This window comes from Amycolatopsis sp. SB7-3 (assembly GCF_041021335.1).
GTDB classification, from domain to species: Bacteria; Actinomycetota; Actinomycetes; order Mycobacteriales; family Pseudonocardiaceae; genus Amycolatopsis; species Amycolatopsis japonica.
In genome coordinates this window covers 1-56,382 of sequence record NZ_JBFPJQ010000011.1, presented here as the reverse complement: position 1 = coordinate 56,382, position 56,382 = coordinate 1, and the positions used below count along the sequence as shown (strand labels likewise).

Genomic DNA, 56,382 nt, shown 5'->3' with positions numbered 1-56,382 from the left:
GTCTCGGCGGCCTGCCCGAAGAGCGTCTCGACCGGTTTGCCGGAGACGTCGACGCGGGACACGGTGACGGTCGCTCCGGTGCCGCTGCTCTCCCCCGCGGCGACCTTGGACAGCGCTCCCTGCAGGATCGGCGCGACACCCGTCGCGTCACCGCCGACAAGCGCCTTGCCGTCCCGGTCGGCCACGACCGGCTTGGCCGAAACGGGGGCGACGGACAGCTTCTGCCCGGCTTCGAGCTTCGGGTGGATCACCGACATCGCCCAGCGGACCACCCATTTCCCGGCGTTGCGCACCAGTTCGAGCTTGCCCTCGTACTTCCAGACGCTGTTGCCCGGGAACGTCCACGCGACGTGGAAGGTGGCCGACGTCATGGTCGCGTTGCCCGGCGTCGTCGGGACCTCGCCGAGCGACGTCCTGACCGACGCCCCGTTGAGCGCCGCGCGCGTTCCGGACAGGGCCGTCGTGGCCGCCGCCGGATCGTCGACCGGGGCGGTGTTCAGGTCACCCATGTCGAACAGCCGCAGGAACCGGCCGGCGACCTGCGCCGGGCTCTCCTGCTCGCTCTCGGTGGCGTCGCCCGGCCCGGAAGCCGCGGGCGCCCGGTCCTCCCTGACCAGCAGCACCACCCCGGCCACCACGATGGCGACCACCGCCAGCGCGGCGCCGATCAGGATCCCTCTTTTCCGGGCAGGACTCATGGATTCGCTCTCCCCCCATACGACGCACCCTCGCGCGCCCCCGGGCGCCAGCCTGCCGATTTCCCCCGCGCAAGGCGGGGCGACGGCGAGAAAGCGACGGTTCCGAATCCGTTTCGTGATCCCGGTGATCGAGACCCGCCCCGGAATGCAATGAAAGGTCCTTTCCTCGCAAATTTTGCAAGGAAAGGACCTTTCATAGCGCTCGCGAGGGTCAGGCCTTGGTGACCGCCACGGTCACCTTCGTGCCCTCACCGACAGTCCCGGCCGAGCCGTCGGCGACGGCGCCGTACGCCACCGAAGTCGCCAGCGTCTCCGAAGCGATGAACTCCTCGTGCGTCTTCGCGGCCGTGACCACGTCCTCCGGCGCGTCCACCGTCAGCGCGATGCGGTCGGCGACGTCGAGCCCGGCGTCACGGCGGGCCTGCTGCACGACCCGCACCAGGTCGCGGGCCAGGCCCTCGGCCGCCAGCTCGTCAGTCACCTCGGTGTCGAGCAGGACCAGCCCGGCCCCGCCCGGCAGTTCCGCGGCCGCTCCGCCGCCCTTGGCGACCAGACGCCGGTCGTACTCGCCTTCGACGAGCTCGATCCCGGCCGCCACGACGGCGCCGCTCTCGGACGTCGTCCACTCACCGGCCTTGACGGCCTTGATCACCGTCTGGACGTCCTTGCCCAGCCGAGGTCCGGCAGCACGGGCGTTCACCGCGACCTCGAAACCGCCGTGCGCGGCGACGTCCGTGGTCAGCTCGACGGATTTGACGTTGACCTCGTCGCGCAGGATGTCGGTGAAGTCGCGCAGCGAGTCGGCCTCGTGCGCGGCGACGACCAGCTTGGCCAGCGGCAGCCGCACGCGCAGCTTGTTCGACTTCCGCAGCGACAGCGCCGAAGACGCCACCTGGCGCACCCGGTCCATCGCCGTCACCAGCGCCGCGTCGGCGGGCAGGTCGAGCGCGTTCGGCCAGTCGGTCAGGTGCACCGAACGGCCGCCCGTCAGCCCACGCCAGACGACCTCTGTGGTCAGCGGCAGCAGCGGCGCCACCACCCGCGAGGTCACCTCCAACACGGTGTGCAGGGTGTCGATCGCGTCCTGCTCGCCCGCCCAGAACCGGTCGCGCGACCGGCGCACGTACCAGTTCGTCAGCACCTCGAGGAAGTCGCGGACGGTCGAGCAGGCACCGGCGACGTCGTAGGTGTCGAGCGCGTGCTCGACGTCGGTCACCAGTTCGTGCGTCTTCGCCAGCACGTACCGGTCGAGGATGTGCTTCGAATCCGTGCGCCACTGGCCTTCCACGCCCTCGGCGTTCGCGTAGAGCGCGAGGAAGTAGTACGAGTTCCACAGCGGCAGCACGGCCTGGCGGACGGCGTCGCGGATGCCCTTGTCGGTGACGACCAGGTTCCCGCCGCGCAGGATCGGGCTCGCCATCAGGTACCAGCGCATCGCGTCGGAGCCGTCGCGGTCGAAGACCTCGTTGACGTCCGGGTAGTTGCGCAGCGACTTGGACATCTTCTGGCCGTCCGAGCCGAGCACGATGCCGTGCGAGATGCAGGTGCGGAACGCCGGCCGGTCGAACAGCGCGGTCGCCAGCACGTGCAGGACGTAGAACCAGCCGCGCGTCTGCCCGATGTACTCGACGATGAAGTCGCCCGGGTAGTGGTGCTCGAACCACTCGGTGTTCTCGAACGGGTAGTGCACCTGCGCGTACGGCATCGAACCCGAGTCGAACCAGACGTCCAGCACGTCCTCGATCCGGCGCATGGTGGACTTCCCGGTCGGGTCGTCCGGGTTGGGCCGGGTCAGCTCGTCGATGAACGGCCGGTGCAGGTTCTCCAGCCGCACGCCGAAATCGCGCTCGATCTCGTCGAGCGAGCCGTAGACGTCCGTGCGCGGGTACGCCGGGTCGTCCGACTGCCAGACCGGGATCGGCGTGCCGAAGTACCGGTTGCGGGAGACCGACCAGTCGCGGGCGTTCTCCAGCCACTTGCCGAACTGGCCGTCCTTGACGTTCTCCGGGTACCAGGTGATCTGCTGGTTCAGCTCGACCATCCGGTCCTTGAACTCGGTCACCGCGACGAACCACGACGAGACGGCGCGGTAGATCAGCGGGTTCCGGCAGCGCCAGCAGTGCGGGTACGGGTGCTCGTAGGTCTCGTGGCGCAGCAGCACCGCGCCCTGACGGCCGGCCGAACCGGTGCCGTTCTTGAGGTCCTTGATGATGTTCGGGTTCGCGTCGAACACCTGCTGGCCCGCGTAGTCCGAGACGGTCGCGTCGAACTTGCCCTGCGCGTCCACCGGCGTGACCGGGACGATGCCCGCCGCGTCGGTGACGACCTTGTCCTCTTCACCGTAGGCGGGCGCGATGTGGACGACACCGGTGCCGTCCTCGGTGGTGACGTAGTCCGCGGACAGCACGCGGTGCGCGTTCTCGTGCCCGGCGAAGTACGGGAACGGTGGGGCGTAACGGGTTCCGAGCAGCTCGGTGCCGGTGTAGTGCCCGACGACGGCCGGCTCTTCGCCGAGCTCGCGGGCGTACGCGGCGACGCGCGCTTCGGCGAGCAGGAACCGCTTGCCGTCGCTTTCCACCACGACGTAACGCACGTCGGGGTGGACCGCGGTCGCGAGGTTGGACGGCAGCGTCCACGGCGTCGTGGTCCAGATCAGCAGGTAGGTGCCGTCGAGCTCGTTGTCGTTGCCCTCCAAGCGGAAACCGACCGTGACGGCCGGGTCCTGGCGGCTGGCGTAGACGTCGTCGTCCATCCGCAGCTCGTGGTTGGACAGCGGGGTCTCGTCGCGCCAGCAGTAGGGCAGGACGCGGTAGCCCTCGTAGACCAGGCCCTTGTCCCACAGCTGCTTGAACGCCCAGATGACCGACTCCATGTAGGACAGGTCGAGCGTCTTGTAGTCGTTGTCGAAGTCGACCCAGCGGGCCTGGCGGGTGACGTAGTCCTGCCATTCGCCGGTGTAGCGCAGCACGGACTCGCGGCACGCCTCGTTGAAGACGTCGATGCCCATCGCGTCGATCTCGGACTTCTCGGTGATCCCGAGCTGGCGCATGGCCTCGAGTTCGGCGGGCAGGCCGTGGGTGTCCCAGCCGAAGCGGCGCTCGACGCGCTTGCCCTTCATGGTCTGGTAACGCGGCACCAGGTCCTTCACGTACCCGGTGAGCAGGTGACCGTAGTGCGGGAGACCGTTCGCGAACGGCGGGCCGTCGTAGAAGACGTACTCGTTCGAACCGTTGACGCCGGGGTCGCGGGCGTCGATCGACGCCTGGAAGGTCCGATCGGCTTCCCAGTACGCGAGGACGCGCTTTTCCGACTCGGGGAACGAAGGCTGGGACGGGACGCCGGCCTCGCCGTCCAGCTGTGCCTTGGGATACATCTTCGGTGCTCCTCGCGGTTCGTCTCTCGTACGGGCTTTCACCCACACGGGGACGAGACGGCCGTTTCCGGCGCGTTCCGCGGTACCACCCCGCTTGCCCGGCCGGTTGGTGTTCCGGCTGGGCCGCTCATTCGACGGCTGTGACGGGCCGTACCCGTCCGGTTCTACTGAGGGCTCGGCCGCTGAGGACATGGGCCCTGTTCTTCCGGAGGCTCCCCGGTGATGGCCGGATCGGTGCCAGTTGATTCAAGGGTAGCGCGCGGGGGCAACCGGGTTGTCACGGGTGGTGGTGTCCAGCGGATCGGCGGACATCCTGCCACTGCCGCGTGGCACGGGATACGGGTCATCGGGGCAGTAGAGCCAGCCGGTCGTCGACGTCTCCTTGACCGCGACCGGCACCTGCCGGAACGCGGCGGGCTCCAGGACACAGCTGTGGCGGACCACCTCATCGAAGAACCATTCAGAGGTGATCACCACCAGCACGCCGGGCGACTCCCGCAGCGCGTCTTTGGCGGACTCCGCTTCGATCAACCGGAACGCCCGGTTGATCGCGGGCGCGGTCACCCCTTTGTCGTCGAAAGCCACTTCGCCGGCGTTCAGCGACATGCGCAACCGGATCTGCGCCTCGGCCGGGTGCGCTTTGTTGTGCTGGCGCAGCGCGTCCGCGAGCGCGTACGGCAGCGACTCCACCAAAGGCCCCTTGGGCACCTGTGCCGGAACCAAGATGAACGCCCCGTCTCCGCGGTCCTCGACCCGGCAATCCGCCCAAGGGAGCCCCACGTCTTCGAACGCCCGTCGCAACGCGCGATACAAACCCTCCCGGACGGCCAGTTGATGCCGCGTCGTCCGCCACTCCTGCCCGAACTCCTCGACGTCCACGACGAGCACAGATCGATGAACGGCCACTCTCCTGTGCTTCATGCGTTCTCCAGCCGACGAGGTCCGCTTGTCGTGTGCCGGTCAGTCATCCGGTTGCACCACGATCAGGTCGGACAGTCCAGACTCAACGGCGATTCCCCGTTGCGACGCCTCCGACACCGAGGCGCGTAAGGCGAAGGTCAGCGCGGGCGTGCGCACCAGCAAGCGCAGCGCGTACCTGACTTGACCAAGCTTGGAATGGCCTCCGCCTTGCGCCAGATCGTGGAGTTCACTGGCGTACTCGCAGAGGTAGCGCTGACGCTCCTCCCAAGGCAGGGCACAGACAGCCAGGTTCACGAGCCTCAGTGACACCCACGATGAACGACGGACCTGTCCAGACCGAAGGGCGTGTTCCGTCGGCGCTTGCGCGAACATCCCCGCGAGTTCGTTCACCAGTGGCAGGCAATCGTCCAGGGCCTGCCCGACAGCCAGCCGGATGTCGAGCTCGAATTGCTGATCGAGATCAGAGGCGCGAGCCTGGTCAAGCGCCCTGCTGAAAGCGAAGACACCGTAACGGGCATAGCTCAGCCGCCACCCGAGAGCGGTCTGCAGATCCTCGGCGCGCTCACGGTCGTACGCCGTATGCGAGTCGATTCCTTCGAGCAGGCGATGCTCGCGCTCGATGTCCCTTAACAGAAGGCGGATCCGGTTCCGGAGCTGCCGACGGGCGGTACCGCGAAAATCTATGTTGACCGCATGTGCCCGGCGAAGAATGGTTTCCAGCTCCGAAACGACCAAGCGATCTTCCACCAGCACCCGGGCAAAGGCATGGAAGGAGTCGGCCGTGCTCATGACGTACCCCCGGCCAGGTTCGGGCGCAGACGGCCGATTCCCTCCACGGACGCCTGGCCACGCAACAACGCCGCCTGCACGAGCCCCATAGCGGCCGGGTCGACACGGTAATAGCGCCGCCGCGGCCTGCCTTCTTCGCGAGCGTCGACCGCTTCCCATCGACTGGACAACCAGCCCAGGCCTTCCAATCGCGCCAAGATCGGGTGCACCGTGCCACTGGGCAATCCCGCCTCGGCGCAGATCTGCAGGCCGTACAACTCCCTCGATGGGTCGGTCATCAACGCTCGCAGAACCAACAGCGTCGGCAACGTCATCCGAGGCTTACCAGAACGCGCCATGCTTTTACTCTACTTAGCCCCTAAGTAGAGTAAAAGCATGGCCACTCCGAAGAGTGAACACGCAAGAAGCGCGGCACTGAAGCGCGGCCGTGTAGGTCGTTATACAGGGTTCGGCCTATGTCCTGAGGTGCATGGTGTTCCTCCTTGGTGCTCCGGTCGGGTCGAGGTAGGCGGGTGGGGTGAATTCGGGTAGTCCGTCCTGGGCGATCTGGACTTTCCATTCACTGCGATGAATCAGCCGATGGTGCTTGGTACAGAGCAGGACGAGGTTGTCGATTTTCGTTTCGCCGTGGTGCCGCCAGAAGACAATGTGATGTGCGGTGCAGCGCGGTACGGGCATGTCGCAGCCAGGGAACGCGCATCCTCCGTCGCGGAGGGCGAGTGCGTATTTCTGCGCCAACGACACAGTTCGTTTGGACCGGCCGATGTCGAGGGGCTCGCCTGCGGTCCCGAGGACGCCAGGCCGGACACGGGCGTCGCAGGCGAGAATCCGCGCGTCGGTCGCGCTGATCGGTCCGACGAGGTCGAGGTGGGCTTCGCCGATGTCGCGGATCAGGTCGTCGTAGGACATGGTGATGAGGATGTGCGTCGCTTCCCCGGCCTGGCCGGGAAGATTCCGGCTGGTGGTCTTCAACCGGACATAGTCGGTGAAGGCATCCCCGTAACGTTCGTCCTGAGTCCGGGAGTCCCGGACTCCGTCGATGGCCTTGTGCGGTTTGGCCAGCGGCTCCAGGTCGGACTTCAATCGCGCGTAGGTTTCCAGGTCCAGTCTCGCCTTGAGGCCGAGGGTGCCGTCGCGGTGCTTGACGAACCGCAGCTCCGGCCGGGTCTCCTTCGGGTCCTCGTTGCGGGGTTCTTTGCCGTCGGGGTCGAGTTCGTCCAGCAGGCGGCGTCCGGCGCGGGCGATCTGCCGTGGCCCCGCACACCGGGCCAACTCGACCAGGATCTTCTCCCCGGCTCGCACATCGTCCTCAGGAACGCTCGACGGGATGCGGGCGAGAGTCTTGATGATCGCGTCGATCTGGCCACCACCGATCGCGCCCTCGGCCGTCAACGGAGCCAACGGCGGCTCGGGATCGCCACCGATCGAAGGACTAGGATGCAGGGCCAAGACGCGGTCGGCACGGGCGGCAGCTTCCTTGTCCGAGACCAGGAAATCCTCGAGGATCAGCCCCGCCAGCGTCGAATGGCCCGAGCAGCCCCGAATCCCACGGGAATTGATCTCAGCGAGGATCGCGTTCTGCTCGGCATCCAGTTGGCGCTTAAGAACTTCGAGTTCCTGTTTACGCGCATGCAGCGTCGCGGTATCGACGCGCCACCACTCGATGGGCGTCTCTGGAGGTGCATCGTTGCTGGCCACGGCACTGAAGCTAGCCTGAATCGAACGTCTGCACTAGCCCAAACAGGGCGACATGAAGAATTGCCGAAAAATGGCGACAGCGAAGTGAGTCTTAAAGCAGCGAAGCACCTTAAGGACACGAAGGTGCCTTAAGCACTGGGCACGAATTGGATTCACGCGCGCGACCGACGCCTGCCCATCACACAGGCCCCGAGTTGCCGTCCCCGCCACCGCCTCTAGGTTGACGGTATGCCGATCTGCGTGGCCCGATGAAAGGGCCCGGACTCCTCGTCGTCCTGCTGGTCGTCCTCGGTGGCGTCAGCGGGCTCGGGTTCCTCTTGGGACTGGGCAACGCGGCCGTCCTGGCCGCCCTCACCGCGCTCTTCTGTCTCATCGCGGCGGTCGGCGGGCCGCTCTGGGCGGATCTGCGGTTGCTGACGTGGTTCGCGCCCGCGCTGATCCTCGCGGTCGGGGTGCCGCGGTTGCTGGGTGCGGTGTCGCAGTGGGCGGCGATCGGATTGCTGGTGGCGATCGTGGTCGTCGCCGGTCTGCTGCCCGTGCTCGGGCCGCGGTTCGTGACGGTCGGGCTGGGGCTCGGGATGGCGTCGCTGTTCGGGTACGGCTTCCAGTTGACAGGCACGGCGTCGGCGGGGCAGATCCTGGGCGCGCCCGCGGTCGCGGTGGGGGTCGTGATCCTGTTGCGGGTGCTGATGGGCGCGAAGGATCCCGCCAAGCCGACCCGTGACGCGCTGGCCGACGCGCTCTCGACGGGTACTTCCGAGACCCAGGTGCGGGCGGCGAGGCTTTGGCTCGCGGACCGGCCCCGTCGCTGGACCGGCGGGGTCCTCGGCGGCCTGTTCCGGTACCGCGCGGCGACCGGGTTGCTGGAGATCCGCCGGAAACGGCTGGACAGCAAGGAGATCGGCGAAACACTCGACGCCGCCACGGAAGAAGCCACAAGGCTGGCCGAAGCCGTCCGAAACCCCACAGCGCCGAGCGACGTGGAACCGGTGCGGCGCAACGAACCCGCCGGGCTGCCCGGCGCCACGGCGAGGCTGGTCACCGCGCTCTGGGAGGCACTCGAAACCATCCGGATCGCGGCGACCGAACGTGACGAGTCGCGTGTGGACGTTCCGAAGGGACTCCGCAAGGAACTGCGCAGGATCGAGCTGGGCGGCGCGTTTTCCTGGCAGTCGGCGCAGTTCCGGCACGCGCTCCGCTGCGGGCTCGGGGTCGGTTTGGCCTTGGTGGTCGCGAGTTTCCGGCCCGGCGACCCGCTCACCGTGTCGTTCCTGCTCGGCACCTTCGCCATCCTGCAACCGGAATGGCGGGACAGCCTCGGCAAGGCCTGGCAGCGGATCGGCGGTTCACTCGGTGGCGCCGTCGTCCTGAGTCTCGTTCTTTGGCTTCTGCCGCAAGGATTCCTGCTGCCGATCGGGCTCGTCGCGCTCCTCGGCGGGTTCTCGTTCATGCAGACGCGGCCGGCGGTGTTCAACGGCTGCATGGTCTTGATGTCGGTCGGCATGAACGCGACCACCCGACATCTCGACCCGCGTTACGTGCTCGTCGAGTACCTGCTCCTGATGATCCTCGCCGGCGCCATCGCGCTGCTGTTCGGTTTCGCCGCGATCCCCGGGGTTCCGAAACCCGGTCCGGCGGAACGGTTCGAGAACGCCGTCGGCACCACCCGGGAGCTGCTCGGCTCGGTGGCGCGGAAACTACGCGGCGAGGACGTCGATCCGCGGACGCTCGGCCGCGAGTTCCGCGCCGCCACCATCGCCCATCACGGTCTGCTCGCGGCGGAGCCGGGCACGAAGGAACCCGCGCCCGGGCAACGGGACGCGCTGGAGAAGGCCGCCGAAGCCTTGCGCGGCCTGTCCGTCACGGCGTCGTCGCTTCTGCTGCGGCCCGGATCGGCCGGAGCGGCGGACGCCGTGGACGAGGCCGCGCGCACGCTCGGCACCGAAGAAGCCGCGGAGATCCCTGTGCCCCGGGACGCGGACGAAGAACAGCGCCTGGTGCTCGACACGATCGCCGCCGACGTCGTGGCGGTCGGCGAAGCGGCGCAGAAGCTCTAGGCCTTCTCGCGGTGCTTCCCGGCGATCTCGGCGTCGGGGGTGCACAGCGCGCACGGGGTGAACCCGAGCTGCCGCGCCTCGCCGATGCCGAGCGGGATGGTGTCCCGCGTTTCGAGCCACTCGCACGAAGTCACGTGATAGCGCGGGTACTCGTCGACGACGACGACCTCGATCTCGAGTTCGGAGACGATCGCCACATCCGCGGGGTCGCTCTTTTCCTCGCCGGGGTCGCCGCTTTGCTGCGGCTCAGGGGTGTCCTCCGCGTCGCCGAGTTCACCCGCGGCGGGCATCAGGACGGTCTGCTCGACATCCTCGGGTTTCTTTTCCTCACCCTCGGCGGGCTCGTCCTCTTCGGCCGGGTCTTCCGCCGCTTCTTCAGCGGGGGCCTCGGCCGCGCGCTTCTTCCGGCGGCGCAGCCAGTCGAAGAGGAGCAGCAACCCCGCGACGACGGAGAGGCCGATGGAAATCCAAGCCCACAGGGAGTTCGCGGTGATGAGCGCCGCGACGAGCAGCCCCAGAGCCGCCAGTACCAGTACCAGGACGATGAAGAGCACGGTGAATTACAACACGAGCCCACAGGGAAACGGCCCCGACCCTCCGGAGAGTGCCGAGGCCGTTCCACTGTGTAGAAACAAAACCGGGTAGAACCAGATCAGCCCGCTTCGGCCCGAGGACCGAACGAGTAACCCTGTCCGCTACCGGAGGACGAAGACTGCCCCGAGTTCGACGAGGACGCCGAGGCGGGAGCGGCCGAACCGCGGTCGTCGAGCTCACGCAGCTGGGACTCGAGGAACCCACGCAGCCTCGTGCGGTACTCCCGCTCGATCGTGCGCAGCTCTTCGATCTTCTTGCCCAGCGAGCCCTTCTCCGCGTTCATGTTGTTCATGGTCTCGGTGTACTTGCGCTGAGCCTCGCGCTCCATGGTCGTCGCCTTGTCGCGCGCCTGGCGCTCCAAGGTCTCGGCACGGGTCCGCGCGTCGTTCAGCATCGTCTCGGCACGCGTGCGCGCCTCGTTCACCATCGAGTCCGACTTGGACCGCGCGTCCGACAGCAGCTGCTCGGACTTGGTCCGGGCTTCGGCGAGCATGCCGTCCGACTCGGTCTTGGCCTCGGCGGTGAGCCGGTCGGCCATTTCCTGCGCCAGCCCGAGCACCTTCGCGGCCTGGACGTTGGGCTCCCCGTTGTCCGGCACCATCGAGTGGGCCTGGGTCTGCTCCATCGCCGACTGCGGCGGCGGCACCGGCGCCAGGCGGCGCGACGGCTCGTCGCGTACCTGCGGCGGCGGGCCGACGGCGCCGGCCTTGGCGTTTTCGAGCTCACCACGCGTGGTCTCGAGCTCGTTGTCGAGCTGCTCGACCTGCTGCCGCAGCTCGTTGTTGTCCTCGATCAACCGGGCAAGCTCGGTCTCCACCAGGTCGAGGAACGCGTCCACCTCGTCCTCGTTGTAGCCCCTTTTGCCAATGGGCGGCTTGCTGAACGCGACGTTATGCACGTCAGCGGGGGTCAACGACATCAGATCACCTCACGCACTCCATGGCCTGCAGGTCCACCGGGGCTTCCCCGAAAATCACCCTGGCGTTGCCAGCTGCATCGCGAAGAACACAACCAACAGCAGCACCATAATCGATAAGTCCAGTCCGACGCCGCCGATTCGTACGGTCGGGATGATTCGTCTGAACAGACGAACCGGTGGGTCGGTCACTGTGTAGATGGTCTCGAGCGTTACCGCAACCCCTCCGGCAGGACGCCACTCGCGAGCGAAAGCACGCACGAGCTCGACGACGATCCGTGCCGTCAGCAGGAGCCAGAAGGCGAACAGCACGTACCAGACGACCAGCAACACAGCATTCACGTAACCACTCTGCCATGCCTCACGTCAAAAGACGCGGTCGACGGGCCGCGGATGCCGATGAGTCGACAAAATCACATCCGGCTGCGCTCAGCGGTCACCGGGTGATCAGCCGCGCAGGAATAATCCGCCTTCGGCAATCCGCCGACGGTCCTCCGCGGTGACATCCACATCGGGCGGTGAGAGAAGGAACACCTTGTTGGTGACCTTGTCCATCGATCCGCGCAACGCGAAAGCGAGCCCCGCGGCGAAGTCGACGAGACGCTTCGCGTCCGCGTTCTCCATCTCCGTGAGGTTCATGATCACCGGGATGCCCTCCCGGTAGTGCTCCCCGATCGCCCGCGCTTCCGCGTAGCTCGTCGGGTGCAGCGTCGTGATCCGGCTCAACGGGTCACGCACCGCCGGACGCACCGGCTCGGTGACCGGCCGCAGCCGCGCGACCGGCTCCGGCTGACGGTCCATCGCCAGCGCTCCGTGGACGGCCGGCTCCGGACTGGCCACGGAGCGTGACCGAGGCCGGGGCGCGGGCTCGTCGTAAGTGTCAACTTCGTCCCGGTAACGTCCACCCCGTGACCGGGCCGGCGGCTCGTCGTCGTAGTCGTACTCGTCGTCGACGTAGCCTCGCCGGTACTCATCCTCGACGTCATAGCCGTCTTCGTCCGCGGGCACCATCCCGAAGTAGGCCTTCAGCTTCTGCAGCGCGCTCATGCCTCTCCCTAGCCTTAGCCGCGTCCCGCACGTACTCCCCCGCCCTCGCCGCCACTCCCCGTAACGACGGGACGGTATTCCCTAAGGCGAGGCTAAACCGCGTCCACCGAGCAACGCGGTTCCGACACGCACACAGGTCGACCCGTGCGCGATCGCCTGCTCGAGATCATTGCTCATTCCGGCGGAGATCTCACGGGCATTTGGGTGTTCTTCCCGTAGACGCTCCGACGCTCGGGCGAGTTTCCCGAACGCCTCCGCGGGATCAGTACCCAGCGGCGCGACCGCCATAAGCCCCCGGAGGCGAATATCACCCACATGGGCTATCCGCTCTGCCAAATGGCTCACGTCGCTCAACCGAATGCCCCCGCGCTTCGGATCGTCATCGAGACTTACTTGAATGAGGACGTCTAGCGGGTGCTCGCGTTGCCCGGAATCGAGGGCCGACTTGGTCGCCTTCGCGAGTGCCTCGGCCAGTCGTTCGGAGTCGACGGACTGGATCTCGTCGGCCCACCGCACGACCGATTTGGCCTTGTTCCGCTGCAGGCTGCCGACCATATGCCAGCGGATCCGGGCGTCCGGCCGCAGACCGGCGACCTCTTCGGCCTTCGCGCCCGCTTCCTGATCGCGGTTCTCGGCGAGGTCGAGCGCGCCGAGGTCGGCGAGCAGCGCGGCGTCGAGCGCCGGGAAGGTCTTGGTGACCGCGAGCAGTTTGACCTCGTCGCGGGCCCGGCCGGCGGATTTGCACGCGGCCGCGATCCGCTCTTCCACTTCGGCGAGGGAAGCGGCGAGTTCCCCCTTGCGGGTGTCACTCATGACGCGTCCAGCCACGTGATCCCGGCGATCCGGCCCGTGGTGCCGTCGCGGCGGAAGCTGAAGAGCGTCTTGTCTTCGTTGGTACAGCGCGGATCCACGCCGATCTTGCCGACGCCGAGGTCGGCCAGTTGCCGCCAGAGACCGGCCCGCAGGTCGAGCCCCGGCGTGCCCTTGCGGGTTTTGCAGGCGCTGCCCGGCACGTGCTTTTCGACGTCGGCGGCCATGTCGGCGGGGACTTCGTAGCAGTCGCCGCAGATCGCGGGACCGAGCAGTGCTTCGGTCCTGGCCGGTTCGGCGCCGAGCGAACGCATCGCCTCGACCGCGGCGGGGACGACGCCGACCCTGGCGCCGACGCGGCCCGCGTGGACGGCGGCGACGACACCGGCTTCGGCGTCGGCCAGCAGAAGAGGTACGCAGTCGGCGACGAGCACCACGAGCGCGAGGCCGGGCTCGGCCGTCACGAGCGCGTCGGTCGCTTCGGCGGCGGAGGTCTCCGAGCCGTCCACGATGGTCGCGGTCCGGCCGTGGACCTGCTCCATCCAGGCCAGCCTGTCCTCGGCGAGGCCGAGTTCGGTGGCGAGGCGCTTGCGGTTGGCGTAGACGTCGCCCGCGTCGTCGCCGACGTGATCACCGAGGTTGAAGGTGTCGTAAGGCGCGCGGGAAGCCCCGCCCGCCCGTGTCGTGACGACCCGCCGTACCCGCACGCTTTTCCTCCTAGACCTGAGTGAAGGCCCCCTCGACTGTAGTCAAGGAGGCCTTCACGGAACGTACTGGCGAACTACCGGCGCATGAACGGCGGCACGTCGACCTCGTCGTCCGACGGGTCGTCGTGCACCGGGGTCGCGCGGCCGGGCAGGCTGCCGTGGTTCGTGTTCGACCCGATCGGCGAGTAGCCGCGCGAACCGCCGCCGGGCTGCGGGAGCCCGCCGCTCAGCGAACCGTTGCCCTCGTTGCGGGCGGACGGCATCGGCGTGTGCGTGCGCGGCGGCGCGACCGGGTAGCCGTTCGAACCGGTCGACGGCACCGGCGTGGCGCCCGAGGGTGGGCTCTGCACCGGGGTCGCCCCGCCGGCGTTGACCTGGCCGGCCTGCGCGGACGCGGTCGAGTTCGTGCGGGAGCCGAACGCGGGCGGGTCGAGCTTCTTGTGCGTCGGGGTGCCGGCGTCGAAACCGGCCGCGATCACGGTGACCCGGACCTCGTCGCCGAGCGAGTCGTCGATGATCGTCCCGAAGATGATGTTGGCGTCGGGGTGCGCGGATTCCTGCACCAGCGAGGCGGCTTCGTTGATCTCGAACAGGCCGAGGTCCGATCCGCCCGCGATCGACAGCAGCGCGCCGTGCGCCCCGTCCATCGACGCTTCCAGCAGCGGCGAGTTGATCGCCTTCTCCGCGGCCTGGATCGCCCGGCCCTCGCCGCGCGCCGAGCCGATGCCCATCAGCGCGGAACCCGCGCCGGACATGACGCTCTTGACGTCGGCGAAGTCCAGGTTGATCAGACCCGGCGTGGTGATCAGGTCGGTGATGCCCTGGACACCCGAAAGCAGCACCTCGTCCGCCGAACGGAAGGCGTCCATCAGCGAGACACCGATGTCGCCCAGCTGAAGCAGCCGGTCGTTCGGGATCACGATGAGCGTGTCGCATTCGTTGCGCAGCTGCTGGATGCCCTCTTCGGCCTGCTTGCTGCGCCGCTTGCCCTCGAAGGTGAACGGGCGGGTGACGACGCCGATGGTCAGCGCGCCGAGTTTGCGGGCGATCTGGGCGACGACCGGCGCGCCACCGGTGCCGGTGCCACCGCCCTCGCCCGCGGTCACGAACACCATGTCGGCGCCCTTGATGACCTCTTCGATCTCTTCGCGGTGGTCCTCGGCGGCCTTCTGCCCCACCTCGGGGGCGGCGCCGGCACCGAGGCCGCGGGTCAGTTCCCGGCCGATGTCGAGCTTGACGTCGGCGTCGGACATGAGCAGTGCCTGCGCGTCGGTGTTCACCGCGATGAACTCGACGCCCTTGAGGCCGACCTCGATCATGCGGTTCACGGCGTTCACGCCGCCGCCGCCGATACCGACGACCTTGATCACCGCAAGGTAGTTGTGCGGGGGCGTCATCGGGGCCGCCTTCCTGATCGTGTGTGCCCGTGCTGCCCGCCGGTCGCTGAGCCTGTACCGAACCCTCGAGCTGAAGTTCAGATTGAGAGTTATGTCAACTGCCGACGTTGAAGCAGGACGGTATGCACCAGGCTGGCTCGAATCCAGTAGCCACGCCGTGTGTCGCAAAGGTGTTTTGCCACAACATGTTCGCGGGCGCAAGAGCGAGACCCGGTCGCGGCGGCGAACGGCGGCCTGGTAAAAGCGAAGATCAGGTGGGCATCGACATGACCATGACGACGTCCTTCGACGGCGACCCGGTCGGTGATCCACCGGCCTGTTCGACGCTGAGCGCGAACTTCTCCGCCCCGCCGAGCCCGTCGGCGACCAGCAGCGCACCGTCCTGACCACCGGAAATGAGCCCGGCGGGCTTGGGCGCGGCACCCGGGTACATGAGCCAGGCCTGATAGGTCCGGCCCGGTTCGTTCGCCGGCAGCTGCGCCGCCATGAACACCAGCCGGTCCTTCGCGCGCGACATCATCACGGTGCCACCGCCGCCGGCCGAGGTCTCGGCGTGCCCGGTCCGGAGATCGGCGGCCGAAAGGACGTCGGCGACCGGGGCGTAGCGCTCCGCGTACTGCGCCGCACGCTCCCGCGCGGCCGTCAGCTGCGAGTGGTTGTCGTAGGCGATCCCGCCGAACACGGCGGTACCCGCGAGCCCGACGACGGCCGCGGCCACCGCGGCGATCGCCCAGCGCGGGGCGCGACGCCGGTCCTTGACGCGCTCGCCCGCGCCGAAGCGCGTCTTCGGCGGCTGCTGCCTGGTCGCCATCGCCTCGGCGAGCACGCGGCGTTTGAGTTCGGGCGGCGGGTCTTCGGCCAGCGCGGCACCGAGCCGGGTCGCCGTCATCTGCAGTTCGAGGACCTCCTGCGCGCACGAGGCGCACTCGGCGAGGTGGCGCTGGAACTGCGCTCGCTCCACTTCGGACAGCGCGTCGACGGCGTACGCGCCGGTGAGCGTGTGCATTTCGGGCATGGTCATGCCGTCACCCCCAAACAGTCCCGGAGCCTGATCAGGCCGTCCCGGAGCCGGGTCTTGATGGTTCCGTGCGGGGTCTGCAGCACCTCTGAGACCTCGCGATAGGTATAGCCCTGGTAGTAGGCGAGCAGGACGGATTCCCGTTGCAGCTCGGTGAGGGTGGTCAGGCAGCGGCGCACCTGCGAACGCTCCCAGCGGGCCGCGACGGCCTCCGCCACCTCGTCGAAGGGCCGCGCGCGGGCGGCCTCGAAGGTCGCCTTGACCTCGCGGTCCGAACTGGCGCGTGCCGAGCGGACGCGGTCGACGGCGCGGCGGTGCGCGAGCGTCATGGCCCAGTTCAGCGCGCTCCCCCGCTCCGGGGAGTAGCGCGTGGCCGTGCGCCACAGCTCCACCATGACCTCCTGCGTGACCTCTTCGGACTGCGCGGCGTCACGGAGGATCCGCCGCACGAGGCCGAGGACCGGCCCGGCGAGCTGGTCGTACAAGGCGTCGAAGGCCCGTTCGTCCCCCTTCGCGACCCGGACGAGCAGTTCCTCCGCCGTCGGGCCTGCCGGTTCGCCGTCACCGGGGACGGGCGCCATCCGGCGCGGGCGTGCCGATTCATCCATCAAGCCTGCCTCCGGCCGTCTGCGGCGTCCGTGGGGTGATCGGCGCCTTCTTCAACCACAGTTTGACCCCATGCCGCCGGATCAGCGCGGAGACCCGGTGCGGCATGAGCGGACGGGTGATCAGCATGTGCGCCAGCCACTTGGCGGTGGCCGGGCGACGCACGCCGCGCAACGACGCGATCAACGGTGTCCGGCCGTCCTGGTGGAGGGCGATCTTGACTGAAAGCAGCGACTCCGGCCGGGGTACCGCCATCCGGTACTCGCCGTCCATCGACTGGAACGGCGAGACGTAGAACTCCTTGTCCGCGAAGGCGTTCCCGTCCTCGTCGGGGCGAAGGAGGTACGCGTGCCTGCCCCCGTAGGTGTTGTGCACCTCGGCGACGACGCATTCGAGTTCGCCGTCGGGCCGGTGGCACCAGTACAGGGTGATCGGGTTGAAGTTGTGGCCGAGCATCCGCGCGCCGGCCAGCATCAGCACCCGGCCGCCGCGGAGGTCGACGCCGCGCGCCGCGAGCCAGCGGTCCAATTTGGACCGGATGCTGGAGGTGTCCTCGGGCGCGAAGTGGTCTCGCGAGTCGAAGCGGGCGAAGGGGCGAAGCCACCACGGCAGCTTCGGCGGCACATCGAGGTCGACGAACCACAGGTAGATCCGGTGGGCGAACGAGATCGGCGGCTCGACGCGCCGGACATGCGCCACCGTGGAGTCGTAGAGCACGGCCATGACGGTCACCATCGCACCCCGAAGTTCTCGGCCGCGCGGACACCGGACGCGCAGCCGTCCTCGTGGAATCCCCAGCCGTGGTACGCGCCGGCGAAGGCGACCGTGCCGTCGTTCAGTTCGGGCAGACGGCGCTGGGCGGCCACGGATTCCGGCGTGTAGACGGGATGTTCGTAGGTCATCTTGGCCAGGACCGAGCCGTCGGCCGGGCCGGTGCCCGGGTTGAGCGTGACGACGTAGCCGGTCGGCTCGTCGAGCCGCATCAGTCGGTTCATGTCGTAGGACACCTGGACCGCGCCCTGATGGGCACCGCAGAACGGCGTCGCGTAGTTCCAGCCCGCCCGTGCCGATTCCGCCGTCGGGAGCACGCCGGTGTCGGTGTGCAGCCACGCCTCGTTGCTGGAGTACCGGAAGGAGCCGAGGACGTCGCGCTCCGCCGCGGTCGGCGACGCGAGCAGCTTCAGCGCCTGGTCCGCGTGCGTGGCCAGGACGACCTTGTCGAGCCGGTGCCGCGTGTCGGCGTCGTCGCGGACCTCGATCCCTCGCGCGGTGCGCTTGACCGAGCGGACCGGAGTCGACAGATGCACCGCGGTCAGCTGTTTGGCGGCCCGCTCGACGTACTCGCGGGAGCCGCCGACGACGGTGCGCCACTTCGGGGACCCGCCGACCGACAGCATCCCGTGGTTGCGGAGGAACTCGAACAGGTAGCGCGCCGGGTACTTGAGCGTGTCGGTCCGGTCGGCGGACCAGACGGTCGAAACGACCGGGAGCATGAAGTGGTCGACGAAGTACTTCGTGTACCCGCCGATCGCGAGGAAGGCGCCGAGGGTGACGTCTCCGGCCTCGGGCGCTTCGAGGACGCGCCTCGCGTGCCGGTGGAAGCGTTTGACGTCGGCGAGCATCCGCAGGTAGCGGCCCCGTGCGACGTTGCGCGGCTGCGCGAACAGGCCTTTCAGGCCCTTCGCGCCGGCGTACTGGAGCCCGCAGCCGTCGCAGCGGATGCTCATCGACATCTCGGTGTCGCGGGTGGCGACGCCCAGTTCGGCGAACAGGCGGAGCAGGTTCGGATAGGTACGCTCGTTGTGCACGATGAACCCGGAATCGACGCCGACGGTGCCGCCGTGCGCGCTCGGGACGTCGTGGGTGTGCGCGTGCCCGCCCAGCCTGTCCTCGGCTTCGAACAGCAGTACCTCGTAGCGGCGTTGCAGCAGATAGGCGGCCGTGAGGCCGGCCACGCCGCTGCCGATGACTCCGATGCGTTGACCCTTGGTGTGCACGTGAAGCATTCGGAGCCGGATCGGGCGAGGATTGGATCTCGTGAACCGGCTCGGCATCCGACCCATCCCTTTCCGGTCCGGGAGCGAATGACGACTATGCCGAACAGTCCTGTGTCCCGCCTAGCCCCGTTCGTCGAGCGGCTCCTCGGTGGTGCCCTTCCGGTCGGTTTGCGTACCTGGGATGGCGTACGCGCCGGTCCGCCGGATGCCCCGACCGTGGTACTCCGCAACCGCCGGGCCCTGCGCCGTCTCCTCTACGCCCCCGGCGAATTGGGCCTGGCCAGGGCATACGTCTCGGGAGATCTCGACGTCGAGGGCGATCTCGCCGACGGATTCCGCCGGATCTGGGCGCTGACCCGTTCGGGCGCCGTACGCGGCGCGAAGCTCGGCCCGCGCGACTGGGCCGAGGCCTTGCGTCTCGCCGTGAGCCTCGGTGTCGCCGGGCCGCCGCCCAAGCCGCCCGCCGAGGAGGCCCGGCTGTCCGGGAAGCTGCACACCCTGCTCCGCGACAAGTCGGCGATCGCGCACCACTACGACCTCAGCAACGCCTTCTACCAGCTGTTGATGGACGAATCGATGGCCTACTCGTCGGCGTACTGGACGTCCGAGGACGAGGGGTACGACCTCGAACAGGCGCAGTGGGACAAGCTCGAACTGATCTGCCGCAAGCTCGGCCTGCGCCCGGGGATGCGGCTGCTCGACGTCGGCTGCGGCTGGGGCTCGCTCCTGGTGCACGCGGCGAAACATCACGGCGTGACCGCCGTCGGGATCACGCTGTCGGCGGAGCAGCTGCAGCACGTCCGCGGCCGCCTCGTCCAGCACGATCTGGAGGATCGCGTCGAGGTCCGGCGGCAGGACTACCGCGAACTGCGTGACGAGCCCTTCGACGCCGTCGCCTCCATCGAGATGGGTGAGCACGTCGGCGAGGAGAACTACCCGGAGTACACGCGGACGCTGTACCGGATGCTCAAGCCCACCGGACGGCTGGTCCTGCAGCAGATGTCGCGCGGCGCGGTGGCGCCCGGCGGCGGCGCGTTCATCGAGCGCTACATCGCCCCCGACATGACGATGCGGCCGCTGAGCCGCACGCTCGGGCATCTGGAGACCGCCGGGTTCGAGATCCGCGACGTCCACGCGTTGCGAGAGCACTACGTGCGCACGGTCCGGGCCTGGGAGAAGACGCTCGAAAGCAACTGGGACGACGTCGTCGCGCTGATCGGTGAATCCGGCGCGCGGGTCTGGCGGCTGTACCTGGTCGGCGGGGCGCTCGCGTTCGAGGAGAACCGGATGGGCGTGGACCAGATCCTCGCGGTCCGTTCGTCGGAAGAGGGCTTGAGCGCGCTGCCCGCCACCCGGGAGTGGTCCTGATGTCTCTCGGCGGGACCCTCGCGGTCACGGCGGGCGTGACGCTGCTGGCCTTCGTCGTCACCTTCGGCGTCGCGCGGTGGCGGAAGCGGTACGACACCGTCGACACGCTGTGGGGCCCGGGCTTCGCGCTCGTCGCGCTGGCGGCGGCCCCGCTCGGGGACGGGTCGGTCGCGCTGCGCGTGGTCGCCGCGCTGCTGACCGCGGTCTGGGGCGTACGCCTCGGCGTCCACCTCCACCTGCGCAACCACAAGTTGCCCGAAGATCCGCGCTATGTGCGGATGGCCGAGAGCGCCGGCCCGAATCCGGCGCTCAAGCTGTTCATCCGCGTGTACCTCGTGCAGGCCGTGGTGCTCTGGTTCGTCTCGCTGCCGGTCCAGTTCGCGATGTACGGCGACACCTTCGGGGTGACGGCGTGGCTGGGCGTCGCGGTGTGGCTGGTCGGCTTCGGGTTCGAGACGATCGGCGACGAGCAGTTGCGCCGCTTCAAGGCCGACCCGGGCAACAAGGGGAAGGTGCTCGACAGCGGGCTGTGGCGCTACACCCGGCATCCCAACTACTTCGGGGACGCGTGCGTGTGGTGGGGCCTGTACCTGCTGGCGTGTTCGAGCTGGGTGGGGGCGGCGACCGTGCTGTCGCCGATCGCGATGACGTACACGCTGGCCAAGGGGACCGGAAAACCTTTGCTGGAGAAGGGTTTGCGGCGTTCGCGGCCGGGATACGCGACGTACGTCGAGCGGACCAGCGGGTTCTTCCCGCTGCCCCCTCGCCGCGTCACTCCCCGGTGAGACCGTCCGTCAGCTCGCGCAACAGGTCGAGGTGGCCGGCGTGCCTGCCGGTCTCCTCGATCATGTGCGCGACCACGAACCGGACGTTGACCTTGCGGTCGCCACGGAAGGGGACCTCGTCGTCCAGCCCCATCGCTTCGACGATCTTGCGGCTGCGCTCGCACTCGGCCTCGTAGGCGGCGATCAGCTGCTCGATCGGGGTCTGCATGGCGACCCGGAACTCGGCGTCCGGATCGGCCTCCAGCGCCTCCTTCCAGACGTCCTCCTGCCCGCCGAGCACCACGTTGAACCAGTACTGCTCGACGAGGGTCAGATGCCCGAGCAGACCGGCGACGGTGGTCAGTTCGCTGGGCACGAGCGGCCTCCGGGCCTGCTCATCGGTGAGGCCGGAGCATTTCCACACGACGGTGGCGCGGAGGAAGTCGAGGAAGCCGTTCAGCTGGGTGCGCTCGTCGCCGGTGAGCGGCGGTTCGGGGCGCTTCGGTTCGTCGGTCATGGTCGTGCAGTCTGCCGGTTTCCCCGGATGATCCGCTAACGAGTTACCCGGGGAGGCACTGTCCACCATCTGTCGCAGAGCCGTGGTCCATGTCCGAACGTGATCCCATCGTTCGAGTGAACCCCACGGTAGTTAGCGCCGAGGAAACATGACGACCACCCGCCCGTCATGTCAGGCTGGTGCAGTTGTGCCCATCGCCCGCCGGTTCCCGGAGAAAGGTCACTGATGTCAGGCCTGCAGCTGAGCGCACTCGATGTCGCTTTCCTTTGCCTGGAAAGCGAAACGACGCCCATGCACATGGGGGCGGTGGTCACCTTCCGTCCGCACGGGCAGGTGCACGCGCGCGAGCTGACCACGCTGCTCGCCGAGCGGGCGGCGCGGCTCCCCAAGCTGCGTCAGCGTCCCCGCACCGCGCTGTTCCCGCCCGGCGCCGCGATCTGGGCCGAAGACCCGGATTTCGTTGCCAGTGAACATATTTCACATCACCACCTGAGTTCCCTGTACGAACCGGACCCGCTCTCCGCCTACGCGTCACGATGGATGGGACGGCCGCTCGACACCGGAAAACCGTTGTGGGACTTGCATCTCGTCACCGGCCTGCCGGACGGCGAGTTCGCGTTGCTGCTGAAACTGCACCACGCGCTGACCGACGGAGCGGGTGCGTACGCCGTCGCCGTCGGCCTGCTCGACGATCTGCCGCGTGCGCCGAGGCGTCCACCCAGCGGGTCCGTGCCGCCCCCGCCACGGTCCCCTGTGGACGCGGTCAAGGAAGCGGTCGGCTCGACGTTGGCCCAGGCCGGGATCGCGTCGTCGGTGGTGCGCGCGACGCGTTCGCCGCTGTCCCCGATCAGCGCTCCGCCGTCGACCGAACGACGGCTCGGCCTCGTCCGGCTGGACACCGCCGAGATCCGGCGGATCCGCCGGGCCCACGGCGGGACCGCGAACGACGTCGTGCTGGCGATCCTCAGCGGCGCGCTGCGCGAATGGATGATCAACCGCGGCCAGCGCGCCGACGACCGGACGCTGCGGGCGCTCATCCCGGTCAGCGTGCGCGGGCGGTCCGCCGAGCAGCTCGGCGGGAACAAGCTGTCCGGGTACCTCTGCGAGCTGCCGGTCGGCCTCGACGATCCGGTCGAGCGGCTGCTGGCCGTCCAGCGCGAGATGAGCCGGAACAAGGCCGCGGGCCCGGCGCGGGGCGCGGGCGCCTTCCCGCTGCTCGCCGACCGGATGCCGCCGATGCTGCACCGGCTCGGTTCGAAGGCCGCCGGGCTGGCCGCGCCGCTGCTGTTCGACCTCGTGGTGACCACGGTGCCGGTGCCGCCCAACCGGCTCACCCTGGACGGGACGAAGGTTTCGGGCGTGTACCCGTTCGTGCCGCTGGCGCCGCGGCAGGCGCTCGGGATCGCGGTGGCGACCTATCGCGACTCGGTCCACATCGGACTGCAGGCGAACGGGGCGGCGGTCTCGGACGTGGGCTCGCTGCGGGACGGCGTGCTCAAGTCCGCTTCGCGCCTGCTGGACACCGCCTAGCTGTAGCGCCAAGTGTCATGAAAGGGCCGTTCAGGACATTTTTTGTCCTGAACGGCCCTTTCATGACATCCAGGGCAGGTCAGCCGCGCAGCATCTCCGCGACCAGGAACGCCAGCTCCAGCGACTGCTGCGTGTTCAGGCGCGGGTCGCACGCGGTCTCGTACCGGCCCGAAAGGTCCAGATCCGAGATCTCCTGCGCGCCGCCGAGGCATTCGGTGACGTCCTCGCCGGTCAGCTCGACGTGGATGCCGCCGGGGTAGGTGCCGAGTTTGCGGTGCACCTCGAAGAAGCCCTGCACCTCGTCCACGATCCGGTCGAAGTGCCGGGTCTTGTAGCCGGTCGAAGCCTCGTGCGTGTTGCCGTGCATCGGGTCGCACTGCCAGATGACCTTGTGCCCGGACGCCTCGACCTTCTCGACGATCGCGGGCAGCACCTCGCGCACCTTGCCGTTGCCCATCCGGGCGATCAGCGTCAGGCGGCCGGGCTCGTTGCGCGGGTCGAGCCGCCGGACGTACTCGACGGCCTGCTCGGGCGTGGTCGTCGGGCCGATCTTGAGACCGATCGGGTTGGCCAGCAGTTCGGCGAAGGCGATGTGCGCGCCGTCGAGCTGCCGCGTCCGCTCACCCACCCACAGGAAGTGCGAGGACAGGTTGTACAGCTTGGGGTTCGCCGCGTCCGCGCGGTCCATCCGCAGCATGGAGCGCTCGTAGTCCAGCAGCAGCGCCTCGTGGCTGGCGAAGATCTCGGTGGACTGGAGCGAGGTGTCGGTGACGCCGCAGGCCGACATGAACCGCAGGCCGCGGTCGATTTCCGAGGCCAGCGCCTCGTAGCGCTCGCTGGCGGGCGAGGACTTCACGAAGTCCTTGTTCCAGTCGTGCACCTGGTGCAGATCCGCCATACCGGCGCCGGTGAGCGCGCGGACGAGGTTCATCGCGGCGCCCGCGTTCGCGTAGGCGCGGATCATCCGGCCGGGGTCGGGCACCCGCAGTTCGGGCTTGGCGACGAGCGAGTTGATGATGTCGCCGCGGTACACCGGCAGGCCGAGCGCGTCGGTGGACGCCGAACGCGGCTTCGCGTACTGGCCGGCGATCCGGCCGACCTTCACCACCGGCAGGCTCGCGCCGTAGGTGAGGACGACGGCCATCTGCAGCAGGGTGCGCAGGTTGGCGCGGATATGCGGCTCGGTGTTCGACTCGAACGTCTCCGCGCAGTCGCCGCCCTGCAGCAGGAACGCCTCACCGCGGGCGACCATGGCGAGCCGGTCCGAAAGCCGGTCGATCTCGGCGGGGACGGTGATCGGCGGCACGCTCTCCAGCACGCCGCGTACGCGCTTCGTCAGCTCGGCGTCCGGCCACTCGGGCTGCTGCGCGGCGGGCCGGGAAAGCGCGTCGTCGAGCCGGTCACGCAGCTCGGGCGGCAGGGGTGGCAGTTCGGGGAGCGTGTCGACGGGAACGTCCACTGTCCAGTTCACGGGCACCAGGATATGCCGCGCCGAAAGCCGCCCGCCCACCGGGACGAAAGTCCCAGAAAGTGGACGGGCGGCGGAAGGGATCAGGCGGCCTGGGCCTTGTTGTAGAGGTTCTGCGCGTCGGTGCCGAAGTACGGACCGAACATGTAGCCGGGCAGGAAGTTGTAGCCGAAGCTGTTCACCGAGGCCTGGATGCCCGCACCGGTCGCCTCGCTGAAGTTGAGGAACCACGGGCCGCCGCTCGAACCACCGGTCATGTTGCAGTTCATCCCGTGGTCCTTGGTGAGCAGGAAGTCGGTGAACGTGCTCCCGCTGCAGTAGATCAGCTTCGTGCCGTCGTACGGCGCCGCCGCCGGATACCCGAACGTGTACATCGACTGGTTGCGCGCCTGGTTGAACGCGATCCCCTGCGCGCCGACGACGTCGGTCAGCTTCTGCCCGTTGAGCGGGTTCACCACGGCCGCGCCGATGTCGTAGTTCATGTCCTCGCTCGCTTCCCACTGCGGAGTGGTCAGCGTGCTCTTCGCGGCCCAGGTGCCATAGGGCGTGTTGCCGTTGTTGTAGCCGGGAGCGAAGGTCCAGTTGGTGTGCCAGGCGCCCTGGTACTTCACACAGTGCCCGGCGGTGATCACGACACTGCCGTTGGTGCTGGTGACCGCGTCACCGGAGCACGACGCGTTCCGCCCGCCCATGGTGAAGAACACCCGGCCCGCGGTCTGCACGACCTTGCCCGCGCCGGTCCACGCGCCCCCGCCGTTGGGGATGCTCTGGATGATCGTGCTCGTGCCCTTCGCGACGTCCTTCGGTGTGAAGGCGGGCGCCTGGACCAGCTGTTCGATCGGCACCGCCGACCGCATCCGCTCCGGGGTCCAGTAGGCCGCGACCGCCTGCGCGTCGATCGCCGTCTGATGCTGGACCGGCCCGGCGTGGGCGGGATTCGCGACGGCCGTCAGCGCCGTCACCGCCAGCCCCACGAGCGCCGCCAGTATCCCCGTCCGGGAAGCCGTCCTCTTCATGGCGTACCACCTTTCGCCACCGGTGAATTGCCGTATGACTTGCACGACATTTCGAAAGTATTTGTCCTGCTACCGGGCGTACAAGCGGCCGTTCGGCCGCATCCGGGGTGGCGTATGGGCCGTTCGGTCTAGCGGCAATGCGCGTCGGCGGCCGGGAGGACGCCGTCCCGCAGGTACCGGACCACGAAGTCGTTGCCGCAGGCGTTCTCCTTGGTGAAGACCCCGTGCCCACCGGCGTCCACGGTGACGAACTTCGCCCGTCCGCCCAACGCCGAACGCAGCTCCCGCGCACCGGACAGCGGCGTCGCCGGGTCACGGAGGTTCTGCACCAGCAGGATGTTCGACGGCCCGCGGTCGTGGATCCGCACGGGTGGTTCGCGGCGTTCGACCGGCCAGAACGCGCAGGGCGTGATGTTCGCGGCCGCGGGGCCGAACATCGGATGCGTCACGCGGGCCCGCTCGACCGCTTTTTGGTAGTAGCGAACGCTTTCCGGCCAGTCGGAGTCGTTGCACAGCACCTGCAGCTGGAGCGAGGCGTGATTGTCGCCGTCGAGCGGCCCGCCTTGGGCCTTCGCCGGCGGAGCGGCCCACCGCTCGGCGAGACCGGGGAAGTTCGCATCGTCGTACAGCGCGCCCCAGGTGTCGATTCGAATTCCCGGGCGCTTTTCGGCCAGCTCGAGGAACTTCGCCGTCACCTCGGCCTGTGTCCGCCCGAGGTGGTAGACGTCGTCGCGCGCCGCCGCCCAAGCCGTGAAGTCGCCGAAGCGGTCGTCGAAGCCGTCCGCGAAACGCTGATGGGCCCGGATGTCGAGCCCGTCGGGGCCGAGCAGGCTGTCCAGCACGATCCGGTCCGTGCGCGCCGGGAACAGTGAGGAGTACGCCGCGCCCAGGTAGCTCCCGTACGAGACGCCGTAGTACGAGATCTTCCGTTCCCCCAACGCCGCGCGGATCCGGTCCATGTCGCGGGCTGTGTTGGCGGTGGTCATATGCGGCAGGAGATCCGCGGTCTTCGACTCGGCGCATTGCTTCGCCACCACGCGGGACTTCGCCGCCTTCTCGGCGACGTCGCGCGGGCCCTCCGCGTACGGGCCGACGAGGATGAACTGCTGTTCCTCGCTCAGGTCACAGGTCACCGGCGTGCTGTAAACCGTCCCACGGGGGTCGAACCCGATGACGTCGTAGCTGTCGAGCAGGCCGGACTGTCCCTGTCGCTGCGCGAGTTGCGCGGGCATCGCCAGGCCTGGGCTCCCCGGGCCGCCTGGGTTCATGAGCAGCACGCCGCGCCGCTTCGGCGATTTGCTCGCCTTACGGGAGACGGTGAGTTCGATGGTCCGGCCGCCCGGATCGGCGTAGTCCAGCGGCACCTGGAGTTTCGCGCATTCGAGGCCCTCGGTCGGTGAGGGTGTCATGCCGTAGTCCGGGCAGGGAGACGTCCACCGTAGCGCCGGAGCCGCATCGGCGGTCGCCGGGACGGCTACCGCCAGTGGCAGGAAAGCCAGTATCGCCAACGTTTTTCTCATGCGGAAAGCGTGGCGTGACCGGCCGCCCTACCGCGTCGGCCCGGAGGTTGATCCCCGCCCTCCACCTTGGGCAGGAAGGAACGCGCCGACCACGCTGTCGGCGCGCACCGGGCTCAGACCACCGCGAGCGGCAACGCCGTCGGGTGCACCGGAGCGGGCAGGTCCGAAGCGCCGGTGAGGTACGCGTCGACGGCGCTCGCCACCGAACGTCCTTCGGCGATCGCCCACACCACCAGCGAGGCACCGCGGTGCGCGTCGCCGCAGACGAACACGCCGGGCGCGGAGGTCTGCCAGTCCGCGCCGCACGAGAGCGTGCCGCGCTGGGTCAGCGAAAGGCCGAGCCCGTCCAGCAGCGGCATGTGCTCGACACCCTCGAACCCGATCGCGAGCAGCACGAGGTCGGCGGGCAGTTCCTCGATCTCGTCGTTGACCGGGGTCACCATGCGCTTGCCGGTCTCGGGGTCCTTGACCACGCGGACCTGACGGAGCTCCACGGCGCGCACGTTGCCCTCGTCGTCACCGATGAACCGGGTGACCGCGACGGCGAACTTGCGCTCGCCCGCCTCCTCGTGCGCCGGGTAGGTGCGCAGGATGTACGGCCAGGTCGGCCACGGCGAGCGTTCATCGTCCCTTGTGGACGGTGGCGTCGGGTACTGGTCCAGCTGGGTCACCGAAAGCGCGCCCTGCCGGGTCGCGGTGCCGTAGGAGTCGGCCCCGGTGTCGCCGCCGCCGATGATGACGACGTGCTTGCCCGCCGCGTCGATCGGCGACGGGCCGTCGCCCTCGACGTACTTGTTGGCCGGGACCAGATGTTCCATCGCCAGGTGGATCCCGGCGAGCTCACGGCCGGGTGTGGTCTTGTCGTCGCGGCCGCGCAGCGCGCCCACGGCGAGGACCACCGCGTCGTACTCCGCCCGCAGTTCCTCGACGGTCAGGTCGACGCCGACCTCGCAGCCGGTGACGAACTTCGTGCCCTCCTTGCGGAGCTGCGCGAGCCGCCGGTCGAGGACCTTCTTCTCCATCTTGAACTCGGGGATGCCGTACCGCAGCAGGCCGCCGAGCCGGTCGTCCCGTTCGAAGACGGTCACCTCGTGGCCGGCGCGGGTCAGCTGCTGCGCGGCGGCGAGCCCGGCCGGGCCGGAGCCGACGACCGCGACCCGCTGCCCCGACGAAACCGCCGAGACCTGCGGCTGCACGTAGCCCGCTTCCCACGACTGGTCGGCGATCGTCTGCTCGACCCGCTTGATCGACACCGGACCGCCGGACAGCGGCGAGATCGACAGCACACAGCCCGCCTCGCACGGCGCGGGGCACAGCTTCCCGGTGAACTCGGGGAAGTTGTTGGTCGCGTGCAGCCGGTCGCTCGCCGCGGCCCAGTCACCGCGGCGCACCAGGTCGTTCCACTCCGGGATCAGGTTGCCCAGCGGGCAGCCGGAACCACCGGAATGACAGAACGGGATGCCGCAGTCCATGCATCGCGAAGCCTGCTTGCGCACCTGTTCGTTGCGCTCGCCGGGTTCCACGTCGGCATAGACCTCTCCCCAGGTGGCGAGACGGTCCTCTTTGGACTTCTTCTTCGGCTCTTCACGTTCGTACTTCAGGAAACCCGTCGGATCAGCCACGAGCGGCCTCCATGATCGCTTCGTCGACGTCGCGGCCGGCGGCACGCGCCGCCTTCGCCGCGTCAAGGACACGCTGGTAGTCGCGGGGCATCACCTTGGTGAACGCCGCCGAGCGACGCGGCCAGTCGCCGAGCAGCGACGCGGCCACGGCCGAACGTGTGAGGTCGTAGTGCTTCTGCACGGTCTTCTTGAGCCAGGCGAGGTCCTCGGACGACGGCGTCTGGAGGTTCACCATCTCCTCGTTGACCTTGCTTCGATCGAGGTCGAGCACGTAGGCCTCGCCGCCGGACATCCCCGCCGCGAGGTTGCGCCCGGTCGGGCCGAGCACCACGGCCTGTCCGCCGGTCATGTACTCGAAGGCGTGGTCGCCGACGCCCTCGGCGACCACCACCGCACCGGAGTTCCGCACGCAGAACCGTTCGCCGACCTGGCCACGCAGGAACATCTCGCCGCCGGTGGCGCCGTAGGCCAGCGTGTTCCCGGCGATGGTCTGGCCCTCCGCGGCGAATTTCGCGTCCGGATGCGGGCGCACGATGATCCGCCCGCCCGAAAGGCCCTTGCCGACGTAGTCGTTCGCGTCGCCGACCATGTCGAGTGTGATGCCGCGCGGCAGGAACGCCCCGAGCGACTGCCCGGCGGAACCGGTCAGCAGCACGTGGATCGTGTCCTCGGGCAGCCCCTCACCGCCGTAGCGACGGGTGATCTCGGAACCGAGCAGCGTGCCGACGGTCCGGTTCACGTTCCGCACCGGCAGTTCCAGCCGCACCGGATGCGCGTCCTCCAGCGCCGCCTCGGCGAGCTGGATCAGCGTCCGGTCGAGCGCGTGCTCCAAGCCGTGGTCCTGCGCCCGCGTGCGCCGTTTCGCCCCGCCGTACGGGGTCTCGGCGGGCATCTCGAAGATCGGCGCGAGGTCGAGACCGGAGGCCTTCCAGTGCTCGACCGCCTCGTCGGTGTTCAGCATCTCGGCGTGCCCGACGGCTTCGTCGAGGGTGCGGAAACCGAGTGCCGCCAACGTTTCCCGGACCTCTTCGGCGACGAACCGGAAGTAGTTCACGACGTGGTCGGCCTGGCCCGTGTACCGCTTGCGCAGATCCGGGCTCTGGGTCGCGACGCCCACCGGGCAGGTGTCGAGGTGGCAGACGCGCATCATGACGCAGCCTTCGACGATGAGCGGCGCCGTCGCGAAGCCGTACTCCTCCGCGCCGAGCAGCGCGGCGATGACGACGTCCTTGCCGGTTTTCATCGCGCCGTCGACCTGCACGGTGATCCGGTCGCGCAAACCGTTGAGCAGCAACGTCTGCTGGGTCTCGGCGAGACCGATCTCCCACGGCGTGCCCGCGTGCTTGAGCGAGTTCATCGGGGAGGCGCCGGTGCCGCCGTCGTGGCCGGAGATCAGCACGACGTCGGCGTGTGCCTTGGACACCCCGGCCGCGACCGTGCCGACGCCGAGCGAGGACACCAGCTTCACGTGGATGCGGGCGTTCTCGTTGGCGTTCTTGAGGTCGTGGATCAGCTGGGCGAGATCCTCGATCGAGTAGATGTCGTGGTGCGGTGGCGGCGAGATGAGCCCGACGCCCGGCGTCGAGTGCCGCGTGCGCGCGATCCACGGGTACACCTTGTTGGGCGGGAGCTGCCCGCCCTCGCCCGGCTTCGCGCCCTGCGCCATCTTGATCTGGATGTCGTCGGCGTTGACGAGGTATTCGCTCGTGACACCGAACCGGCCGCTCGCGACCTGCTTGATCGCGCTGCGGCGCGCCGGGTCGTAGAGCCGCTCGGGGTCTTCCCCGCCCTCGCCGGTGTTCGACCGGCCGCCGATGCGGTTCATCGCGATGGCGAGCGTTTCGTGCGCCTCGGCCGAAATCGAACCGTAGGACATCGCGCCGGTGTTGAAGCGCTTGAAGATCGCCTCGACGGGCTCGACCTCGTCCAGCGGGACGGGCTCGCGAGCGCCCTCGCGGAAGGAGAACAGCCCGCGCAGCGCGCCACCCTGGCGGTACAGGCGGTGCACCTCGTCGGAGTACTTCTTGTACACCTCTTCCCGGCCGGTCTTCGTCGCGTGCTGCAACAGGAAGACGGTCTCGGGGGTGAACAGGTGCAGCTCGCCCTCGCGGCGGTACGCGTACTCGCCGCCGGTCTCGAGTCCACGGTGGACACGATCGGTCGGGTTGTCCGGGTACGCGCGACGATGCCGCGTGGCGACCTCTTCGGCGAGCACGGTCAGCCCGACCCCGCCGAGCTTCGACGACGTCCCGGTGAAGTACTCGTCGAGCAGATCCTGGGCCAGGCCGAAGGATTCGAAGACCTGCGCCGCGGTGTACGCGCCGACGGTCGAGATGCCCATCTTCGACATGATCTTCAGGACGCCCTTCACGAGCGCCTTGACGTAGTTGCGGATCGCCTTGGCCGGCTCGATCCCGGTGACCGCACCGGTCGAGATCATGTCCTCGATGGTCTCGAAGGCCAGGTACGGGTTCACCGCCGCGGCGCCGTAACCGAGCAGCAGCGCGATGTGGTGGACCTCGCGGGCGTCGCCGGTCTCGACGACCAGCGCGACGCGGAGCCGCTCCTTGGTGCGCACCAGGTGGTGGTGCACCGCGGACACCAGCAGCAGCGACGGGATCGGCGCCATGCGGTGGTCGGAGTCGCGATCGGACAGCACGAGCGTGCGCGCGCCCGCCGCGATCGCCTCCGACGCCTCGCGCCGGACCCGCTCGATCGCGGACGCCAGCGCGTCGGCACCACCGTCCACTTCGTACAGTCCGGAAAGGACACTGCACGCGAAGCCGGGAAGGTCGCCGTCGTCGTTGATGTGGATCAGCTTGGCGAGTTCGTCGTTGTCGATCACCGGATACGGCAGCTGCACGTGGCGGCAGGAGGCCGGGCCGGGGGCGAGCAGGTTGCGCTCGGGACCCATGATCCGGCTCATCGAGGTGACGAGTTCTTCGCGGATCGCGTCCAGCGGCGGGTTGGTGACCTGCGCGAAGTTCTGCTTGAAGTAGTCGTAGAGCAGCCGCGAACGCTGTGACAGCACGGCGGGCGGGGTGTCGGAGCCCATCGAACCGATCGGCTCGGCCGCCTTGACCGCCATCGGCGCGAGGAGGATCTTCAGCTCTTCTTCGGTGTAGCCGAAGGAAAGCTGGCGCCGCAGCACGGAATCGTGGCTCTGCACGATGTGGTCGCGATCCGGCAGGTCGGCGATCTGCAGGAGCCCGGCGTGCAGCCAGCCCTCGTACGGGAGTTCCTTGGCCAGCGCCGACTTGACCTCTTCGTCGTCAACGATCCGGCCCGCCTCGGTGTCCACCAGGAACATGCGGCCGGGCTTGAGGCGGCCCTTGGCCACGACGTCCGCGGGGGCGACGTCGAGGACGCCCGCCTCACTGGCGAGCACGACCCGGTCGTCCGCGGTGCGCCACCATCGGGCGGGCCGCAGGCCGTTGCGGTCCAGCACCGCGCCGACGAGCGTGCCGTCGGTGAAGGTGACACACGCTGGGCCGTCCCACGGCTCCATGAGGCTGGCGTGGAACTGGTAGAACGCACGACGCTGTGCGTCCATCCCGGTGTGGTTCTCCCACGCTTCGGGGATCATCATCAGCACCGCGTGCGGCAGCGACCGCCCGCCGAGGTGCAGCAGCTCCAGTACCTCGTCGAAGGAGGCGGAGTCCGACGCGTCGGCCGAGCAGATCGGGTACAGGCGGGTGAGGTCGCCGGGGATGAGGTCCGATTCGAGCAGCGCCTCACGGGCGCGCATGCGGTTGCGGTTGCCCCGGATGGTGTTGATCTCGCCGTTGTGCGCGACGAACCGGAACGGATGCGCCAGCGGCCACGACGGGAAGGTGTTGGTGGAGAACCGGGAGTGCACGAGCGCGATGGCGCTGGTGAGCCGGGTGTCGGTCAGGTCGGCGAAGAAGAGCGGGAGCTGCTCGGGGGTCAGCATTCCCTTGTAGACGATGGTCCGCGAGGACAGCGACGGGAAGTAGGTGCCGCAGCCCGCGGTCACGCTCTCGTTCTCGACGCGCTTGCGGAGGCAGAAGGCCAGCCGGTCCAGTTCGAGGCCGGCGGGACATCGCCCGTCGGCCTCGGCGCCCGCGACGAACAGCATCGCGAAATGCGGCATGACCGAACGCGCCGTCGGGCCGATGTCGGCGCGGTCGGCGTCGACCGGTACCTCACGCCAGCCGAGGACGTCGAGGCCCTCTTCCGTGGCGATCCGCTCGATCAGGGCGATGGCCTTGTTCCGCTCCTCGACGTCCGAGGGCAGGAAACCGATCCCGGTCGCGTAGGTCTGGTGACCGTCGGCGTCCGCCGGGGGCAGGGGGAAGTCGACTTCCGCCCGCAGCAGCTCGTCCGGGAGCTGCAGCAGGATGCCCGCGCCGTCGCCACTGGTCGGCTCCGCTCCGGCGGCCCCGCGGTGGTCGAGGTTCGTCAGCGCGGACAGGCCGTCGGTGACGATGCCGTGCGAGCGCCGCCCGCGGACGTCGGCCACCATGGCCACACCGCAGGAGTCCTGTTCGGATTCGGGATCGTAGAGACCCTGTTTGCCTGGAATGGCGGAGAAGATCATGAAGGGACCTCCTTCGTCGTCTGTGCTCAGCGACCGGGCGGGGCCGGCCGGGGGATGCGCACGGGACGACGATGGCCCGTTCGTTAGCGAGACTTTAACACCTGTGAAACACGTCGGCATCAGTTCGGCGGGCGCGAAGCCCGCCGATGGGTAACGATCTGGACGCCCGGAACGACACAGTTCCTGATGAGGTCACAGTAGTTCGTTCCGCTAAGTATATGTCCTGTTCCGGGATGTCACGAGACGCGGCGAGGCGACCCTAGTCACTCCCGGCGCCCGGCGCGAGCCCAGGACGCCGGAAATAGAACGTGTTACAGTTCCGGCCATGATCCTGGACCGTTTCCGGCTCACCGACCAGGTCGCCGTGGTCACCGGCGCCGGACGCGGGATCGGCGCGGCGACCGCCGTGGCGCTCGCCGAGGCCGGTGCCGACGTGGTGATCTCCTCGCGCACCGAAACCCAGCTCGAAGACGTGGCGGCCCTGGTCGCCGCCACCGGACGGCGCGCCCACGTGGTGCCCGCCGATCTGAGCGACCCGGCCGCCGCCGGCGAGCTGGCGCGTATCGCGACGGCGGAGTTCGGGCGGCTGGACCTGGTGGTCAACAACGTCGGTGGCACGTATCCCCGGCCGCTGCTGGAAACCACCCCGGACTTCCTCGAAGAAGCCTTTCGCTTCAACGTCTCCACCGCGCACGCGCTGACCGTCGCGGCGGCACCGTCCTTACTGGAGTCGGGCGGCTCGGTCGTCAACATCTCGTCGGTGATGGGCCGCGTGACCGGGCGCGGTTTCGCCGCGTACGGGACGGCGAAGGCCGCGCTGGCGCACTACACCCGGCTCGCCGCGGCCGACCTCGCGCCGAAGGTGCGGGTGAACGCGATCTCGGTCGGCTCGGTGGCGACCTCCGCGCTCGAAGTGGTGGTGGGCAACGACGAACTGCGCGGCCGGATGGAGGCCGCCACTCCCCTGCGCCGGATCGGCGAGGCCGAGGACATCGCGGCCACCGTCGTATTCCTGGCGTCGGGGGCGGGCCGGTACGTCACCGGCAAGATCATCGAAGTCGACGGTGGACTGCAAGCCCCGAACCTGGAGCTCGGTCTGCCCGATCTGTAGGAGGCGAGCGCCGTGCGCGTGGTCCAGTGGAGTACCGGGAACGTCGGCCGCCACGCGCTGGCCGGGATAGCCGCGCGGCCCGATCTCGAACTCGCCGGGGTCTGGGTGTCGAGCGAGGCCAAGGCGGGCGTGGACGCCGGGGAACTGGCCGGGCTCGGGCGCCCGCTCGGTGTCGCGGCCACCACCGACGCGGACGCGCTCATCGCGCTGAAGCCGGACTGCGTGCTCTACACGGCGATGGCCGACGACAGGCTCGTGGAGGCCGTCGAAGACCTGAAACGCTTTCTGCGCGCGGGGATCAACGTGGTGTCCAGCAGCCCGGTGTTCCTCCAGTACCCCGAAGGTGTCGTGCCGCCGGAGATGATCGAGCCGATCCGCGAGGCGGCCCGCGAAGGCGGCGCTTCGCTGTGGGTCAACGGTGTCGACCCCGGCTTCGCCAACGACTGGCTGCCGCTGGTGCTCACCGGCGTGTGCGAACGGATCGACGAGGTGCGCTGCCTGGAGATCCTCGATTATTCGACGTACGACAACGGCAAGGTGCTGTTCGACATCATGGGCTTCGGCCGCGAGATGGACGACCTGCCGCTGTTGCTGCAGCCCGGCGTGCTGTCGCTGGCCTGGGGCAGCGTCGTGCGGCAGCTCGCGGCCGGGCTGGACGTCGAACTCGACGGCGTCGAGGAGGTCTACGAGCGGCTTCCGGCGACTGAGACGTTCGAGATCGCCTCGGGAACCATCAAGGAGGGCACAGCGGCGGCGCTGCGGTTCGAGGTGCGCGGAATGCGCGGAGGACGCGCGGTGTGCGTGCTGGAGCACATCACGCGGCTGCGCGGCGACCTCGGGCCCGACTGGCCGCAGCCGACCGGGCAGGGCTGTTACCGCGTCCAGGTGACCGGTGAGCCCGAGTACGTGCTGGACCTGCGGCTGGTCGGGACCGATGGCGACCACAACACCGCCGGGCTGAAGGCGACCGCGATGCGGCTGGTGAACGCGATCCCGGCGGTGGTCGCGGCTCCGCCGGGGCTGCTGACGGCGCTGGACCTGCCTTTGGTGACGGGGCGGGGCCTGGTTTCCCCCTGATGCCGTGAAGGCCTCCTTGCCTACCTTGAGGGTAGGGAAGGAGGCCTTCACGGAACTTGCGGCGCTACTTCTCGGCGTCGGGCTTCGGGTCCTCGGTCGCCTTGTCGGCGGCGGAGTCCCGGACGGTGTCCGGAGCCGCGGCGACCTCCGCGTGCGACTCACCGGAGTCGGCCGAAGCGGAGGCGGAATCGGCGTCTTCCCGCGGCACGTCCTTGCTCCACAGCGTTTCCGGCGCTTCCCTCGGCCCCCGCTTGGCGGCCAGGACGAAGTACGCGATCGCGGCGGCGAACAGCAGGATCGAGGTCCACACGTTGACCCGCAAGCCGAGGATGTGGTTCGCGGTGTCGGTCCGCATCATCTCGATCCAGAACCGGCCCGCGGTGTACCCGGCGACGTACAGCGCGAACACGCGGCCGTGGCCGAGGCGGAACTTCTTGTCCGCCCAGATCACCAGCAGCGCGACACCGAGGTTCCAGATCAGCTCGTAGAGGAACGTCGGGTGCACCGGGCTGTCCGGCAGCGGGACGTGCCCGATCGCGATCCCGTTCAGGAAGTCGTCCGGGTTGGTCGGGTTGTAGCGCTGGTAGATCTCCAGTCCCCACGGCAGATCGGTGTGCGCGCCGTAGAGCTCCTGGTTGAAGTAGTTGCCGAGCCGTCCGATCGCCTGCGCGATCACGATCCCCGGCGCGAGCGCGTCCGCCATCGCGGGCAGCGGGATGCCCCGGCGGCGGCAGGCGATCAGCGCGCCGACGGCGCCGAGCGCGATGGCGCCCCAGATCCCGAGGCCGCCGTCCCAGATCTTCAGCGCGTTGAGCGGGTTCTTGCCCTCGCCGAAGTACAGCTGGTTGTCGGTGATGACGTGGTACAACCGGCCGCCGACCAGGCCGAACGGCACCGCGAAGACGGCGACGTCGATGACGGTGCCCTTCGTGCCGCCGCGGTTCACCCAGCGCCGCTCGCCCAGCCAGATCGCCACGATGATGCCGGCGATGATGCAGAGCGCGTAGGCCCGGATCGGGACCGGCCCGATATGCCAGACGCCCTGGTCGGGGCTGGGGATGGTCGCGAGGAACGCTGCCGAGGCGGTATTCACGTCGGCCACCGTAGCGCTTCGTCGACTTCTTGGGGGCGTCAGCCCTCGACGGCGGCCAAATAGCCCGCGATCAGCGCGGACGCGACCTGCCCGATGGCGGCGTCGGGCGGCAGGAGCAGTTCGTCGTGCAGGCTCGGCGCGCCCGCGGTGTCGCCGAGACCGACGAACATCATCAGCCCGCGCGTCATCCCGCAGTAGTGCGCGAAGTCGTCGGCGCCGAACGACCGGAAGTCGGTGTCCACGGCCGCCCCGGTCCGGACGAGCCGCCGGTGCGCGCGCTGGGTGAGCCCGGCGTCGTTGTGCAGCACCGGTTCGCACGGGCTGATCTCCAGTTCCGCCCGGCAGCCGTGCGCCTTGGCGGTGCCGTGGACGACCTCGGCGAGCCCCTCCAGCGCGAGGTCGCGGTCCTCGGCGCGCATCAGCCGCAGCGACCCGGACAGGCGGGCTTCGTTCGGCACGACGTTCGCCGTGGTCCCGGCTTCGATCCGGCCGACCGAGCAGACCGCGCCGAACACCGGGTCGACCCGGCGGCTCGCGAGCTGCTGCAGGCTCACCACGATCTGGCTGAGCGCGAGGATCGGGTCCCGCAGCAGATGCGGATACCCGGCGTGCCCGCCCTGGCCGCGGACGACGACTTCGAACTCGTCGGTGGAGGCGTTGACCGGCCCCGGCACCGCCGACACCACGCCCGCCGCGAGCCGGGGCTGGACGTGCGCGCCGATGACCGACTCGACGCCGTACTCGGTGAGCACGCCCGACTCGACGATGTCCAGCGCGCCGGACGGTGACGTCTCCTCACGCGGCTGCAGGAGCGCGAGGAGCGGCCGGGGCACCCCGACCACGGCGGCCGCGCGGACGGTGGCGACGAGCGCGGCCATGTGGACGTCGTGCCCGCACGCGTGCATCAGCGGCGTCTCCGAAGCCCACGGCACGCCGGTGCGCTCGGTGACCGGCAGCGCGTCCAGTTCGGTGCGCAGCGCCACGGCCGGTCCCGGCCGGGTGCCGGGGAGCAGGACGGCGCGTCCGGTCTTGGCGACCCGGACCCCGTCGTCGACGCCCAGCGCCTCGACGACGACCCGCGCGGTGTCCTCCTCGTCCCCCGACGCGCGCGGATCGGCGTGCACGCGGTGCCGCAGCCCGATCGCGGAAGGCAGCTCCGCTTCGACCGCGGCCTCCCACCGGTCCTGCAGTTCGTCCAGCTCCGTCATGTCCCCTCCAGCCCGTACACCCGTTCGGCGTTGCGGTGCCCCACCAGCGCCGCGATCCGATGCGCGTCCACTTCGGACAGTACGTCCGAACCGAGTCCCGCGTACAGGAAGTCGGACAGTCCTTGCCGGAACAGCGCGGTACCGAGGTGGTACAGCTCGGCCAGCCCGAACGCGTCCGTGGAGAACAGCAGCTTCCCGAACGGCACGATCTCCATTGTCTCCGCGATGATCGCGGGCGCACGATGACCGGCGTTGTGCGTCGCGAGTCCCACGTCGACGAACACGTGCTCGAACACCTGCGCCAGATACGCGGCGTTCCGGTGGAAGGGATAGTTGTGCAGCAGCATGATCGGCACCCCGTGCGAGCGGGTGGCCCGCAGCAGCCCGGTGAGCAGCAGCGGATCGCAGCGATGCAGATCGACGTCGGAATCGCCGAACCCGACGTGGAACTGGATCGGCAACGCCAGGTCGATCCCGGTCCAGATCAGGAAGCGGTGCAGCACCTCGTCCGCCAGCCGGACCGGTTCGCCCGCCTCGATCCGCGCGAGCCAGCGGCCCGCCGCTTCGGTGACCTCGGCGTCCGTCGGCCGCTCCCCCGCCAGGTCGAGGCCGACCCGGTAGGCGGCGATGGATTTGAACCCGACGGCCGTCGTGGCGCGTTTCGTCAGTTCGCCGGTGAAGGCCTCGATGAATCCGGCCGCGGTGGTCGCTCCGATCACCGTTTCGGCGACCTGTTCGAGGCGGACGATGTCCCGCGCACGGGCGCCGGACAGCGCCGCGAACTGCTCGGTCGTGGTCAGCGTGTCCGGCAGGAAACCGCCGTCGAGCAGGAATTCGGTCGTGCCGGTGGCGCGCAGGAACCGCGCGTTGACCTCCGTGGCGCCCAGTTCGGCGCGGCGGGCCAGATAGACCTCGGCCGGCACGTGCGGCGGCAGGTCGAGCACGGGCGCGCAGCGGGCCCGCACCGCGAGCCCGATCAGCGAGTCGAACAGGGTGGTGCCCAGCGACGAGACGGTGTCGGCCTCGGTGAGCATCTGCTCGAACTCGATCCGGCCGAGGTCACCGGTGACGACGCCGTGGCAGTGGTGGTCCACCAGCCGCGTCCGGGCCACGAACGGCAGGATCGGGGTTCCCGGCATGAGCGCGTCCCTTCTCGTGATCGACGAGTGCGGCCTCACCCTATGGCCGGATCGGAGCGTGGCAAGGGGCTGGAGAACAGGCCAGGATGAGGAACCATGGTGAACCGGGAAGCACTGACCGCCCGCGCGACCGCCCTCACCGGGGAACTCCGGGCACGGGGTGTCGAGCTCGTGGCGCTGACCTTCGTGGACAACGCCGGGATAGCGCGGGTCAAGGCGGTGCCGCTGCGGAAGCTGCCGTCGGCGGCCGCGTGGGGTGTCGGCGCTTCGAATTCCTTCGATTTCTTCGGTTTCGACGACGTCATCACCGGCGGTGAGCATTCCCTCGGACCGGTCGGCGACCTGCGGCTGCATCCGGACCTCGACGCGCTGACCGTGCTCGCCGGGCAGCCCGGCTGGGCTTGGGCACCGGTGACGAAACTCGACCAGGAGGGCGAACCGCATCCGCAGGACGGGCGGGCCCTGCTGGCGACGGCGGTGGACCGGCTCGCCGCACGCGGTCACCGTGCGCGGATGAGTTTCGAGATCGAATGGGTGATCACCAGCGCCGACGCCCCGGACGACGCGAACTCGGCCACGGCGGGACCGGCCTACGGCTACGCGAGGCTTTCCGAGCGCGCGGACTACCTTCGCGCCCTGGTGTCCACTTTGGACCAACAAGGCGTCGGGGTCGAGCAGATCCATCCCGAGTACGCCGACGGTCAGTTCGAGCTGTCCGTCGCCGCCGCCGATCCCGTGCGGGCGGCCGACGTCGCCGTGCTGACGAAGGAGACGATCCGCGCGCTCAGCCACCGGCACGGGCTCAAGACGTCCTTCACCCCGAAGTTCGCGCCCGCCGGCGTGGGCAACGGCGGGCACGTGCATCTGAGCATTTGGGACGGCGCGCGGAATCTTTTTTCGGGCGGGGAAAGGGTTTTCGGGCTGACGCCGGTCGCCGAGTCGTTCAGCGCCGGCATCCTGAAACGGCTGCCCGCGCTGCTCGCGATCGGGGCGCCGTCGGTGGTCAGCTATCTGCGCCTGGAGCCGCACCATTGGGCGGGGGTGTACACCGCGTGGGGGTTGGAGAACCGGGAGACGCCGCTGCGGCTAGTGCGCGGCGTCGCCGGGAATCGCGCGTCGGCGGCGAACCTCGAGGTCAAATGTTTCGACCTGACCGCGAATCCGTATCTGCTGGCGGCCGCGCTGCTGTTCGCCGGGATGGCCGGTGTCGACGAGGGAGCGTCACTTCCGGATCCGGTGGACGTCGATCCTGGCGTCCTGACGGAAGAAGAGCGCGCCGCCCGCGGGATCGAGCGCCTGCCTCAGCGGCTGGAGGAGGCCGTCGCCGCGTTCGAGGCGGACAAGGACCTGGCGGCCGCGTTCGGCGCTCCGCTGGCGACGACGATCATGGACGTGCGGCGGGCGGAGATCGAGCGGTTCGCGGACGCGAGCCCGGAGGAGATCACCGAAGCGCAGCGGTGGCGCCACTGAGGCGGGTCACCGGAACAGCTCTGTCCGGTGACCTGGCCGCTCTCTAAAGTGACGCTCGCCCGCCCAGGTCGGGTGGGCTTTGTGCGAACTGGGGAACTCAGCCGATGAAGAAACTGAAAGCCGTCCTCGTCACAGTCCTGCTCGCCCTGACGGCCCTGGTCTCGACCGCCACCGCGGCGAGTGCGGCGGCCGGGAATCCGACGAAGTTCCAGCCCGGGATCCGTGAGGCATGGGTGCATTTCCGGCCCGCCATGGATTCCGCGTATGTCGTGGTCAGCGACGTCAGCCTCAGAGCCCTCTGCTACGTGTCCGCCGCCGACGGGCTCTGGAACCTGGTCTACGACGACCACGCGGTCAAGGTCGGGTACACCTACGCGTCGTACCTCACCGCGCCGTCCGGCCAATGGTGCGGGAACGTCGGCCAGGGAACCGGCGGGGCCAAGGGCGAGACCTGGGTGCACCTCTACCCACAGGCGAACTGGGCTCACGAGGTCATGTACCCGGGCCACGACGTCGCGGCGATCTGCACGCTCGGGTTCCTCACCGACGTGTCCGACGGCAGCAACCGCCGATGGGACCTGTACCTCGACCACGCGAACAACGTCGCCGGATTCACCTGGTACACCAGCTTCTACTCGTCGCCGTCGTCGATCACCGACTGCGGCATCTGATGTAGCGAAGGGGCCCTTCACCGCCTGAGATGCGATGAAGGGCCCCTTCGGCTCACGTCAGATCAAGCGGGGGCGACGGCCTTCCGCACACCCGCGGCCAGTTCGGCCGAAAGCTCGCGCACCGCGTCGGTGCCGCTCGCCGCGGCCGTCACCAGCGCCGAGCCGACGATGACGCCGTCCGCGAAACCGGCGACCTGCGCCGCCTGCTCGCCGGACCGGACGCCGATCCCGACGCCGATCGGCAGTTCCGTATGCGCGCGGGTCCGCTCGACCAGGTCCTCGGCGTGCACACCGACCTGGTCGCGAGCACCCGTCACACCCATCACCGCGGTGGCGTACACGAAGCCGGAAGCGGCCGCGACGGTCTTCGCGATCCGCTCCTCCGAGGAGGACGGCGCGACCAGGAAGATCCGGTCCAGACCATGCTGTTCGGAGGCGGCCATCCACTCGTCGGCCTCGTCCGGGATCAGGTCCGGGGTGATCATCCCGAGCCCGCCCGCGGCGGCGAGGTCCCGCGCGAAACGGTCGACGCCATAGCGGTGCACCGGGTTCCAGTACGTCATCACGACGGCCTTGCCGCCACGCGACGACACCGACTCGACGACCTCGAACAGGTGCTTGAGCTTGAAGCCGCCGGAAAGCGCGCTCACCGACGCGGCCTGGATGGTCGGGCCGTCCATCACCGGGTCCGAGTAGGGCACGCCCACCTCGACCAGGTCGGCGCCGCCGTCGACCACCGCCGCCAGCAGATCCTTGGACCCGTCGACTGTCGGGAAGCCCGCCGGAAGGTAACCGATCAGCGCGCCGCGCCCCTCGGCCTTCGTCTTCGCGAAGAGGTCGTCCAGCGCGCTCATGCGTTCTCCACCAGGCCGAAGTACTTCGCGGCCGTGTCCATGTCCTTGTCGCCGCGACCGGACAGGTTCACGATGATCAGCCCCTCGGGGCCGAGTTCACGGCCGAGCACCAGCGCACCGGCCAGCGCGTGCGCCGACTCGATCGCCGGGATGATGCCCTCGGTACGCGAAAGCAGCTTGAACGCGTCCATCGCCTCGGCGTCGGTCACCGGCCGGTACTCGGCGCGGCCGCTGTCCTTGAGCCACGCGTGCTCCGGGCCGACACCCGGGTAGTCCAGCCCCGCGGAGATCGAGTGCGATTCGACGGTCTGGCCGTCCTCGTCCTGCAGCAGGTACGTCATCGCGCCGTGCAGGTTGCCCGGGGTGCCCTTGGTCAGCGTGGCGCCGTGGCGGTTGCCCTCGACGCCCTCGCCGCCCGGTTCGAGACCGACCAGGCGCACCGACGTGTCGTCGATGAAGCCGTGGAAGATCCCGATCGCGTTCGATCCGCCGCCGACGCAGGCCGCGACGGCGTCGGGCAGGCGTCCGGCCTGCTCCAGGATCTGGGCGCGGGCCTCCTCGCCGATGATCTTGTGGAAGTTCCGCACCATCATCGGGAACGGGTACGGGCCCGCCGCCGTGCCGAACAGGTAGTGCGTCGTGTCGGCGTTGGTGACCCAGTCGCGCAGCGCCTCGTTGATCGCGTCCTTGAGCGTGCGCGAACCGGTCTTCACCGGGACGACCTCGGCGCCGAGCAGCTTCATGCGGGCGACGTTCAGCGCCTGCCGCTCGGTGTCGACCTCGCCCATGTAGACGACGCATTCCAGGTCCAGCAGCGCGCAGGCGGTGGCGGTGGCCACGCCGTGCTGTCCGGCCCCGGTCTCGGCGATGACCCGCTTCTTGCCCATCCGCTTGGTGAGCAACGCCTGGCCGAGCACGTTGTTGATCTTGTGCGAACCGGTGTGGTTCAGATCCTCGCGTTTGAGGAAGATCCGGGCGCCGCCGGCGTGCTCGCCGAAGCGCTTGGCCTCGGTGAGCAGCGACGGACGGCCGGCGTACTCGCGCAGCAGGCGCCGGAACTCGTTGACGAAGTCCGGGTCGGTCCTCGCCTTGTCGTATTCCGCCGCGACCTCGTCGACGACGCCGATCAGGGCCTCGGGCATGAACCGGCCGCCGTAGGGGCCGTAGTAGCCCCGGCCGTCCGGGTCGTGCTCGCCGTGCGGTGTTTCGGTGTACTCCACGCTCATCGAGAAGGCCTCGGGCAAGCGGGGTGCGAACCGGCGGTCACGAGCTTGACCAGGGCGCCCTTCGGGTCTCCCGAAGCGACGAGCCCTTCGCCCACGAGGACGGCGTCGGCGCCGTGACCCGCGTAGGACATCAGGTCGCCCGGGCCGCGGACACCGGACTCGGCGATCTTGAAGACGTCCATCGGCAGGCCGGGGGCCAGCCGCGAGAAGACGTCCCGATCCACCTCGAGGGTGTGCAGGTTGCGGGCGTTGACGCCGATCACCTTCGCGCCGGCTTCGAGCGCCTTGTCGGCCTCTTCGGCGTTGTGGATCTCGACCAGCGCGGTCATCCCGAGGGATTCGACGCGGTCCAGCAACGCGATCAGGGCGTTCTGCTCCAGCGCCGCCACGATCAGCAGGACCATGTCCGCGCCGTGCAGCCGCGCCTCGTGCACCTGGTACGGGCTGACGATGAAGTCCTTGCGCAGCACCGGGATGTCGACCGCCGCGCGGACCGCGTCGAGGTCGGCGAGCGAACCGCCGAACCGCCGCTGCTCGGTCAGCACGCTGATCACCCGGGCGCCGCCGTCGGCGTAGTCCTTCGCCAGCGCGGCCGGATCCGGGATCTCGGCCAGCTCGCCCTTGGACGGGCTGCGCCGCTTCACCTCGGCGATGACACCGATACCGGACTCACGCAGGGCCGCGAGCACGTCACGTGGGGGCGCGACCTGGGTCGCGCGCTTCTTCAGTTCGTCGAACGGCAGAACCGCCTCGCGCTCGGCGAGATCGGCACGGACGCCGGCGACGATGTCTTCGAGCACGCTCACCGGAGTACCTCACCGGCCGTCGCACTCACGGATTCCTTCGCAAGGTCGCTCACAAAAACCTTCCCCTTCCCGCCGAAACGATGCTAACCCCCGCACGGATACGGCCTGGTTCCGGGTATGTCCGTTGCTCCGAATGCCAACCGTGTCATCTTTGCCGGGAAAGATCCCCGAAACCCGCGAATTCCGTCGTCGTCACCGGCCGGCGGTGGGATCTTCGCCTTCGGACAGCGCCTCCCACAGCTCGGTCTCGGGATCCTTCGCGGCCTTCTTCTTCGCCCCCGGCGCCGAGTACTTCGCGCCGAGGCGCGGCATCCGGCCCGCGCCCTTGATGGCTGCCAACCCGCCCGCCGTCACGAGAATTCCCCCGAGAATCGCGAGGCCGCGGGCTCCCAGCATCTGGGCGACGGGCAGTCCGTCGGCGAACCCGCTGAACGAGCCGCCCGCCACGCCGATCCACACCGCGGCGAGGCCGGACACGGCGAGTACCACGCCGAGCACCCGGCGTGGCCAGCCGCCGGTGGCGATCAGCCCCGCCGTGCCGGCGAGCGCCAGCAACGCGAGGGGAATCAGCGCAACCGCGCGCTGTGAACCGGTTTCCGTGTACAGCACGGTGCCGCGCACGCCGCCGTCGCGGAACTCCGCGAACCACACGAGCTGCGAGGAACCCCACAACGCGACCGCGCCCAGCAGCAGGCCCACCACGGCGATCCACAGTGGACGCTTGGCCTTCTTCGCCGGGACCTCAGACACGAGTGCGGTCACCCGCCGGGTCGAGCTCGTCCGCCGCGATCATCGTCTGCGCCGCCGCGACGGCGGAAAGCACCGTGCGGGCCTTGTTGAGCGACTCGTTGTCCTCGTAGTCGGCCACCGAGTCCGCGACGACTCCCCCGCCCGCCTGGACGTACGCGGTGCCGTCCTTCATCAGCGCGGTGCGGATCGCGATCGCGGTGTCGGCGTCCCCGGCGAAGTCCAGATAGCCGACGACACCGCCGTAGAGCGCCCTGCGGGTCGGCTCCAGCTCCTCGATCAACTGCATCGCGCGGACCTTCGGCGCGCCCGAGAGCGTCCCCGCCGGGAAACAGGCGGTGACGGCGTCGAAAGCCGTCTTGTCGTCGAGGAGTTCCCCGGTGACCGTGGAGACGATGTGCATGACGTGGCTGTAGCGCTCGACGTCGAAGAAGTCGACGACGCGCACGGTGCCCGGCTTGCAGACCTTGCCGAGGTCGTTGCGGCCGAGGTCGACGAGCATGAGGTGCTCGGCGCGCTCCTTCTCGTCCGCGAGCAGGTCCTTGGCCAGCTGCGCGTCTTCCTCCGGATCGGCGCCGCGCCAGCGGGTGCCCGCGATCGGATGCGTGGTCGCGCGGCCGTCCCGCACGGTGACCAGCGACTCCGGGCTGGAACCGACGATGTCGAAACCGTCCAGGCGCAGCAGGTACATGTACGGGCTCGGGTTGGACGTGCGCAGCACGCGGTAGACGTCGAGCGCGTCGGCCCGGGTCTCGATCTCGAAGCGTTGCGACGGCACGATCTGGAACGCTTCGCCCGCCTTGATCGCCTCGACGGCCTTCTCGACCGCCGCGTGGAAGTCCGGCTTGGAGCGGCGGCGCGTGAATTCGGGCGCGGGACGGTCGAAGACGGCGGCCGTGGCCGGGGCGGCGACGTGCAGCTGCTTGGTCATCGCGTTCAGGCGGGCGACGGCGTCGTCGTACGCGGCGTCGACGCGCTCGGCCGAGTCGTCCCAGTTGACCGCGTTGGCGATCAGCGTGACGGTGCCCTCGTGGTGGTCGAAGGCGGCCAGGTCGGTCGCCAGCAGCATGGTGAGCTCGGGGATGTCGAGGTCACGCTCGGCGAGCTCGGGGAGGCGTTCGAGCCAGCGGACGGCGTCGTAGCCGATGTAGCCGACCATGCCGCCGGTGAGCGGCGGCATCCCGGGCAGCTGCTCGGTGTGGAGCGCGGCGACGGTCTCGCGCAGGACGGTGAGCGGGTCGCCCTCGGTCGGCAGGCCGACCGGCGGGGTGCCGGTCCACACGGCCTCGCCGTCACGCACGGTCAATGCGGCGGGGCTGTCGACGCCGATGAACGACCATCGGCTCCAGGAAGCGCCGTTCTCCGCCGATTCGAACAGGAACGTCCCCGGCCGGTCGGCGGCGAGCTTGCGGTAGACCCCGATGGGGGTCTCACCGTCGGCGAGCACGCGACGGACAACGGGGATGACGCGACGGCCCTCGGCGAGCGCGCGGAACTCATCGCGCGAAGGGCTGACCGAGCCGAGCCCCGACGGGCTGGCGTTTGCGGCGCTGACCATGTCGCTCATTGTGCTGCAACGGCCGCACGGGCCGGGACGGGGGGATGAATTCAAAGATTGTTGAATTTCCGGCCGGGTCCGTTCATGATGACGCCATGGCTGGTGAAGACACTACCGTGCGGCGACGGGGACGGCGGCCCGGCGGACAGGACACCCGGACCGCGCTGATCGAAGCGGCGCGCGCGGTGTTCGGCGAGAGCGGTTTCGACGGCGCGACCGTGCGCGCGATCGCGACGCGGGCCGGGGTCGACGCGGCGATGGTGAACCACTGGTTCGGCAGCAAGGAAGGACTGTTCGCCCAAGCCATCCTGAAGCTCCCCTTCGACCCGCACGAACTGCTCGCGGAACTCCAGAACGGGCCCGACGACGAATTCGGTCAGCGGATCGTTCGCACCTTCCTCACCCGATGGGACGGCGCGGGCGGCGAGGTGTTCCAGGCGCTCGTCCGCAGCGTCGCCGGACACGAACAGGCCGCGGCCGTGCTGCGCGGTTTCTTCCAGAACTTCTTCACGAAGGTCATCGGCGGACTGGGCTCGGACCGCGTCGAACTGCGGACCACGCTCTGCGCTTCCCAGCTCGTCGGGATGGGGCTGGTGCGCTACGTCGCGAAATTCGAGCCAATGGCTTCGAGCGAGATCGAGCCGCTGGTGACCGCGATCGCGCCGACCGTGCAGCGTTATCTGACCGGCGACATCGACTGACCCGTCGGGTGGCTCAAGCAGTGTCCGGTTCGATTTCCTTGACCGGAACCGTGTAGAGCGTGTCCTTCGAGAAGCGCCCGCGCGGGAAGATCACGATCATGTCCGTTTCCTCGCCGCCGACGAAGACGGGAACTTTCTCGAGCCCTTTGAAACGGGGAGCGACCCGCAGCGAGCGTCGCGTCTGGAGCAGCTTGTAGTCGCCTTCGAGATAGACGTCGATCCGGGGGAACAGCCAGCCGGGCCGCACCGTCGCCACGGCCTCGCGCAAACCCGTCTTCTCGGCGGACCGACGGCGGCTCTTCCAGAGCCAGGCGGCGTACAGACATGCCGGAATACCATAGAAGGCCACCAAGGAAAGCGGGATCAGCACCTCGAATCGGCGATCGTCCGAAATTATCTGACACGCGACGAAGTAGGCGATCCAGAACGCCGCCCAAGCCGTCGCCCGTTGTTCGAGAAGCGACAATTTCTCGATCAAGGGGCCGGCCACTTCTTCGTGGACCGTCGGCGGCTCGTAGCTTTCGGCGAAGTCGTCGTCCGCACTCGAGCGAGGTCGCCCGGCGACCCGTGGACGTCGTCTCGGACGGTCGATCTTCTTTTTCCCTCGCCCCAGTTTCATGCACCGAGGTTAATCGAGAAGCGCGGGTTTTCCGGATAACGAGTCGCGTCTCGCTTCGGGGCAACCCTGAGTGCTCAGCGAGCGTACAAGTTCAGGTCGGGCCGGGAACGCGTACGGGCGGCGGGAAATCCTCCCCCGCGGGAACAGGACGACCATGTTCGCGCCTTCGCCACCGACCCGGACCCGGAGGCCGGGATTCTTCCGGAAACGGCGGCACGAGCGGATCGACCAGCCCACCGAGCGGACCACGGTTTCGGTGCCGTCGTCGAAAGTGAGGTACGTGGCGGGCGGGAGCCGGTTGCCCAGCCCCTCGTAATCCGGCCGTATCGTCGCCCGCGCCGGACGCCATCCGGTGGCCTGGACGGCCCGGTGCCTGGCCCGCCAGCCCGTCGCCGACATCAGCGAGCCCACGAACCCGACGAGACCGAACGCCGTGGGCAGCACGCCCAGCTTGCCGAACCCGTCTTCGCCCGACCCGCCCAGGACGAGCAGGAGGATCCCGGCGGCGAGGACGGCGGGCCAGATCGGGGCGATCCAGGCGGAGCGAAGACCCAACAGACGCAGTTTCGCGGTCTCACGCTCGGGATCGATGGCGACGAGCGCGGCGTCGTCGACCCTCCGGTCGTCGGGCGCGGCTTCGGCAAGCCCGGCATGGACCCGCGCCCGATCTCGCGCGAACAGGGCCACCAAGAGCCCCACGCAGATCAAGGCGATTTCGTCGAAAAAGCCCTCGAAGCCCCAAATCGGATCTTTTCCGAAAGCCTGGACGGCGAGACCGATGGCCCCACCACTCACCGGTATCAAGCTCACCACCGCGGCGACGCGGTAACCCAATCTCCGGCGGAGATGCTTCTCCGCCGGGCCTTCCCCAGTCCCCAGTGACATGGAAAAAGCGTACGCCCGCAAGGGGGATTCGGGGATGGGACCAAGGTCCCGACGGCGTCAGCCCGCGACCAGCACCGCGATCAGCGCCAGCGTGCCCGGCACCACCTGGACGAAGAAGATCTTCTTGCTCGCCGTCGCCGTCCCGTAAAGCCCCGCCACGATCACGCACGCGAGACCGTAGATCTTGAACTGCCACGCCGTACTGCCGGTCGCGACCAGGCCCCAGATCAGCGCGGCGGCGAGGAAACCGTTGTACAGCCCCTGATTCGCCGCGAGCGCCGAGCTCTCCTTCGCGAACTCCTCGGTGGTGCCGAAGGAGGCGCGAGCGCGCGGGGTGGTCCACAGGAACATCTCGAGCACGACGATGTACAGATGGATCAGCGCGACGATGCCGACCAGCACGTTGGCGACGACATTCACGGGTTACTCGCTCTCGTCGGCCAGCAGCAGCCGTTCGTCGGTGTCGAAACAGGTGTGCGTGCCGGTGTGACAGGCCGGGCCGGTCTGGTCGACGCGCAGCAGGACGGTATCGCCGTCGCAGTCGATCCGCACTTCGCGCACGTGCTGGACGTGCCCCGACGTCTCGCCCTTGACCCACAGTTCCTTGCGGCTGCGCGAGTAGTAGGTCCCGCGCCGGGTCGTGAGCGTACGTTCGAGTGCCTCGTCGTTCATCCACGCCATCATCAGCACGTCCGATGTGGAGTGTTCGACGACGACGGCGGCGATCAGCCCGTCGGCGTTGCGCTTCAAGCGATCCGAGAGGGCGGGGTCAAGCGTCATTCGTGGCTCCGAGAAGGTGCCGTTTCACCGGCATCGAGTTGAGCAGGACCGCCGTGTAGATGTACCCGGCGAAGAGGATCCCGGAGACGATCTTCACCCAGAAGAGTTCCGCCGCCAGCATCGACAACGCATGCAGCAACCCGAAAAGGAAGCTGACCGCGAACCCGGCGAACCGCGCGGACGACATCTTCAGCACCAGCCCCGCCACGACGAGACCGCCGAGGACCAGCGACGTCCCCGGCAGCAGGAACGTCCGCGCGGACGAATACGGCGCGAACATGAGGATCCCGGCCATCGCGAGGTACGCGACGGCGAGCCCGAGCAGCAGCGCGCAGACGACCTTGACCTCGGTGGCGGCCTTCCACTTGCCCGCGATCACCGGACCACGACTCCCCCGGCGCGCAGCGCGCCCTTGACCTCGCCGATCTTCAACTGTCCGAAGTGGAACACGCTGGCCGCGAGCACCGCGTCCGCGCCCGCTTCGACGGCGGGCAGGAAATGCTCCAGCGCGCCGGCGCCGCCGCTGGCGATCACCGGGACCCGGACGGCCGCGCGCACCTGGGTGAGGAGTTCGAGGTCGAAGCCGTTCTTCGTGCCGTCGGCGTCCATCGAGTTGAGCAGGATCTCGCCGACGCCGAGTTCCTCGCCGCGCGCGGCCCATTCGACGGCGTCGATCCCGGTGCCGCGGCGGCCGCCGTGGGTGGTCACCTCGAAGCCGGACGGAGTCGGTTCGGTGCCCTCGGGGACCCGGCGCGCGTCCACCGACAGCACGACGCACTGCGCGCCGAACCGGCGGGACGCCTCGCGCAGGAACTCCGGCCGGGCGATGGCGGCGGTGTTGATGCTCACCTTGTCCGCACCGGTGCGCAGCAGCCGGTTGACGTCGTCGTTCGTGCGCACGCCGCCACCGACGGTGAGCGGGATGAACACCTGCTCCGCGGTCCGGCGGACCACGTCGAAGGTGGTCTCGCGGTCCCCGGAGGAGGCCGTGACGTCGAGGAACGTGAGCTCGTCCGCGCCCTCGGCGTCGTACAGGCGGGCGAGTTCGACGGGGTCGCCGGCGTCGCGCAGGTCGGCGAAGTTGACGCCCTTCACCACACGGCCCGCGTCGACGTCGAGACACGGGATGACCCTGACTGCGACTGACATGGGGACAAGCGTAGTCAAGGGCGTTCTAAGCTCGCGGAATGGCACAGGCGGGGCGGCGGCCGGGGCAGACCGAGACGCGGGAGGTGATCCTCGACGCGGCACGGCGCAGGTTCGCCGAACAGGGCTACGACGGGGCGACCGTCCGCGGCATCGCGGCCGACGCCGGGGTCAACGCCGCGCTGCTGCACCATTTCTTCGGCACCAAGCAACGGCTCTTCGCCCTGTCGATGAACCTGCCGGTCGACCCGGGCGAGCTGGTCCCCCGGATCCTCGATGGCCCCGAGGACGAGATCGGCGAACGCCTCGTCCGCGCGTTCCTCGGCCTCTGGCAAGCTCCCGAGGGCCGCGCGCCGTTCCTGGCGATGATCCGGTCCGCGACCACCAACGAGCAGGTCGCGACCATGATGCGGCAGTTCCTGGAACGGGCGGTGCTGGCGCGGGTCGCCGAAGCGCGCGGCGTGCCGAAGGTCCGGGTGGCCGGGATCGCCGCGCAGATGATCGGGTTCGCGCTGCTGCGCTACGTCATCGGGCTCCCGCCGCTGGCCGCCGCCTCGGAGGACGAGATCGTCGCGATGCTGGCGCCGGTCGCGCAGTACTACCTGACCCCCGACGTTCACCGGCCGGACACTCCGCGCGGCTAGCTTCCCGAGGATGCGCATCGCTGCTCTCCTCCCCCTCCCCCTGCTGGCGGCCTCGCTGCTCGCCGCCGTGCCCGCCGAAGCGGGCCAGAACAACCCTTCACCCGTGGCGCAGACCAGGGCCTACGTCGACGACAAGGGCGCGGACCCCGCGAATGCCGACGCCGACGACCCGGCGATCTGGGTCCACCCGAAGAATCCTTCGGCCAGCGTCGTACTCGGCACGCTCAAGGAAGGCGGGCTGGCCGCGTTCGATCTGAAGGCGCGGCAGCTGCAGCATCTCGCCGTTCCCGAGGGCGGCCGGTTCAACAACGTCGACGTCGTCGGCGATCTCGCCGTGGTGAGCGACCGCGGCCGGGACCGCGTGCGCGTCTACCGGATCGACCCGGCCGGAGCCGCGGCCGGCTCGCGGGTGCTGCGTGACGTCACGGATCCTTCCGCCCCACCGGTCTTCTCCGCGTCGGAGTCCGAAGTGGACGAACAGCGGACCGCGTACGGGCTCACCGCCGGACGTGATCCGCGCACCGGCGCGCGCTGGGTCGCGGTGACCCGGCGGCACGAGACCCGCGTGGCGCTCTTGCGACTTGTCGACAAAGCGGACGGCACCGTCGGCACGGCGCCGATCGGCACGATCGACCTGCCGTCGGAGTTCCGGCTGCCGAACGGGAAGACGTGGTCGCCCTGCGGCGAACCGGACGAGCGGCCGCAGCTGGAAGGTTCGGTCCTCGACACCGCGAACCGCGTGCTCTACACCGCGCAGGAGGACGTCGGGATCTGGCGGATCCCGGTGCACGGCGCCGGTTTCGGCCGTCCGGAGCTGATCGACAAGGTGCGGTCGTTCGGGGTTCCGCAGCGGTTCGACGAGGCGACCGAGGAATGCGTCGCCGACGGCCCCGACCCCGGCTTCGGCGGCAAGTGGCTGACGGCGGACGCCGAGGGGCTGGCGCTGGCCGACGGCAAGCTGCTCGCGTCGAGCCAGGGCGACTCGCGGTTCGTGGTCTACGACCGTGACGGCACGCCGCGGCGCGATTTCCGGGTCGTCGCCGGACGCGGGACCGACTCGGTCGAGCACTCCGACGGCGCCGCGATCACCACCAGGCCGCTGGGGCCGCTGTTCCCGCACGGCCTGCTGGTCGTGCACGACGGCGAACGCCGCCCGGCCGCCACCGACCCCTCCGGTGAGGAACTCGCGACCACCGGATTCGCCTTCGTCCGGCTGGAGACCGCCGTGCGGTGATCACGTTCACCGAGAAAGTTCCGTTCCCGATGCATCAGCCGGGTGGTCTCGCGCGTCCTCAGAGGGAGACCACCGGCTGAGGGGGACACGTGCCTGCGAGCTTCGACGAGTTCGTCGCGGATCGCCTGGACGGGCTCCTGCGCTACGCGACCGTCTTGACCGACGATCCGTACCTGGCGCAGGACATCGTCCAGGAGGTGCTGCTGCGTGCTCAGCAACGCTGGCCGAAGATCGACTCGCCACCGACCTACGTCCGCCGGATGGTGACCAACGAGTACCTCTCGTGGCGAAGGCGGCTGGCGGTCCGCCGGGTGACGCCGTCGTCGCCGGAAGTGCTCGACCTGGTGAGCCCACCGGTCTCCGATCACGCCATCGAGTACGACGAACGCGACGCGATGCTGGACCGGCTCGCTAAGCTCCCGCGCAAACAACGCGCCGCGATCGTGCTCCGCTACTACGAGAACTACTCCGACGAGGAGATCGGCGCGGTGCTCCGCTGCGCGACGTCGACCGTGCGCAGCCAGATTTCGCGCGCGCTCTCGACGCTGCGGGAGACCGGGCCGTCCTCGTCCGTTCAGCCCACGGGAGCCCGCAAATGACCCGACTGAGTGACGAGCACACCGAGGACCTGATCCGGGAGAGCCTCGAACACCTGGCGACGCGGGCGCCCGACGGTGCCGAGATCCGCGACGCGCTGGCCCAACGGCCGTCACGCCGTCCGACGATGGCCTTGGCACTGGTCGCGGCGGCGGTCGCGATCATCGCCCTCGGCGTCCCGCTGGGCCTGCGGGCCTACACCACGGTCACCCCCGCCTCACCGCGCAACGCCGACTGGGCGGTGCTGCCGTACAAACCCGGCTGGCTGCCCGACGGCTTCAAGGAGCTGACCCGGAGCGCGAAGCCCTATCCGGGACCGCAGACCAGGACGTGGAGCAACGGCGAGGTCGGGCAGCTGCGGCTGACCACCACGCCGCTGGACGACCGGCGCGGGCCGTGGACGATCGCGCCCGCGCCGAACCAGATCATCGTGCACGGCCGCGTCGGGATGGTCGCGGAGGTCTACGGCGACGGGACGATGCTGACCTGGTCGCCCGACGACACGTACCTGCTGAGTTTGACGCTGATCGGGGTGAAGGATCCGCGCGACGTCGGCCAGCGGATCGCGGACGAGATGGTCAGGGACGACCGCGCCCGGGTTTCGGGCGAACTGCGGTTCGGCAAGCTGCCCACCGACCTGGAGCTGTCCGGGGTGAACCTGTTCATGACCGTCGGCGGGGGTGCGACCGAACTCGAAGCCACCCGTACCGGGCAACCCACCGCGGCGGCGGTCGTCACGGCGTCGCTCCGCGCCGAACGGCCTGACTCGGGCGACGCCACGCCCGTGCCGCTCGAGGTCAGGGGCGCCGACGGCTTCTTCCTGCCGCAGCGGACCGGGCGGCTCGGGCACGAGGACGAAACGGTCGCCGTCCAGGTGGAGGGCGGGCGGTGGCTCACCGTCTCCGGCAAACGGGACCAGGCGACGCTGCTCGACATCGCGAACGGCGTGCAGCTGATCCCCGGCGATTACAGCTGGTTCGGGAAGCCGCCGGAATAGCGACGGACGGGCGGGGGTTGTCGACGGCATGACGGACACCTACCGCTCCATCGTGTTCACCGAGTACGGCGACTCCGGGGTCCTGCGCGTCCTCGAGCGGGAGCTGCTCGAGCCGGGCCCCGGCCAGGTTCGGGTCGCCGTCCGGGCCGCGAGTGTGAACCCGATCGACTGGAAGATCCGCTCCGGGCTGATGGCCGAGGTGTTCCCGACGGAGTTCCCCGCCATCCCCGGTGGCGACATCGCCGGCGTCGTCGACGCGGTCGGCGAGGGCGTGTCCGAGTTCGCGGCCGGTGACGAGGTACTCGGCTCCGGAGCGGGCGGATACGCGGAGTACGTCCTCGCGAAGCCCGCGAGCCTGGTCCGCAAGCCCGAGCCGCTTTCGTGGGAGCTGGCTGCGGCGCTGCCCGCCGTCGTCAACACCGCCTATCGCGCGCTCAACCTGCTGGATCTCCAGGAGGGCGAGACGCTGCTCATCGACGGCGCCGCGGGAGGTGTCGGCACCATCGCCGTGCAGCTCGCCGTCGCGCGCGGGCTGACCGTCGTGGGCACGGCGAGCGAAGGGAACCACGAGTACCTGCGCTCGCTGGGCGCTGTGCCGGTGCAGTACGGCGAAGGGCTCTCCGAGCGCGTACGCGACGTCGCACCACAGGGCGTCGACGCGTCCTTCGACGCTTCCGGGCGTGGCTCGCTGGCCACCCTGGTGGAGCTGACCGGTGGTCCGAAGCGGGTCATCACCATCGCCGCGCCGGACGCGGCCGACCACGGCGTCCGCTTCACGTCGGGAACTCCTGCCGAGCAGGTGCCCGGCTCGCTGGCCGAAGGCGCCGCGCTCGCCGCCGAAGGCAAGCTCGACCTGCCGATCGCCCGGGTCTACCCGCTCGCCGAAGCGGCCGCGGCCCAGGACGAGAGCGAAGCGGGCCACGTCCGGGGCAAACTCGTCCTGGTCCCTTGAGCCTCACCTCGTGAGTGGTGAGGACGGTTAGAACCAAAGCTGTCGTAGGTACCTACTGAATGTGGGTGGCCGTTGGCCGCCGGTCCGTGAAGGCCTCCTTCCCTACCCTGAAGGTAGGCAAGGAGGCCTTCACGGACTTGCGGATCGCCACCTGCGGCTCGACAACACCACAAGTCCCAGCAGTCACAGCAGATGCGCGTGAAGGCCCCCTTCCCTCGGCTCAGCCGAGGAAACTCGACCTTCACACCTTCCCCAAGTACGTGAAGGCCCCCTTCACTGCGTCTAGCGCAATGAAGGCGGCCTTCACGTACTGCTGGAGGCGTGTCTCGTGAGTGGTAAGGGCGGTTAGAACCGTCTTCACCACTCACGAGACGCGCCCCCATGTCCCCCTTGACTCTCGCTTCTCAACGGACGCAGAATTAAACGCATGACTAATTCAGCGATCTCCGTGACCGGCCTGCGGGTCGTCCGCGGTGGCCGTGAGGTCGTCAGGGACGTCGATTTCACGACGCCGCGCGGCCGGATCACCGGCCTGCTCGGCCCCAGTGGCTGCGGCAAGACGACGCTGATGCGCTCGATCGTCGGTGTGCAGATCGTCGCCGCGGGCGAGGTCACCGTGCTCGGCCATCCCGCGGGCAGCCCGCCGCTGCGGCGGTTGATCGGCTACGCCACCCAGAACCCGGCCATCTACGCCGACCTGACCATCACGGAAGCCTTGCGCTACTTCGCTTCCGTGCTCCGCGCGCCGGTGTCCGATGTGGACAGGGTGATCGGCGAGGTCGGGCTCGCCGATCACGCCGGCAAGCTAGTCGGCTCGCTGTCGGGCGGGCAGCACAATCGCGCCAATCTCGCGGTCGCGCTGCTCGGGAAGCCCGAACTGCTCGTCCTCGACGAGCCGACCGTCGGCCTGGATCCCGTGCTCCGCGACGAACTCTGGGCGCTTTTCCGCCGTCTCGCCGAGGGCGGGGCGACACTGCTGGTGTCCAGCCACGTCATGGACGAGGCCGCGCGCTGCGACCGTCTGCTGCTCATGCGCGAAGGCCGGATCCTCGCCGACGACACCCCGGCCGGGTTGCGCGAGCGCACCGGCACGACCGATCTGGAGCAGGCGTTCCTGCGGCTGGTCCGCGAGACCGAGGTGAGCCCGTCGTGAACCCCGCCTTGACCCTGGCCACGGCCCGCCGGATCCTCCTGCAGCTCCGGCACGATCCGCGCACCGTCGCGATGCTGATCGTCGTGCCGTCGCTGCTGATGGTGCTGCTGCGCTTCGTCTTCAACTCCGAAGCGGTGTTCAGCCGCGTCGCGCCGGCGTTGCTCGGTGTCTTCCCGTTCCTGATCATGTTCCTGATCACCTCGATCACGACCCTGCGCGAGCGCACCACGGCCACGCTGGAACGGCTGATGACCCTGCCGATCGGCAGGATGGACCTGCTCTTCGGTTACGCGCTCGCGTTCGGCTCCATCGCGATCGTGCAGGTCGGCGTCGCCGCCGGGGTGTCGCTCGCCTGGCTGGGCCTCGACATCGCGGGCTCGATCGCGATGCTGCTGCTCATCGCCGTCCTCGACGCGCTTCTCGGGATGGCGCTCGGCCTCTTCGTGAGCGCGTTCGCGCGGACCGAATTCCAGGCGGTGCAGTTCATGCCGTTGTTCGTGCTGCCGCAGATCCTGCTGTGCGGGCTGTTCGTGCCGCGCGGGGAGATGGGCTGGCTCCTGAACTGGCTCTCGAACGTGATGCCGCTTTCGTACGCCGTCGAAGCCCTCACCCGGGTCACCACGTCGGGCACCGTGGACGCGACGCTGATCCGGAACCTGATCATCGTCGGGGCGTGTGCCCTGGCGGCGCTGGTCCTCGGCGCGGCGACCCTGCGCAGGC

The 56,382-nt window shown here is 69.2% G+C and carries 53 protein-coding genes (1 of these 53 only partly in view); 16 read left to right on the top strand and 37 right to left on the bottom strand.

Features of this window, described 5'->3' with window-relative positions:
- The 6 genes from AB8M46_RS39570 to AB8M46_RS39545 all read right to left on the bottom strand — a co-directional run.
- On the bottom strand, positions 1 to 698 hold the beginning of the coding sequence (locus AB8M46_RS39570; protein ID WP_394363469.1) for a penicillin-binding transpeptidase domain-containing protein. 898 nt of this gene lie to the left of the window's left edge; the window shows 698 of its 1,596 coding nt (coding positions 1–698); its start codon is at positions 696 to 698; its stop codon lies beyond the left edge, outside the window.
- A 211-nt stretch (positions 699 to 909) separates the two neighbouring features.
- On the bottom strand, positions 910 to 4,071 hold the full coding sequence (ileS, locus tag AB8M46_RS39565; protein ID WP_378428062.1) for an isoleucine--tRNA ligase: 3,162 nt from the start codon (positions 4,069 to 4,071) through the stop codon (positions 910 to 912).
- Between the two features lie 246 nt (positions 4,072 to 4,317).
- A complete protein-coding gene (locus AB8M46_RS39560; protein WP_394363468.1) occupies positions 4,318 to 4,992 on the bottom strand; it encodes a hypothetical protein in 675 nt (224 codons plus the stop codon).
- Between the two features lie 39 nt (positions 4,993 to 5,031).
- Positions 5,032 to 5,781 carry a hypothetical protein gene (locus AB8M46_RS39555; protein ID WP_394363467.1) on the bottom strand — a complete coding sequence of 250 codons (750 nt, stop codon included), beginning with the start codon at positions 5,779 to 5,781 and terminating at the stop codon, positions 5,032 to 5,034.
- Entirely contained in the window at positions 5,778 to 6,119 is a 342-nt protein-coding gene (locus AB8M46_RS39550) for a PadR family transcriptional regulator (RefSeq protein WP_235213406.1), read from the bottom strand. The genes AB8M46_RS39555 and AB8M46_RS39550 overlap by 4 nt, the downstream gene beginning before the upstream one ends.
- A gap of 115 nt (positions 6,120 to 6,234) precedes the next feature.
- A complete protein-coding gene (locus AB8M46_RS39545) occupies positions 6,235 to 7,479 on the bottom strand; it encodes a DUF222 domain-containing protein (protein WP_394363466.1) in 1,245 nt (414 codons plus the stop codon).
- A gap of 248 nt (positions 7,480 to 7,727) precedes the next feature.
- Here AB8M46_RS39545 and AB8M46_RS39540 point away from each other — a divergent pair, with 248 nt between their 5' ends.
- Positions 7,728 to 9,536 carry an FUSC family protein gene (locus AB8M46_RS39540; RefSeq protein ID WP_394363465.1) on the top strand — a complete coding sequence of 603 codons (1,809 nt, stop codon included), beginning with the start codon at positions 7,728 to 7,730 and terminating at the stop codon, positions 9,534 to 9,536.
- On the opposite strand, the gene AB8M46_RS39535 is transcribed toward AB8M46_RS39540, so the two are convergent.
- From AB8M46_RS39535 to AB8M46_RS39485, 11 genes are all read right to left on the bottom strand, one after another.
- A complete protein-coding gene (locus AB8M46_RS39535; protein WP_037344912.1) occupies positions 9,533 to 10,090 on the bottom strand; it encodes a hypothetical protein in 558 nt (185 codons plus the stop codon). The two genes, AB8M46_RS39540 and AB8M46_RS39535, sit on opposite strands and share 4 nt — an antisense overlap.
- A 98-nt stretch (positions 10,091 to 10,188) precedes the next feature.
- On the bottom strand, positions 10,189 to 11,049 hold the full coding sequence (locus tag AB8M46_RS39530; RefSeq protein WP_037344910.1) for a DivIVA domain-containing protein: 861 nt from the start codon (positions 11,047 to 11,049) through the stop codon (positions 10,189 to 10,191).
- A 54-nt stretch (positions 11,050 to 11,103) separates the two neighbouring features.
- A complete protein-coding gene (locus AB8M46_RS39525) occupies positions 11,104 to 11,379 on the bottom strand; it encodes a YggT family protein (protein ID WP_005155180.1) in 276 nt (91 codons plus the stop codon).
- Between the two features lie 114 nt (positions 11,380 to 11,493).
- Positions 11,494 to 12,093, bottom strand: coding sequence for a cell division protein SepF (locus AB8M46_RS39520; protein ID WP_394363464.1), 600 nt, complete (start codon positions 12,091 to 12,093; stop codon positions 11,494 to 11,496).
- Positions 12,094 to 12,174: 81 nt separating this feature from the next.
- A complete protein-coding gene (locus AB8M46_RS39515) occupies positions 12,175 to 12,906 on the bottom strand; it encodes a YggS family pyridoxal phosphate-dependent enzyme (RefSeq protein WP_394363463.1) in 732 nt (243 codons plus the stop codon).
- Entirely contained in the window at positions 12,903 to 13,610 is a 708-nt protein-coding gene (gene pgeF / locus AB8M46_RS39510; protein ID WP_016335932.1) for a peptidoglycan editing factor PgeF, read from the bottom strand. Before pgeF ends, AB8M46_RS39515 begins: the two co-directional genes overlap by 4 nt.
- Positions 13,611 to 13,684: 74 nt before the next feature.
- Complete coding sequence (gene ftsZ, locus AB8M46_RS39505) at positions 13,685 to 15,007, bottom strand: cell division protein FtsZ (protein WP_016335933.1); 1,323 nt, start codon at positions 15,005 to 15,007, stop codon at positions 13,685 to 13,687.
- A gap of 250 nt (positions 15,008 to 15,257) precedes the next feature.
- Entirely contained in the window at positions 15,258 to 16,028 is a 771-nt protein-coding gene (locus AB8M46_RS39500) for an anti-sigma factor domain-containing protein (protein WP_037344904.1), read from the bottom strand.
- Complete coding sequence (gene sigK, locus AB8M46_RS39495) at positions 16,025 to 16,633, bottom strand: ECF RNA polymerase sigma factor SigK (protein WP_037344903.1); 609 nt, start codon at positions 16,631 to 16,633, stop codon at positions 16,025 to 16,027. Before sigK ends, AB8M46_RS39500 begins: the two co-directional genes overlap by 4 nt.
- The gene (locus AB8M46_RS39490) at positions 16,626 to 17,366 is read right to left on the bottom strand and encodes a DUF1365 domain-containing protein (RefSeq protein ID WP_394363462.1); all 741 of its coding nucleotides are present in this window, start codon (positions 17,364 to 17,366) and stop codon (positions 16,626 to 16,628) included. The genes sigK and AB8M46_RS39490 overlap by 8 nt, the downstream gene beginning before the upstream one ends.
- Entirely contained in the window at positions 17,360 to 18,637 is a 1,278-nt protein-coding gene (locus tag AB8M46_RS39485) for an NAD(P)/FAD-dependent oxidoreductase (protein WP_394363461.1), read from the bottom strand. Before AB8M46_RS39485 ends, AB8M46_RS39490 begins: the two co-directional genes overlap by 7 nt.
- Positions 18,638 to 18,724: 87 nt before the next feature.
- Here AB8M46_RS39485 and AB8M46_RS39480 point away from each other — a divergent pair, with 87 nt between their 5' ends.
- Positions 18,725 to 19,996: a class I SAM-dependent methyltransferase gene (locus AB8M46_RS39480; RefSeq protein WP_394363460.1), complete on the top strand. Its 1,272-nt coding sequence runs from the start codon at positions 18,725 to 18,727 to the stop codon at positions 19,994 to 19,996.
- A complete protein-coding gene (locus AB8M46_RS39475) occupies positions 19,996 to 20,781 on the top strand; it encodes a DUF1295 domain-containing protein (RefSeq protein WP_394363459.1) in 786 nt (261 codons plus the stop codon). Before AB8M46_RS39480 ends, AB8M46_RS39475 begins: the two co-directional genes overlap by 1 nt.
- On the opposite strand, the gene AB8M46_RS39470 is transcribed toward AB8M46_RS39475, so the two are convergent.
- A complete protein-coding gene (locus AB8M46_RS39470; protein ID WP_037344897.1) occupies positions 20,768 to 21,277 on the bottom strand; it encodes a DinB family protein in 510 nt (169 codons plus the stop codon). The two genes, AB8M46_RS39475 and AB8M46_RS39470, sit on opposite strands and share 14 nt — an antisense overlap.
- 225 nt (positions 21,278 to 21,502) lie before the next feature.
- Between AB8M46_RS39470 and AB8M46_RS39465 the strand changes: the two genes are divergently transcribed.
- Positions 21,503 to 22,807 (top strand): wax ester/triacylglycerol synthase family O-acyltransferase, encoded by a 1,305-nt coding sequence (locus tag AB8M46_RS39465; RefSeq protein ID WP_394363458.1) that lies wholly within the window; start codon positions 21,503 to 21,505, stop codon positions 22,805 to 22,807.
- 79 nt (positions 22,808 to 22,886) lie between these two features.
- Here AB8M46_RS39465 and AB8M46_RS39460 read toward each other — a convergent pair whose 3' ends face one another.
- From AB8M46_RS39460 to gltB, 5 genes are all read right to left on the bottom strand, one after another.
- Entirely contained in the window at positions 22,887 to 24,278 is a 1,392-nt protein-coding gene (locus AB8M46_RS39460) for a class II 3-deoxy-7-phosphoheptulonate synthase (RefSeq protein WP_037345701.1), read from the bottom strand.
- A gap of 80 nt (positions 24,279 to 24,358) precedes the next feature.
- The gene (locus AB8M46_RS39455) at positions 24,359 to 25,291 is read right to left on the bottom strand and encodes a peptidase (RefSeq protein ID WP_360086705.1); all 933 of its coding nucleotides are present in this window, start codon (positions 25,289 to 25,291) and stop codon (positions 24,359 to 24,361) included.
- Between the two features lie 128 nt (positions 25,292 to 25,419).
- Positions 25,420 to 26,811 (bottom strand): alpha/beta hydrolase, encoded by a 1,392-nt coding sequence (locus tag AB8M46_RS39450; RefSeq protein ID WP_394363457.1) that lies wholly within the window; start codon positions 26,809 to 26,811, stop codon positions 25,420 to 25,422.
- Positions 26,812 to 26,924: 113 nt separating this feature from the next.
- Positions 26,925 to 28,433 carry a glutamate synthase subunit beta gene (locus tag AB8M46_RS39445; RefSeq protein ID WP_378424150.1) on the bottom strand — a complete coding sequence of 503 codons (1,509 nt, stop codon included), beginning with the start codon at positions 28,431 to 28,433 and terminating at the stop codon, positions 26,925 to 26,927.
- Positions 28,426 to 32,994, bottom strand: a complete 4,569-nt coding sequence (gene gltB / locus AB8M46_RS39440) for a glutamate synthase large subunit (RefSeq protein ID WP_394363456.1) — start codon at positions 32,992 to 32,994, stop codon at positions 28,426 to 28,428. The genes AB8M46_RS39445 and gltB overlap by 8 nt, the downstream gene beginning before the upstream one ends.
- A 325-nt stretch (positions 32,995 to 33,319) precedes the next feature.
- Between gltB and AB8M46_RS39435 the strand changes: the two genes are divergently transcribed.
- Positions 33,320 to 34,105: an SDR family oxidoreductase gene (locus AB8M46_RS39435; RefSeq protein ID WP_360121542.1), complete on the top strand. Its 786-nt coding sequence runs from the start codon at positions 33,320 to 33,322 to the stop codon at positions 34,103 to 34,105.
- A 12-nt stretch (positions 34,106 to 34,117) separates the two neighbouring features.
- A complete protein-coding gene (locus tag AB8M46_RS39430) occupies positions 34,118 to 35,182 on the top strand; it encodes a diacylglycerol kinase (RefSeq protein WP_394363455.1) in 1,065 nt (354 codons plus the stop codon).
- 64 nt (positions 35,183 to 35,246) lie between these two features.
- Here the strand turns inward: AB8M46_RS39430 and lgt are convergent, their stop codons facing one another.
- From lgt to AB8M46_RS39415, 3 genes are read right to left on the bottom strand one after another with little or no spacing between them, the layout of a single operon-like run.
- Entirely contained in the window at positions 35,247 to 36,284 is a 1,038-nt protein-coding gene (gene lgt / locus AB8M46_RS39425; protein ID WP_199755067.1) for a prolipoprotein diacylglyceryl transferase, read from the bottom strand.
- A gap of 29 nt (positions 36,285 to 36,313) precedes the next feature.
- Entirely contained in the window at positions 36,314 to 37,483 is a 1,170-nt protein-coding gene (locus tag AB8M46_RS39420) for a M20 family metallopeptidase (protein ID WP_394363454.1), read from the bottom strand.
- Positions 37,480 to 38,622 carry an amidohydrolase family protein gene (locus AB8M46_RS39415; RefSeq protein WP_125735283.1) on the bottom strand — a complete coding sequence of 381 codons (1,143 nt, stop codon included), beginning with the start codon at positions 38,620 to 38,622 and terminating at the stop codon, positions 37,480 to 37,482. Before AB8M46_RS39415 ends, AB8M46_RS39420 begins: the two co-directional genes overlap by 4 nt.
- A 96-nt stretch (positions 38,623 to 38,718) precedes the next feature.
- Here AB8M46_RS39415 and AB8M46_RS39410 point away from each other — a divergent pair, with 96 nt between their 5' ends.
- Together AB8M46_RS39410 and AB8M46_RS39405 are read left to right on the top strand one after the other, a co-directional pair.
- Positions 38,719 to 40,092, top strand: a complete 1,374-nt coding sequence (locus AB8M46_RS39410) for a glutamine synthetase family protein (protein ID WP_394363453.1) — start codon at positions 38,719 to 38,721, stop codon at positions 40,090 to 40,092.
- 104 nt (positions 40,093 to 40,196) lie between these two features.
- Positions 40,197 to 40,763, top strand: coding sequence for a hypothetical protein (locus AB8M46_RS39405; protein WP_037344877.1), 567 nt, complete (start codon positions 40,197 to 40,199; stop codon positions 40,761 to 40,763).
- 62 nt (positions 40,764 to 40,825) lie between these two features.
- Here the strand turns inward: AB8M46_RS39405 and trpA are convergent, their stop codons facing one another.
- From trpA to AB8M46_RS39380, 5 genes are all read right to left on the bottom strand, one after another.
- Complete coding sequence (gene trpA / locus AB8M46_RS39400) at positions 40,826 to 41,617, bottom strand: tryptophan synthase subunit alpha (RefSeq protein WP_037344876.1); 792 nt, start codon at positions 41,615 to 41,617, stop codon at positions 40,826 to 40,828.
- The gene (gene trpB, locus AB8M46_RS39395) at positions 41,614 to 42,843 is read right to left on the bottom strand and encodes a tryptophan synthase subunit beta (RefSeq protein WP_073848502.1); all 1,230 of its coding nucleotides are present in this window, start codon (positions 42,841 to 42,843) and stop codon (positions 41,614 to 41,616) included. The genes trpA and trpB overlap by 4 nt, the downstream gene beginning before the upstream one ends.
- Positions 42,840 to 43,649, bottom strand: coding sequence for an indole-3-glycerol phosphate synthase TrpC (gene trpC / locus AB8M46_RS39390; protein WP_126733705.1), 810 nt, complete (start codon positions 43,647 to 43,649; stop codon positions 42,840 to 42,842). Before trpC ends, trpB begins: the two co-directional genes overlap by 4 nt.
- Positions 43,650 to 43,841: 192 nt before the next feature.
- Positions 43,842 to 44,399 (bottom strand): Trp biosynthesis-associated membrane protein, encoded by a 558-nt coding sequence (locus tag AB8M46_RS39385; protein WP_125735287.1) that lies wholly within the window; start codon positions 44,397 to 44,399, stop codon positions 43,842 to 43,844.
- Complete coding sequence (locus tag AB8M46_RS39380; RefSeq protein ID WP_378424164.1) at positions 44,392 to 45,954, bottom strand: anthranilate synthase component I; 1,563 nt, start codon at positions 45,952 to 45,954, stop codon at positions 44,392 to 44,394. The genes AB8M46_RS39385 and AB8M46_RS39380 overlap by 8 nt, the downstream gene beginning before the upstream one ends.
- 95 nt (positions 45,955 to 46,049) lie before the next feature.
- Here AB8M46_RS39380 and AB8M46_RS39375 point away from each other — a divergent pair, with 95 nt between their 5' ends.
- Complete coding sequence (locus AB8M46_RS39375) at positions 46,050 to 46,655, top strand: TetR family transcriptional regulator (RefSeq protein WP_037344873.1); 606 nt, start codon at positions 46,050 to 46,052, stop codon at positions 46,653 to 46,655.
- A gap of 13 nt (positions 46,656 to 46,668) precedes the next feature.
- Here AB8M46_RS39375 and AB8M46_RS39370 read toward each other — a convergent pair whose 3' ends face one another.
- From AB8M46_RS39370 to hisF, 6 genes are read right to left on the bottom strand one after another with little or no spacing between them, the layout of a single operon-like run.
- Positions 46,669 to 47,274, bottom strand: coding sequence for a hypothetical protein (locus tag AB8M46_RS39370; protein WP_394363452.1), 606 nt, complete (start codon positions 47,272 to 47,274; stop codon positions 46,669 to 46,671).
- A gap of 9 nt (positions 47,275 to 47,283) precedes the next feature.
- On the bottom strand, positions 47,284 to 48,159 hold the full coding sequence (locus AB8M46_RS39365; protein WP_394363451.1) for a hypothetical protein: 876 nt from the start codon (positions 48,157 to 48,159) through the stop codon (positions 47,284 to 47,286).
- Between the two features lie 57 nt (positions 48,160 to 48,216).
- The gene (locus AB8M46_RS39360; protein WP_037344871.1) at positions 48,217 to 48,579 is read right to left on the bottom strand and encodes a DUF1304 domain-containing protein; all 363 of its coding nucleotides are present in this window, start codon (positions 48,577 to 48,579) and stop codon (positions 48,217 to 48,219) included.
- Positions 48,580 to 48,582: 3 nt separating this feature from the next.
- Positions 48,583 to 48,939, bottom strand: coding sequence for a phosphoribosyl-AMP cyclohydrolase (hisI, locus tag AB8M46_RS39355; protein WP_016335961.1), 357 nt, complete (start codon positions 48,937 to 48,939; stop codon positions 48,583 to 48,585).
- Positions 48,929 to 49,318, bottom strand: a complete 390-nt coding sequence (locus AB8M46_RS39350) for a hypothetical protein (protein ID WP_037344870.1) — start codon at positions 49,316 to 49,318, stop codon at positions 48,929 to 48,931. The genes hisI and AB8M46_RS39350 overlap by 11 nt, the downstream gene beginning before the upstream one ends.
- Positions 49,315 to 50,088, bottom strand: a complete 774-nt coding sequence (gene hisF, locus AB8M46_RS39345; protein WP_026466775.1) for an imidazole glycerol phosphate synthase subunit HisF — start codon at positions 50,086 to 50,088, stop codon at positions 49,315 to 49,317. The genes AB8M46_RS39350 and hisF overlap by 4 nt, the downstream gene beginning before the upstream one ends.
- Positions 50,089 to 50,126: 38 nt before the next feature.
- Between hisF and AB8M46_RS39340 the strand changes: the two genes are divergently transcribed.
- The 7 genes from AB8M46_RS39340 to AB8M46_RS39310 all read left to right on the top strand — a co-directional run.
- Entirely contained in the window at positions 50,127 to 50,729 is a 603-nt protein-coding gene (locus AB8M46_RS39340; RefSeq protein WP_037344868.1) for a TetR family transcriptional regulator, read from the top strand.
- Between the two features lie 10 nt (positions 50,730 to 50,739).
- A complete protein-coding gene (locus tag AB8M46_RS39335) occupies positions 50,740 to 51,963 on the top strand; it encodes a phytase (RefSeq protein WP_394363450.1) in 1,224 nt (407 codons plus the stop codon).
- An 89-nt stretch (positions 51,964 to 52,052) separates the two neighbouring features.
- Positions 52,053 to 52,562, top strand: a complete 510-nt coding sequence (locus AB8M46_RS39330; RefSeq protein WP_073848496.1) for an RNA polymerase sigma factor — start codon at positions 52,053 to 52,055, stop codon at positions 52,560 to 52,562.
- A complete protein-coding gene (locus tag AB8M46_RS39325; RefSeq protein WP_394363449.1) occupies positions 52,559 to 53,557 on the top strand; it encodes a hypothetical protein in 999 nt (332 codons plus the stop codon). Before AB8M46_RS39330 ends, AB8M46_RS39325 begins: the two co-directional genes overlap by 4 nt.
- A gap of 28 nt (positions 53,558 to 53,585) precedes the next feature.
- On the top strand, positions 53,586 to 54,509 hold the full coding sequence (locus AB8M46_RS39320) for an NADP-dependent oxidoreductase (RefSeq protein ID WP_394363448.1): 924 nt from the start codon (positions 53,586 to 53,588) through the stop codon (positions 54,507 to 54,509).
- 427 nt (positions 54,510 to 54,936) lie between these two features.
- Positions 54,937 to 55,662: an ABC transporter ATP-binding protein gene (locus AB8M46_RS39315; RefSeq protein WP_394363447.1), complete on the top strand. Its 726-nt coding sequence runs from the start codon at positions 54,937 to 54,939 to the stop codon at positions 55,660 to 55,662.
- Positions 55,659 to 56,382: ABC transporter permease (locus AB8M46_RS39310; protein ID WP_394363446.1), on the top strand; the 724-nt coding region annotated here is incomplete at its 3' end. The genes AB8M46_RS39315 and AB8M46_RS39310, both read left to right, overlap by 4 nt.

Bases quoted from the DNA above. Each gene is read 5' to 3' on its own strand.
- ileS (WP_378428062.1), bottom strand. From the start codon at position 4,071: ATGTATCCCAAGGCACAGCTGGACGGCGAGGCCGGCGTCCCGTCCCAG.
- AB8M46_RS39560 (WP_394363468.1), bottom strand. From the start codon at position 4,992: ATGAAGCACAGGAGAGTGGCCGTTCATCGATCTGTGCTCGTCGTGGAC.
- AB8M46_RS39555 (WP_394363467.1), bottom strand. From the start codon at position 5,781: ATGAGCACGGCCGACTCCTTCCATGCCTTTGCCCGGGTGCTGGTGGAA.
- AB8M46_RS39550 (WP_235213406.1), bottom strand. From the start codon at position 6,119: ATGGCGCGTTCTGGTAAGCCTCGGATGACGTTGCCGACGCTGTTGGTT.
- AB8M46_RS39540 (WP_394363465.1), top strand. From the start codon at position 7,728: ATGAAAGGGCCCGGACTCCTCGTCGTCCTGCTGGTCGTCCTCGGTGGC.
- AB8M46_RS39530 (WP_037344910.1), bottom strand. From the start codon at position 11,049: ATGTCGTTGACCCCCGCTGACGTGCATAACGTCGCGTTCAGCAAGCCG.
- AB8M46_RS39520 (WP_394363464.1), bottom strand. From the start codon at position 12,093: ATGAGCGCGCTGCAGAAGCTGAAGGCCTACTTCGGGATGGTGCCCGCG.
- AB8M46_RS39515 (WP_394363463.1), bottom strand. From the start codon at position 12,906: ATGAGTGACACCCGCAAGGGGGAACTCGCCGCTTCCCTCGCCGAAGTG.
- ftsZ (WP_016335933.1), bottom strand. From the start codon at position 15,007: ATGACGCCCCCGCACAACTACCTTGCGGTGATCAAGGTCGTCGGTATC.
- AB8M46_RS39500 (WP_037344904.1), bottom strand. From the start codon at position 16,028: ATGACCATGCCCGAAATGCACACGCTCACCGGCGCGTACGCCGTCGAC.
- sigK (WP_037344903.1), bottom strand. From the start codon at position 16,633: ATGGATGAATCGGCACGCCCGCGCCGGATGGCGCCCGTCCCCGGTGAC.
- AB8M46_RS39490 (WP_394363462.1), bottom strand. From the start codon at position 17,366: ATGGTGACCGTCATGGCCGTGCTCTACGACTCCACGGTGGCGCATGTC.
- AB8M46_RS39485 (WP_394363461.1), bottom strand. From the start codon at position 18,637: ATGCTTCACGTGCACACCAAGGGTCAACGCATCGGAGTCATCGGCAGC.
- AB8M46_RS39480 (WP_394363460.1), top strand. From the start codon at position 18,725: ATGCCGAACAGTCCTGTGTCCCGCCTAGCCCCGTTCGTCGAGCGGCTC.
- AB8M46_RS39475 (WP_394363459.1), top strand. From the start codon at position 19,996: ATGTCTCTCGGCGGGACCCTCGCGGTCACGGCGGGCGTGACGCTGCTG.
- AB8M46_RS39470 (WP_037344897.1), bottom strand. From the start codon at position 21,277: ATGACCGACGAACCGAAGCGCCCCGAACCGCCGCTCACCGGCGACGAG.
- AB8M46_RS39465 (WP_394363458.1), top strand. From the start codon at position 21,503: ATGTCAGGCCTGCAGCTGAGCGCACTCGATGTCGCTTTCCTTTGCCTG.
- AB8M46_RS39455 (WP_360086705.1), bottom strand. From the start codon at position 25,291: ATGAAGAGGACGGCTTCCCGGACGGGGATACTGGCGGCGCTCGTGGGG.
- AB8M46_RS39450 (WP_394363457.1), bottom strand. From the start codon at position 26,811: ATGAGAAAAACGTTGGCGATACTGGCTTTCCTGCCACTGGCGGTAGCC.
- gltB (WP_394363456.1), bottom strand. From the start codon at position 32,994: ATGATCTTCTCCGCCATTCCAGGCAAACAGGGTCTCTACGATCCCGAA.
- AB8M46_RS39435 (WP_360121542.1), top strand. From the start codon at position 33,320: ATGATCCTGGACCGTTTCCGGCTCACCGACCAGGTCGCCGTGGTCACC.
- AB8M46_RS39420 (WP_394363454.1), bottom strand. From the start codon at position 37,483: ATGACGGAGCTGGACGAACTGCAGGACCGGTGGGAGGCCGCGGTCGAA.
- AB8M46_RS39415 (WP_125735283.1), bottom strand. From the start codon at position 38,622: ATGCCGGGAACCCCGATCCTGCCGTTCGTGGCCCGGACGCGGCTGGTG.
- AB8M46_RS39410 (WP_394363453.1), top strand. From the start codon at position 38,719: ATGGTGAACCGGGAAGCACTGACCGCCCGCGCGACCGCCCTCACCGGG.
- AB8M46_RS39405 (WP_037344877.1), top strand. From the start codon at position 40,197: ATGAAGAAACTGAAAGCCGTCCTCGTCACAGTCCTGCTCGCCCTGACG.
- trpA (WP_037344876.1), bottom strand. From the start codon at position 41,617: ATGAGCGCGCTGGACGACCTCTTCGCGAAGACGAAGGCCGAGGGGCGC.
- trpB (WP_073848502.1), bottom strand. From the start codon at position 42,843: ATGAGCGTGGAGTACACCGAAACACCGCACGGCGAGCACGACCCGGAC.
- AB8M46_RS39380 (WP_378424164.1), bottom strand. From the start codon at position 45,954: ATGGTCAGCGCCGCAAACGCCAGCCCGTCGGGGCTCGGCTCGGTCAGC.
- AB8M46_RS39375 (WP_037344873.1), top strand. From the start codon at position 46,050: ATGGCTGGTGAAGACACTACCGTGCGGCGACGGGGACGGCGGCCCGGC.
- AB8M46_RS39370 (WP_394363452.1), bottom strand. From the start codon at position 47,274: ATGAAACTGGGGCGAGGGAAAAAGAAGATCGACCGTCCGAGACGACGT.
- AB8M46_RS39365 (WP_394363451.1), bottom strand. From the start codon at position 48,159: ATGTCACTGGGGACTGGGGAAGGCCCGGCGGAGAAGCATCTCCGCCGG.
- hisI (WP_016335961.1), bottom strand. From the start codon at position 48,939: ATGACGCTTGACCCCGCCCTCTCGGATCGCTTGAAGCGCAACGCCGAC.
- hisF (WP_026466775.1), bottom strand. From the start codon at position 50,088: ATGTCAGTCGCAGTCAGGGTCATCCCGTGTCTCGACGTCGACGCGGGC.
- AB8M46_RS39340 (WP_037344868.1), top strand. From the start codon at position 50,127: ATGGCACAGGCGGGGCGGCGGCCGGGGCAGACCGAGACGCGGGAGGTG.
- AB8M46_RS39335 (WP_394363450.1), top strand. From the start codon at position 50,740: ATGCGCATCGCTGCTCTCCTCCCCCTCCCCCTGCTGGCGGCCTCGCTG.
- AB8M46_RS39325 (WP_394363449.1), top strand. From the start codon at position 52,559: ATGACCCGACTGAGTGACGAGCACACCGAGGACCTGATCCGGGAGAGC.
- AB8M46_RS39320 (WP_394363448.1), top strand. From the start codon at position 53,586: ATGACGGACACCTACCGCTCCATCGTGTTCACCGAGTACGGCGACTCC.
- AB8M46_RS39315 (WP_394363447.1), top strand. From the start codon at position 54,937: ATGACTAATTCAGCGATCTCCGTGACCGGCCTGCGGGTCGTCCGCGGT.